Source organism: Micromonospora sp. NPDC005174, from assembly GCF_040608495.1.
Classification (GTDB): Bacteria; Actinomycetota; Actinomycetes; order Mycobacteriales; family Micromonosporaceae; genus Micromonospora.
The window spans coordinates 1-56,844 of the sequence record NZ_JBEXIJ010000032.1; the positions used below are offsets into that span (position 1 = coordinate 1).

The 56,844-nt window shown below is 72.1% G+C and carries 52 protein-coding genes (1 of these 52 only partly in view); 26 read left to right on the forward strand and 26 right to left on the reverse strand.

Features of this window, described 5'->3' with window-relative positions:
* Positions 1-96 precede the first annotated feature (96 nt).
* Positions 97-648 carry a TetR/AcrR family transcriptional regulator gene (locus ABZU91_RS26855; RefSeq protein ID WP_355246005.1) on the reverse strand — a complete coding sequence of 184 codons (552 nt, stop codon included), beginning with the start codon at positions 646-648 and terminating at the stop codon, positions 97-99.
* A gap of 84 nt (positions 649-732) precedes the next feature.
* Here ABZU91_RS26855 and ABZU91_RS26860 point away from each other — a divergent pair, with 84 nt between their 5' ends.
* From ABZU91_RS26860 to ABZU91_RS26875, 4 genes are all read left to right on the forward strand, one after another.
* Positions 733-1,179, forward strand: a complete 447-nt coding sequence (locus ABZU91_RS26860; protein WP_355246008.1) for a DoxX family membrane protein — start codon at positions 733-735, stop codon at positions 1,177-1,179.
* A 24-nt stretch (positions 1,180-1,203) separates the two neighbouring features.
* The gene (locus ABZU91_RS26865) at positions 1,204-1,686 is read left to right on the forward strand and encodes a MarR family transcriptional regulator (protein ID WP_355246012.1); all 483 of its coding nucleotides are present in this window, start codon (positions 1,204-1,206) and stop codon (positions 1,684-1,686) included.
* Complete coding sequence (locus ABZU91_RS26870; RefSeq protein WP_355246015.1) at positions 1,680-3,413, forward strand: ABC transporter ATP-binding protein; 1,734 nt, start codon at positions 1,680-1,682, stop codon at positions 3,411-3,413. Before ABZU91_RS26865 ends, ABZU91_RS26870 begins: the two co-directional genes overlap by 7 nt.
* Positions 3,414-3,577: 164 nt before the next feature.
* Positions 3,578-5,500 (forward strand): ABC transporter ATP-binding protein, encoded by a 1,923-nt coding sequence (locus tag ABZU91_RS26875; RefSeq protein ID WP_355246187.1) that lies wholly within the window; start codon positions 3,578-3,580, stop codon positions 5,498-5,500.
* Positions 5,501-5,539: 39 nt separating this feature from the next.
* Here the strand turns inward: ABZU91_RS26875 and thrS are convergent, their stop codons facing one another.
* Positions 5,540-6,757 carry a threonine--tRNA ligase gene (thrS, locus tag ABZU91_RS26880; RefSeq protein ID WP_355246018.1) on the reverse strand — a complete coding sequence of 406 codons (1,218 nt, stop codon included), beginning with the start codon at positions 6,755-6,757 and terminating at the stop codon, positions 5,540-5,542.
* Positions 6,758-7,263: 506 nt separating this feature from the next.
* Between thrS and ABZU91_RS26885 the strand changes: the two genes are divergently transcribed.
* A complete protein-coding gene (locus ABZU91_RS26885) occupies positions 7,264-7,890 on the forward strand; it encodes a DedA family protein (RefSeq protein WP_355246021.1) in 627 nt (208 codons plus the stop codon).
* 148 nt (positions 7,891-8,038) lie between these two features.
* Positions 8,039-8,674 carry a DUF998 domain-containing protein gene (locus ABZU91_RS26890; RefSeq protein WP_355246024.1) on the forward strand — a complete coding sequence of 212 codons (636 nt, stop codon included), beginning with the start codon at positions 8,039-8,041 and terminating at the stop codon, positions 8,672-8,674.
* On the opposite strand, the gene ABZU91_RS26895 is transcribed toward ABZU91_RS26890, so the two are convergent.
* Positions 8,652-10,055 carry an NAD(P)H-quinone dehydrogenase gene (locus ABZU91_RS26895; RefSeq protein ID WP_355246026.1) on the reverse strand — a complete coding sequence of 468 codons (1,404 nt, stop codon included), beginning with the start codon at positions 10,053-10,055 and terminating at the stop codon, positions 8,652-8,654. The two genes, ABZU91_RS26890 and ABZU91_RS26895, sit on opposite strands and share 23 nt — an antisense overlap.
* Before the next feature lie 106 nt (positions 10,056-10,161).
* On the opposite strand from ABZU91_RS26895, the gene ABZU91_RS26900 reads away from it, so the two are divergent.
* A complete protein-coding gene (locus tag ABZU91_RS26900; protein WP_355246029.1) occupies positions 10,162-10,617 on the forward strand; it encodes a gamma-glutamylcyclotransferase in 456 nt (151 codons plus the stop codon).
* A 72-nt stretch (positions 10,618-10,689) separates the two neighbouring features.
* Here the strand turns inward: ABZU91_RS26900 and ABZU91_RS26905 are convergent, their stop codons facing one another.
* The 6 genes from ABZU91_RS26905 to ABZU91_RS26930 form a co-directional block, all read right to left on the reverse strand.
* Complete coding sequence (locus tag ABZU91_RS26905) at positions 10,690-11,649, reverse strand: GNAT family N-acetyltransferase (RefSeq protein ID WP_355246032.1); 960 nt, start codon at positions 11,647-11,649, stop codon at positions 10,690-10,692.
* 76 nt (positions 11,650-11,725) lie between these two features.
* Entirely contained in the window at positions 11,726-12,136 is a 411-nt protein-coding gene (locus ABZU91_RS26910; RefSeq protein ID WP_355246035.1) for a type II toxin-antitoxin system VapC family toxin, read from the reverse strand.
* The gene (locus ABZU91_RS26915; RefSeq protein WP_355246037.1) at positions 12,133-12,411 is read right to left on the reverse strand and encodes a type II toxin-antitoxin system prevent-host-death family antitoxin; all 279 of its coding nucleotides are present in this window, start codon (positions 12,409-12,411) and stop codon (positions 12,133-12,135) included. The genes ABZU91_RS26910 and ABZU91_RS26915 overlap by 4 nt, the downstream gene beginning before the upstream one ends.
* Before the next feature lie 63 nt (positions 12,412-12,474).
* On the reverse strand, positions 12,475-13,209 hold the full coding sequence (locus ABZU91_RS26920; protein ID WP_355246039.1) for a hypothetical protein: 735 nt from the start codon (positions 13,207-13,209) through the stop codon (positions 12,475-12,477).
* A 97-nt stretch (positions 13,210-13,306) separates the two neighbouring features.
* Positions 13,307-14,278: a hypothetical protein gene (locus ABZU91_RS26925; RefSeq protein ID WP_355246041.1), complete on the reverse strand. Its 972-nt coding sequence runs from the start codon at positions 14,276-14,278 to the stop codon at positions 13,307-13,309.
* 4 nt (positions 14,279-14,282) lie between these two features.
* Positions 14,283-14,915 (reverse strand): MBL fold metallo-hydrolase, encoded by a 633-nt coding sequence (locus tag ABZU91_RS26930; RefSeq protein WP_355246043.1) that lies wholly within the window; start codon positions 14,913-14,915, stop codon positions 14,283-14,285.
* 93 nt (positions 14,916-15,008) lie between these two features.
* Between ABZU91_RS26930 and ABZU91_RS26935 the strand changes: the two genes are divergently transcribed.
* Positions 15,009-15,965: a DUF4349 domain-containing protein gene (locus ABZU91_RS26935; protein ID WP_355246190.1), complete on the forward strand. Its 957-nt coding sequence runs from the start codon at positions 15,009-15,011 to the stop codon at positions 15,963-15,965.
* Here ABZU91_RS26935 and ABZU91_RS26940 read toward each other — a convergent pair.
* On the reverse strand, positions 15,922-17,181 hold the full coding sequence (locus tag ABZU91_RS26940; protein ID WP_355246046.1) for an amidohydrolase: 1,260 nt from the start codon (positions 17,179-17,181) through the stop codon (positions 15,922-15,924). The two genes, ABZU91_RS26935 and ABZU91_RS26940, sit on opposite strands and share 44 nt — an antisense overlap.
* A 441-nt stretch (positions 17,182-17,622) precedes the next feature.
* Positions 17,623-19,206: a methylmalonyl-CoA mutase family protein gene (locus ABZU91_RS26945; RefSeq protein ID WP_355246048.1), complete on the reverse strand. Its 1,584-nt coding sequence runs from the start codon at positions 19,204-19,206 to the stop codon at positions 17,623-17,625.
* A gap of 206 nt (positions 19,207-19,412) precedes the next feature.
* On the opposite strand from ABZU91_RS26945, the gene ABZU91_RS26950 reads away from it, so the two are divergent.
* Both ABZU91_RS26950 and ABZU91_RS26955 read left to right on the forward strand, forming a co-directional pair.
* On the forward strand, positions 19,413-21,476 hold the full coding sequence (locus tag ABZU91_RS26950; protein ID WP_355246050.1) for a serine/threonine-protein kinase: 2,064 nt from the start codon (positions 19,413-19,415) through the stop codon (positions 21,474-21,476).
* A 48-nt stretch (positions 21,477-21,524) separates the two neighbouring features.
* Positions 21,525-23,192 (forward strand): phospho-sugar mutase, encoded by a 1,668-nt coding sequence (locus ABZU91_RS26955; protein WP_355246053.1) that lies wholly within the window; start codon positions 21,525-21,527, stop codon positions 23,190-23,192.
* Between the two features lie 147 nt (positions 23,193-23,339).
* Here the strand turns inward: ABZU91_RS26955 and ABZU91_RS26960 are convergent, their stop codons facing one another.
* Together ABZU91_RS26960 and upp are read right to left on the reverse strand one after the other, a co-directional pair.
* Entirely contained in the window at positions 23,340-24,017 is a 678-nt protein-coding gene (locus tag ABZU91_RS26960) for a GPP34 family phosphoprotein (RefSeq protein WP_355246056.1), read from the reverse strand.
* A gap of 74 nt (positions 24,018-24,091) precedes the next feature.
* Entirely contained in the window at positions 24,092-24,724 is a 633-nt protein-coding gene (upp, locus tag ABZU91_RS26965; protein WP_355246059.1) for a uracil phosphoribosyltransferase, read from the reverse strand.
* Between the two features lie 124 nt (positions 24,725-24,848).
* Here upp and deoC point away from each other — a divergent pair, with 124 nt between their 5' ends.
* The 10 genes from deoC to ABZU91_RS27015 all read left to right on the forward strand — a co-directional run bounded on the left by deoC (position 24,849) and on the right by ABZU91_RS27015 (position 36,530).
* Positions 24,849-25,877: a deoxyribose-phosphate aldolase gene (gene deoC, locus ABZU91_RS26970; protein ID WP_355246062.1), complete on the forward strand. Its 1,029-nt coding sequence runs from the start codon at positions 24,849-24,851 to the stop codon at positions 25,875-25,877.
* 6 nt (positions 25,878-25,883) lie between these two features.
* Positions 25,884-27,314 (forward strand): aldehyde dehydrogenase family protein, encoded by a 1,431-nt coding sequence (locus ABZU91_RS26975; protein ID WP_355246065.1) that lies wholly within the window; start codon positions 25,884-25,886, stop codon positions 27,312-27,314.
* On the forward strand, positions 27,307-28,131 hold the full coding sequence (locus ABZU91_RS26980; RefSeq protein WP_355246067.1) for an aldehyde dehydrogenase family protein: 825 nt from the start codon (positions 27,307-27,309) through the stop codon (positions 28,129-28,131). Before ABZU91_RS26975 ends, ABZU91_RS26980 begins: the two co-directional genes overlap by 8 nt.
* A gap of 389 nt (positions 28,132-28,520) precedes the next feature.
* Positions 28,521-28,970 carry a BlaI/MecI/CopY family transcriptional regulator gene (locus ABZU91_RS26985; RefSeq protein WP_355246070.1) on the forward strand — a complete coding sequence of 150 codons (450 nt, stop codon included), beginning with the start codon at positions 28,521-28,523 and terminating at the stop codon, positions 28,968-28,970.
* 7 nt (positions 28,971-28,977) lie between these two features.
* Complete coding sequence (locus tag ABZU91_RS26990; RefSeq protein WP_355246072.1) at positions 28,978-29,883, forward strand: M56 family metallopeptidase; 906 nt, start codon at positions 28,978-28,980, stop codon at positions 29,881-29,883.
* Between the two features lie 161 nt (positions 29,884-30,044).
* The gene (locus tag ABZU91_RS26995) at positions 30,045-31,298 is read left to right on the forward strand and encodes a cytochrome ubiquinol oxidase subunit I (protein WP_355246075.1); all 1,254 of its coding nucleotides are present in this window, start codon (positions 30,045-30,047) and stop codon (positions 31,296-31,298) included.
* A gap of 12 nt (positions 31,299-31,310) precedes the next feature.
* Positions 31,311-32,318 carry a cytochrome d ubiquinol oxidase subunit II gene (locus ABZU91_RS27000; RefSeq protein WP_355246078.1) on the forward strand — a complete coding sequence of 336 codons (1,008 nt, stop codon included), beginning with the start codon at positions 31,311-31,313 and terminating at the stop codon, positions 32,316-32,318.
* Complete coding sequence (cydD, locus tag ABZU91_RS27005; protein WP_355246086.1) at positions 32,315-33,991, forward strand: thiol reductant ABC exporter subunit CydD; 1,677 nt, start codon at positions 32,315-32,317, stop codon at positions 33,989-33,991. Before ABZU91_RS27000 ends, cydD begins: the two co-directional genes overlap by 4 nt.
* A complete protein-coding gene (gene cydC / locus ABZU91_RS27010; RefSeq protein ID WP_355246088.1) occupies positions 33,988-35,787 on the forward strand; it encodes a thiol reductant ABC exporter subunit CydC in 1,800 nt (599 codons plus the stop codon). Before cydD ends, cydC begins: the two co-directional genes overlap by 4 nt.
* A gap of 68 nt (positions 35,788-35,855) precedes the next feature.
* Positions 35,856-36,530: a permease prefix domain 1-containing protein gene (locus ABZU91_RS27015; protein ID WP_355246091.1), complete on the forward strand. Its 675-nt coding sequence runs from the start codon at positions 35,856-35,858 to the stop codon at positions 36,528-36,530.
* Positions 36,531-36,542: 12 nt separating this feature from the next.
* Here ABZU91_RS27015 and ABZU91_RS27020 read toward each other — a convergent pair whose 3' ends face one another.
* Complete coding sequence (locus tag ABZU91_RS27020) at positions 36,543-36,884, reverse strand: helix-turn-helix transcriptional regulator (RefSeq protein WP_355246094.1); 342 nt, start codon at positions 36,882-36,884, stop codon at positions 36,543-36,545.
* A 159-nt stretch (positions 36,885-37,043) separates the two neighbouring features.
* On the opposite strand from ABZU91_RS27020, the gene ABZU91_RS27025 reads away from it, so the two are divergent.
* Complete coding sequence (locus ABZU91_RS27025) at positions 37,044-38,024, forward strand: DNA primase (RefSeq protein WP_355246097.1); 981 nt, start codon at positions 37,044-37,046, stop codon at positions 38,022-38,024.
* A gap of 39 nt (positions 38,025-38,063) precedes the next feature.
* Complete coding sequence (locus tag ABZU91_RS27030) at positions 38,064-40,463, forward strand: transposase (RefSeq protein ID WP_355246193.1); 2,400 nt, start codon at positions 38,064-38,066, stop codon at positions 40,461-40,463.
* Positions 40,464-40,868: 405 nt separating this feature from the next.
* On the opposite strand, the gene ABZU91_RS27035 is transcribed toward ABZU91_RS27030, so the two are convergent.
* The 4 genes from ABZU91_RS27035 to ABZU91_RS27050 form a co-directional block, all read right to left on the reverse strand.
* Positions 40,869-41,462, reverse strand: coding sequence for an ATP/GTP-binding protein (locus ABZU91_RS27035; protein WP_007455465.1), 594 nt, complete (start codon positions 41,460-41,462; stop codon positions 40,869-40,871).
* A 1-nt stretch (position 41,463) separates the two neighbouring features.
* On the reverse strand, positions 41,464-41,838 hold the full coding sequence (locus ABZU91_RS27040) for a DUF742 domain-containing protein (protein WP_124820399.1): 375 nt from the start codon (positions 41,836-41,838) through the stop codon (positions 41,464-41,466).
* A gap of 98 nt (positions 41,839-41,936) precedes the next feature.
* Entirely contained in the window at positions 41,937-42,341 is a 405-nt protein-coding gene (locus tag ABZU91_RS27045) for a roadblock/LC7 domain-containing protein (RefSeq protein ID WP_030329023.1), read from the reverse strand.
* The gene (locus ABZU91_RS27050; protein WP_355246101.1) at positions 42,338-45,952 is read right to left on the reverse strand and encodes a nitrate- and nitrite sensing domain-containing protein; all 3,615 of its coding nucleotides are present in this window, start codon (positions 45,950-45,952) and stop codon (positions 42,338-42,340) included. The genes ABZU91_RS27045 and ABZU91_RS27050 overlap by 4 nt, the downstream gene beginning before the upstream one ends.
* Before the next feature lie 502 nt (positions 45,953-46,454).
* Here ABZU91_RS27050 and ABZU91_RS27055 point away from each other — a divergent pair.
* Positions 46,455-46,793 carry a hypothetical protein gene (locus ABZU91_RS27055; RefSeq protein WP_355246104.1) on the forward strand — a complete coding sequence of 113 codons (339 nt, stop codon included), beginning with the start codon at positions 46,455-46,457 and terminating at the stop codon, positions 46,791-46,793.
* Positions 46,794-46,800: 7 nt separating this feature from the next.
* On the opposite strand, the gene ABZU91_RS27060 is transcribed toward ABZU91_RS27055, so the two are convergent.
* Positions 46,801-47,874 carry an adenosine deaminase gene (locus ABZU91_RS27060; RefSeq protein ID WP_355246107.1) on the reverse strand — a complete coding sequence of 358 codons (1,074 nt, stop codon included), beginning with the start codon at positions 47,872-47,874 and terminating at the stop codon, positions 46,801-46,803.
* Between the two features lie 45 nt (positions 47,875-47,919).
* Positions 47,920-48,336: a PPOX class F420-dependent oxidoreductase gene (locus ABZU91_RS27065; protein WP_355246110.1), complete on the reverse strand. Its 417-nt coding sequence runs from the start codon at positions 48,334-48,336 to the stop codon at positions 47,920-47,922.
* A gap of 59 nt (positions 48,337-48,395) precedes the next feature.
* On the opposite strand from ABZU91_RS27065, the gene ABZU91_RS27070 reads away from it, so the two are divergent.
* Both ABZU91_RS27070 and ABZU91_RS27075 read left to right on the forward strand, forming a co-directional pair.
* A complete protein-coding gene (locus ABZU91_RS27070) occupies positions 48,396-48,887 on the forward strand; it encodes a MarR family transcriptional regulator (protein WP_355246113.1) in 492 nt (163 codons plus the stop codon).
* 1 nt (position 48,888) lies between these two features.
* Positions 48,889-49,929 (forward strand): putative RNA methyltransferase, encoded by a 1,041-nt coding sequence (locus ABZU91_RS27075; protein ID WP_355246116.1) that lies wholly within the window; start codon positions 48,889-48,891, stop codon positions 49,927-49,929.
* Positions 49,930-49,931: 2 nt separating this feature from the next.
* Here ABZU91_RS27075 and ABZU91_RS27080 read toward each other — a convergent pair whose 3' ends face one another.
* From ABZU91_RS27080 to ABZU91_RS27090, 3 genes are all read right to left on the reverse strand, one after another.
* Positions 49,932-50,612 (reverse strand): DUF4272 domain-containing protein, encoded by a 681-nt coding sequence (locus ABZU91_RS27080; protein ID WP_355246119.1) that lies wholly within the window; start codon positions 50,610-50,612, stop codon positions 49,932-49,934.
* A gap of 80 nt (positions 50,613-50,692) precedes the next feature.
* Positions 50,693-51,973, reverse strand: a complete 1,281-nt coding sequence (locus ABZU91_RS27085) for a thymidine phosphorylase (RefSeq protein WP_355246122.1) — start codon at positions 51,971-51,973, stop codon at positions 50,693-50,695.
* A gap of 56 nt (positions 51,974-52,029) precedes the next feature.
* Positions 52,030-52,734 carry a cytidine deaminase gene (locus ABZU91_RS27090; RefSeq protein WP_355246125.1) on the reverse strand — a complete coding sequence of 235 codons (705 nt, stop codon included), beginning with the start codon at positions 52,732-52,734 and terminating at the stop codon, positions 52,030-52,032.
* 174 nt (positions 52,735-52,908) lie between these two features.
* Between ABZU91_RS27090 and ABZU91_RS27095 the strand changes: the two genes are divergently transcribed.
* Positions 52,909-53,340 (forward strand): peptidase inhibitor family I36 protein, encoded by a 432-nt coding sequence (locus ABZU91_RS27095; protein WP_355246128.1) that lies wholly within the window; start codon positions 52,909-52,911, stop codon positions 53,338-53,340.
* Positions 53,341-53,401: 61 nt separating this feature from the next.
* Here the strand turns inward: ABZU91_RS27095 and ABZU91_RS27100 are convergent, their stop codons facing one another.
* The 3 genes in view from ABZU91_RS27100 to ABZU91_RS27110 are tightly spaced (at most 3 nt apart) and all read right to left on the reverse strand, a layout consistent with a single transcriptional unit that may run on beyond the window.
* Positions 53,402-54,679 (reverse strand): ABC transporter permease, encoded by a 1,278-nt coding sequence (locus ABZU91_RS27100; protein WP_355246130.1) that lies wholly within the window; start codon positions 54,677-54,679, stop codon positions 53,402-53,404.
* A gap of 3 nt (positions 54,680-54,682) precedes the next feature.
* On the reverse strand, positions 54,683-56,035 hold the full coding sequence (locus tag ABZU91_RS27105) for an ABC transporter permease (RefSeq protein WP_355246133.1): 1,353 nt from the start codon (positions 56,033-56,035) through the stop codon (positions 54,683-54,685).
* Positions 56,032-56,844, reverse strand: partial view of an ABC transporter ATP-binding protein gene (locus ABZU91_RS27110; protein ID WP_355246196.1) — the 3' portion only. Its footprint extends 759 nt past the window's final position; only the last 813 of its 1,572 coding nucleotides appear in the window; its start codon lies beyond the right edge, outside the window; the stop codon is at positions 56,032-56,034. Before ABZU91_RS27110 ends, ABZU91_RS27105 begins: the two co-directional genes overlap by 4 nt.

Consider the following 56,844-nt stretch of genomic DNA (forward strand, 5'->3'; position numbering starts at 1 on the left):
AGCCGCTTCGCCAGGGTGTACGGGAAGCTCCGCTTGCCCTGCTCGTAGCCGTTGCGCATGACGGAGGGTGGGGGCGGGGGGCGGGGGTTCGGGGGGTTAGGGGGTTAGGCGGGCCAGGACTTCGCGGGCTGCTGTGCGGGGGTCTTCGCCGACGCGTTCCGGGAGGGCGCCGGCCAGCCAGAGGGTGGCGAAGCCGTGGGCTATCGACCAGGCGGCGAGCGAGTCCCGGTCGGTGTCGGCGCGCGCACCACGGGCGGCCACCCCCGAACGGAGGGCCGTTCCGGCGCGCTCGCGAGCGGCGGTCAGCTCGGGGTCGTCGGGTCGGTGCAGCTCGGGCCGGAACATCACCTCGAAGTACGCGCGGTGCGCCACGGCGAAGTCCACGTACGCGACGCCGGCCTCCAGCAGGTCGTCGCCGGCCGCGACCAGCGCCTGGGCCAGCCGATCGAAGCCCTGGGCGGCGAGGGCGGTGAGCAGGCCCGCCTTGTCGCCGAAGTGGTGGGCGGGCGCGGCGTGCGAGACGCCGGCCCGGCGGGCCAGGTCACGCAGGCTCAACGCGGCAGGTCCGACCTCACCGACGGCCTCCAGCGCCGCGTCGAGGAGGGCGCGGCGAAGGTCGCCGTGGTGGTACGCACGCGTCTCGGTCATGCCCGAATCCTAATCTTGTCATTGACAAGATGCCATCGTCGGGCGCAATCTTGCCACTGACAAGTTCTCGCGAGGAGGATTCCGATGGCACCCCTGATCGCCCTGATCGTCGGCAGCGCACTGGCCCGACTGGTCGGCCTGGCCGGCGTCTCCGCACTCGACGGTTGGCATCCCGCACTGCGGGTGGGCCTGGCCCTGATGTTCGTGGTGACCGGCATCGCGCACTTCGTCGGCAAACGCCGGGCCGACCTGATCGCGATGGTCCCACCCCGCCTACCCCGGCCGGATCTGCTGGTCACGCTCACCGGCGCGCTGGAGTTGGCCGGCGCGGTCGGGTTGCTGATTCCGGCCACCGCCCGCCTCGCGGCGGCCGGCCTCGGCCTGCTCATGCTCGCGATGTTCCCGGCGAACGTCTCGGCCGCGCGCCGAGGGCTGCTCCTCGCCGGCCGTCCGGTCACCCCGCTGGGGCAGCGCACGGTTCTGCAACTTGTGTTCGTCGCCACCGCTGTCGGTATTTCGTTTGGGGCCTGACTATCAGGGAGCTAACCTGCTCCCGTGGAACTCGTCACCCTCCAGGATGTGCCGCTCGGCCGGCTGCTGGTCGTGGCCGGGCACCTCGTGGGGCAGCGGTGGAACCGTTACCTCGCCGAGGAGCACGGCCTCACCCAGGCCGGCATGATCACCCTGATGACGCTCGCCCGGCACGGCGAGCTGCCCCACCGCCAGGTCGCCGAGAAGGGCTTCGTCCGCCCGGCCACCCTGACCGGCATCGTCGACACCCTCGAACGCGACGGCCTGGTCGAGCGGCAGCGCGACGACAGCGACCGGCGCAGCATCCGACTCGCCATCACCCCCGCCGGCCGGGAGCGGGTGGCCGCCCTCGGCGCTCTCATGCACTCCGGACGCCCGCTCACCTCGATCGACGCCGACCCGGCGAAGGCTCAGGTGATCCGGGAGTTCCTACTCGAAGTCATCGGCAGCGGCCACGACCCGCAGATGACCGGACGACCCACCGACGCGGAGGAACCGTCGTGCTGATCCAACTGTTGCGCGATCAACTGCGCCAGTACCAGAGACCACTGCTGGCGGTGGTGCTGCTCCAGTTCGTGGGCACCATGGCCTCGCTCTACCTGCCCAGCCTCAACGCGGACATCATCGACAAGGGCGTGGCGCGGGGCGACACCGGCTACATCGTGCACACCGGCGGCTGGATGCTGCTGGTCAGCCTGATCCAGATCGTCTGCTCGATCGCCGCCGTATACCTCGGCGCGCGGGTCGCGATGGGCTTCGGCCGGGACGTCCGCGCCCGACTGTTCGCGCACGTCAACCGCTTCTCCGCCCGTGAGGTGGCCCGGTTCGGCGCACCGTCGCTGATCACCCGCAACACCAACGACGTCCAACAGGTGCAGATGCTCGTGCTGATGAGCTGCACCATGCTGGTCGCCGCGCCGATCATGAGTGTCGGTGGGGTGTTCATGGCGCTGCGCGAGGACATCGGGCTCTCCTGGCTGATGCTGGTCAGCGTGCCGGTGCTGGCCGTCGCGCTGAGCGCGATCATCCGGCGGATGGTGCCGGGCTTCCGGCTGATGCAGACCCGGATCGACACGGTCAACCGGGTGCTGCGTGAGCAGATCACCGGAATCCGGGTGGTCCGCGCGTTCGTCCGCGAGCCGTACGAGACGGACCGCTTCGGTGTCGCCAACGCCGACCTGACCGCCACCGCCCTACGTACCGGACGGTTGTTGGCGTTGATCTTCCCGGTGGTCATGCTGGTGCTGAACGTGTCCAGCGTGGCGGTGCTCTGGTTCGGCGCGCAGCGGGTCGACTCGGGCGCGATCCAGATCGGGGCGCTCACCGCCTTCCTGGCGTACCTGATGCAGATCCTGATGGCCGTGATGATGGCCACCTTCATGCTGATGATGGTCCCTCGCGCGGCGGTCTGCGCCGAGCGGATCGTCGAGGTGCTGGACACCGACTCCTCGGTGGTCCCCGCCGCCGCGCCGGTCACCGAACTGCCCAGCCGGGCCGAGCTGGAGCTGCGCGGGGTGCGCTTCCAGTACCCGGGCGCGGTCGAACCGGTGCTGCGGAACATCTCCTTCACCGCCACCGCCGGCACCACGACGGCGATCATCGGCAGCACCGGCGCCGGCAAGACGACACTGCTGTCGCTCATCCCCCGCCTGGTCGACGTCACCGACGGCGCGGTGCTGGTCGACGGGGTGGACGTCCGCGAGTTGGAACCCGACGAGCTGTGGCGACGCATCGGGTTGGTGCCGCAGCGGCCGTACCTGTTCACCGGCACGGTCGCCAGCAACCTGCGCTACGGCAACCCGGACGCCACCGACGAGGAGCTGTGGGCGGCGTTGGAGATCGCCCAGGCGCGCGACTTCGTGGCCCAGATGCCCGGCGGGCTGGACGCGCCGATCGCACAGGGCGGCAGCACCGTCTCCGGCGGGCAGCGCCAACGCCTGGCCATCGCCCGGGCACTGGTCCGGCAGCCGGAGATCTACCTGTTCGACGACTCGTTCTCCGCGCTCGACCTCGGCACCGACGCACGGCTGCGGGCGGCGCTCCGGCCGATCACCGCGCAGTCGGCGGTGGTGATCGTGGCCCAGCGGGTGTCCACCATCGTCGACGCCGACCAGATCATCGTGCTCGAGAACGGAGGAGTCGTCGGAGTGGGACGACATGCCCAGTTGTTGGAGACCTGCCCGACGTACGCCGAGATCGTGGCCTCCCAGCAGACGGCGGAGGTGGCGGCATGAGCGGGCGCGACGAACCGCGGACCCCGGCCGTACCCAGTCAGAAGCCGGCCGGCGACGCCCCGACCGCGACCGACGGGGCGCCACAGCCCGGCGGCGACACGCGGACGCCGAAGCGGCTGCCGCCGGGCCGGCCTGGTGGCGGCCCGCCCTGGATGAGCGCGGGGATGCCCGCCGAGAAGTCGATGAACTTCGGACCGTCGGCCCGACGACTGCTCGGCCGACTCCGCCCACACCGCCTGCACCTGGGCGCGATCATCAGCCTCGCCCTGGTGAGCGTCGGCTTCAACGTGGCCGGCCCGAAGATCCTGGGCCACGCCACCGACCTCATCTTCACCGGGGTGATCGGCAAGCAACTGGAACCGGGCACCACCGTCGACCAGGCCGTCGCCGGCGCGCGGGCCAGCGGCAACGAGAGCTTCGCCGACATGCTGGCCCGGATGGACGTGGTGCCCGGGGTGGGCATCGACTTCGACGCCCTGGGCCGGGTCCTGCTGCTGGTGCTCGGGCTCTACCTGGCGGCGAGCCTGCTGTCGTGGTGGCAGGGTTGGCTGCTCAACGGTGTCGTCCAGCGCACCGTGCTGCGGCTGCGCGCCGAGGTGGAGGAGAAGCTCAACCGGCTGCCGCTGCCCTACTTCGACAGGCAGCCGCGCGGTGAGCTGCTCAGCCGGGTCACCAACGACATCGACAACATCTCGACCAGCCTCCAGCAGACCCTCAGTCAGCTGCTCACCTCGCTGCTCACCGTGGTCGGCGTGCTTGCCGTGATGTTCTGGATCTCGCCGTTGCTGGCCCTGGTGGCGCTCGTCGCGGTGCCCCTGTCGGTACTGGTCACGCAGCGCATCGCCAAGCGGTCCCAGAAGCAGTTCATCGCCCAGTGGACGCACACCGGCGAGTTGAACGGCCAGATCGAGGAGGCGTACACCGGGCACGAGCTGGTGAAGGTCTTCGGCCGGCAGCGCGAGGTGGAGGCCGCGTTCCACGCGAAGAACGAGGAGCTGTTCCGGGCCAGCTTCGGCGCGCAGTTCATCTCCGGGATCATCATGCCGTCGATGATGTTCATCGGAAACCTGAGCTACGTGGCCATCGCCGTGGTCGGCGGCCTGCGGGTGGCCTCCGGCACGATGAGCCTCGGTGACGTGCAGGCGTTCATCCAGTACTCCCGCCAGTTCACCCAGCCGCTCACCCAGCTCGCGTCGATGGCGAACCTGCTCCAGTCCGGGGTGGCGTCGGCCGAGCGGGTCTTCGCGGTGCTCGACGCCGACGAGCAGAGCCCCGACCCGGCCCAGCCGGCCCGGGTCGTCGACCCGCACGGCCGGGTCAAGTTCGAGGGCGTCTCCTTCCGGTACGCACCGGACAAGCCCCTGATCGACGACCTTTCACTGGTCGCCGAGCCGGGACACACGGTGGCGATCGTCGGTCCGACCGGTGCCGGCAAGACGACCCTGGTCAACCTGGTCATGCGGTTCTACGAGCTGGACGCCGGCCGGATCACGCTCGACGGTGTGGACATCACCACGATGCGCCGCGACGACCTGCGTGGACGGATCGGCATGGTCCTCCAGGACACCTGGCTGTTCGGTGGCACCATCCGCGACAACATCGCCTACGGCCGCCCCGACGCCACCGAGGAGGAGATCGTCGCCGCGGCCCGGGCCACCTTCGTGGACCGGTTCGTGCGCAGCCTGCCCGACGGCTACGACACGGTCATCGACGAGGAGGGCAGCAACGTCAGCGCCGGCGAGAAGCAGCTCATCACCATCGCCCGGGCGTTTCTCGCCGAGCCGTCCCTGCTGATCCTCGACGAGGCCACCAGTTCGGTGGACACCCGTACCGAGGTGCTGCTCCAGCGGGCGATGGCGGCGCTGCGCTCGGACCGGACGAGCTTCGTCATCGCGCACCGGCTCTCCACCATCCGCGACGCCGACCTGATCCTGATGATGGAGGACGGCCGCATCGTCGAGCAGGGCACCCACGAGCAGTTGCTCGCCGCCCACGGCGCGTACCACCGGCTCTACCGCTCGCAGTTCACCGGTGCCGCGGTGGACGAGGAACCGGCCGCCCCCGCCGCGCAGCCCGCGTCGGTCTGAGGGCGGCCGGTCGTGCACGCAACCAGATCGGCGGGCGGGTCAGCCCGGCGGAAGCAGGTCGGCCGCGCGGGCCGCGACCTGCCCGCCGATCAGGGCGAGCGCGGCGTCGGCGGGCATCGGGGCCAGGGCCCGGCCGTCGCGCAGTCGCAGGGCGAGCGCGCCGCCGGCGACCTCGGCGGCACCGAGCACCCCGAGGTACGGGACGCGGCGGCGGGTCGCGTCCCGGACCCGGGCGCCCAGCGAGCCGGCGGCGTCCACCTCGACCCGCAGGCCGGCGTCGACGGCCCGCCGGGCCAGGTCGGCGGCCGCGTCGGCCTGCCCGTCGCCGACCGGCAGCACCACCAACTGCACGGGCGCATACCAGGCCGGGAACGCGCCCTCGTGCGCCTCGATGAGGTACGCGAACAGCCGTTCCATGCTGCCGACCAGGCTGCGGTGCAGCATCACCGGCCGCCGCCGGCTGCCGTCCGAGTCGGTGTACGACAGGTCGAACCGCTCCGGCTTGTCGAAGTCCACCTGGATGGTGGAGATGGTCGATTCACGGCCAGCCGCGTCGACGATCTGAATGTCGATCTTCGGACCGTAGAAGGCGGCCTCTCCCGGGGCCTCGACGTACTCCACGCCGGCCAGCGCGTCGCGGAGCAACTCCTCCGCGTGGGCCCACTGCGCGTCGTCGCCGACGTACTTCTCCCCCGCCCCGCGCAACGAGAGCCGGAACCCCGCCGGTCGTACGCCGAGCGCGGCGTGCGCGGCGCGCATCAGCCGGAGGATCTCGGCGACCTCCGCGCCGACCTGCTCGGGGGCGCAGAAGGTGTGCGCGTCGTTGAGGGAGATGGCGCGTACCCGGGACAGTCCGCCGAGCACCCCCGAACGCTCCGAGCGGTACATCCCGCCCAACTCGGCGATCCGCAGCGGCAGCTCCCGATAGGAGCGCCCGCGCGCCCGGAAGACCAGCGCGTGGTGCGGGCAGAGCGCCGGCCGGAGCACGAACTCGTCATCGGCGCTGAGCCGCAACGGCGGGAACATGTCGTCGGCGAAGTAGCCGAGGTGGCCGGAGAGTTCGAACAGTTCGCGCTTGCCCAGCGGCGGCGAGTAGACGTGCTGGTGGCCGGAGCGGCGCTCCAACTCCCGGACGTACTCCTCGACGGCGTGCCGGGCGGCGGCGCCGGCCGGCAGCCAGATCGGCAGGCCGGCGCCGGCCAGCGGATCGGAGACGAACAGGTCCAGCTCACGGCCGAGCTTGCGGTGGTCGATCATGTTGGGCTCCTGGATCGGGTACGACCCGGAGGCGACCTGGGCACCGAACGCCGAACGGCCCTCGGGGGCGGATCGCCCCGGGGCCTGGTCGACGGTGGTTACGTCAGAGCGGCACGCCGGGGACACCCGGCGTCGTCGTCATCACTACCGCGCTGCGCATACGGCGACGCTACCCGTCGGGCGGTCGTGGACGCACCCGGATTTGCGGCGGTGGGCAGGGAGGCGGGCCGCCGGCGCGGGACCCGCCGGCGGCCCTGGGCGGCCCGCGTCGTCAGGAACGGGGGACCCGACGTGCTGGGCCGCGCCGACCACGGTACGCCGACGAACGCCGATCCGGCGACCACCTCGGGCCGGGCTGGACCCGTCACCAGCGGGTGCCCGCCTCGTTGGAACAGGGTGGCCCTGTGGTGTCGACGGTCACGACACCACGGGGCTGTCCATGGTGACGCCCGCCACGCCGTCAGGCTCAAGACACCCAATCGGCCGCATCCGGCGAGGTGGCAGGCGTGCCTGAACTACTGACTGACGTCGCATCGCCGACGTGGGCGTATCTGGTGCTGCTCGGGCTCCTCATCGCCGACGCCTTCGTACCCGTCATCCCCACCCAGATCGTCATGATCACCAGCGGTGCGCTGACCGTGTACGGAGGGCTCAGCCTGCCGGTCACCATCGCCGTCGGCGCGCTCGGCGTCTTCGCCGGTGACCTCGCCTGCTACCTGCTCGGCCGCGTCGCCCCCGACCGGCGGGCACCCCGGCACGCCGAGCTCAGCCGCGCCCGCCGCGTCGCCAGCCGGGTCACCCAGGGGCTCCGACAACCCGGGCCGCTGGTGATCCTGCTCTGCCGGTTCGTGCCCGGCGGGCGGATGGCGGCCTGCTTCTCGGCCGGCCGCAGCCGCTACCCGTACCGGCTGTTCGCGCTCTACGAGACGATCGCCGCGCTGGGGTGGGCCTCCTACGGCGCGCTGGTCGGGCACCTGGGCGGCACCGCGCTCACCGAGTCGGCCTGGCGGCTGGCCATCATCGCCGTCGCCGCGGCGGCCGGCTTCGCTGCGGCGGGATGGGCGATGACAGCGGTCAGCGCCCGCCACGCCCGCGCCGCCGCCGAAGTTCCCCTCGACGAAGCGCGTTTGTAGATCTTGGAAAGTTTCCGTCCGATGCGAACGGAAACTGTCCAAGATCTCGGGGAGAGCCGGTCCGAGAGGTTCCTAGGGGTGGGTTTTAGGGGCGAAGCCGGTGGCGGTCCCGGATCTGGCTGGGGTGTGCACGGCGACAGGCTGAGGCATGCCTGGAACCCGGAATACCGGCCTGCTGGCCCTCGGCGGGATCGCCGTGGCGGCGTTGCTCACCGTGATCGGTCACCTGGAAGTCAACGACGACCTCAACCCGTGGGCGCTGACCATCAGCGACTTCGCCGTCTCCGACCGGGGCGGTGTCATCGACGCGGCCATGGTGGTGCTGGCGCTCACCACGGTGGCCCTCCTCCACGGGCTGCGGCGCACCGACCCGCCACGATCCGGTCGAGCGATCGAGCTGCTGCTCGGCGCGTGGGTGGCGGGGCTGCTGCTGGCAGCCGTGGTGCCGACGAACGAGCCCGGCGCCACCATGACCACGTCCGCCTACGTGCACCGGTACGCGTCGGTGGTCGCCTTCCTGGCGTTGCCGGTCGGCGGCTGGCTGCTGGCCCGGCGCCCCGACCTGACACCCGCCGCCCGGACGCTCCGCACCCTCGTCGTGCTGAGCCTGGTCCTGGCGGGCGGGATGGTGTGGTCCGCCTACCCCGGCGACCGCCTGCTCATCGGGCTCGCCGAACGCCTCCTGATCCTCACCGAGGTAGCGGTCCTCGCGACGGTAGCGCTGACCCTCACCCGGCGTTCACCCGACGAGGACGGTGCGCTCACTCCAGCTCGTGGAGCATGAGCTGACGGGCGGATTCCGTGATCGAACCGGAGAGGCTCGGATAGATGGTGATCGTCTGGGCCAGCTCGTTGACCGTCAGATTGTTCTCCACAGCCATCGTGATGGGCAGGATCAGCTCGCTGGCCTTCGGGGCGACCACCACGCCGCCGATCACCTGGCCGCTGGCCGGGCGGCAGAACAGCTTCACGAAACCATCGGAGAGGTCGTCCATCTTGGCCCGGGCGTTGCCGGACAGCGGCAGCATCACCTGCCGGGCCGGCACCTTGCCGGCGTCCACCTCGTCCTGCGAGACGCCGACGGTGGCCAGCTCCGGGTCGGTGAAGACGTTCGCGGCGACGGTCCGCAGACGCAGCGGGCGGACGGCCTCGCCGAGGGCGTGCCACATGGCGATCCGCCCCTGCATGGCGGCGACGCTCGCCAGCAGCAGCACACCAGTGCAGTCACCGGCGGCGTAGACGCCGGGAACGTTCGTCCGGGAGACCCGGTCGACGGTGACGTAACCGCCCCGGCCCAACTCCACGCCGTACTCGGCCAGGCCCAGGTCGGCGGTGTTCGGGATCGAACCGACCGCGATGAGAGCGTGCGAGCCGGTGACCTTGCGGCCGTCGGACAGCTCCACCTCGACCCCGTCCGCGGTACGCCGCACCGCGTCGGCCCGGGAGTTGTTGAGGATGTTCATGCCCCGGTTGCGGAACACCCGCTCGATGGCCGACGCCGCGTCGGCGTCCTCGTGCGGCATCACCCGGTCGCGGCTGGAGACCAGGGTGACCTCCACCCCCATCGCGAGGTACGCGCTGGCAAACTCCGCGCCGGTCACGCCCGAGCCGACCACGATCAGGTGCTCCGGCAGCTCCGGCAGGTCGTACACCTGACGCCAGGTCAGGATGCGCTCACCGTCAGGTACGGCGGTGGGCAACTGCCGGGGCGTCGAGCCGGTGGCCACCAGCACGGTGGACGCGGCGATCGAGTACTCCTCGCCGCCGTCAGCGGGCGTGATGACGACCAGGTGGGTGTGCCCGAGCGCGTCCTCGCCGAGCCGGGCGGTGCCGGCCACGAAGGTGACCCCCGCCTTGAGCAGCTTGGCGTGGATGTCGGCGGACTGCGCCAGCGCCAGCCGCTTCACCCGCGCGTGCACCGCCTGGGCGTCGACGGTCACCGCCTCCAGGCCGTCCGAGTGCACGCCGAACTCCTCGGTGTCCCGATAGCCGGTGACCACCTGAGAGCTGGCGATGAAGGTCTTCGACGGTACGCAGTCGGAGAGCACGCAGGCCCCGCCCGCGCCGTCGGCCTCGACCACGGTGACATCGGCGTCCAGTTGGGCGGCGACAAGTGCCGCCTCGTACCCGGCCGGCCCACCGCCGATGATCACGATCCGGCTCACAGCGTTCGCCCTTCGTTGGTGCTCACAGTGACTTTCTTCTCCCGAGCGCATCCGACACGCACAGTCGTATTCTCCCCCACCCATCCGTCGGGCTATCGTCATCGCCGTGGGTCATCACGCCGCCTACGGCTCAAACCTCGATCCGTCCCGAATGCGGGCCTACTGCCCGCACTCGCCGATGGTCGGCACCGGCTGGCTGGAGGGGTGGCGGCTGACCTTCGCCGGTGCGGACGTGATCGGCTGGGAGGGTGCGGTGAGCACCGTCGTCGAGTCCCCCGGCGACCGGGTGTTCGTGGCGATCTACGACATCCACCCGTACGACGCGGCCCAGCTCGACGAGATCGAGGGTGTGACCGCCGGCACGTACCGCAAGCTGCACGTGCGGGTCTCCACCCTCGACGGCGACGTCACCGCGTGGATCTACGTGTTCGACGGGTACGAGGGCGGCCTGCCGACGTCGTGGTACCTGTCCGAGATCGCGAACGCCGCCGAGAAGGCGGGCGCGCCGGACGACTACGTCACCGAGCTGCGGTCCCGCCCCACCGGCACCGCGTCCCCATAGCGCGTATCGCACGCCCCCAGTCTGCAACCGTCGCCGGCTCCGACGCCCGCCGGGCCCGGCCGGGGTCGCCAATCACACACCGACGGCCGGGACGACCCGCTCGTACATGTCGCTCCACCAGGTCTCTCGCAGGCCCACCGACCGGTAGAGCGACAGCGGCGCGGTCGGGTTGGTGAGGTCCACGCCGAGGCCGGCGGACTGCCGTCCCTTGTCGGCGTAGCGGGCGAACGCGCGACGCAGCAGCGCCCCGCCCACCCCACGCCGGCGGTACGCGGGCAGCACCGACAAACTCTTCACCCAGCCCTGCTGCTGGTCGAGCGCCTGGTCCGAGGACTGCAACGCGCCGGCGAGCACCCCGTCCACCTCGGCGACGAACCACTCGTCCCAGGCGGTCACGTCGCCGATCCGCGCCCGCCACCGCTCGTACGACAGTGGCTCGTGGTCCGGGGTGTCACGGAAGGCGGTGTCGTGGACGCGGTGGAACTCCCGCAGCTCGGTCTCGTCGTTCGAACGGACCGGTCGCACCGTGACGCCGGGCGGCGGCGTGGGCTCCGGTGGCAGGTCGGCCAGCGAGCGGCGCATCCGGACGTACCGCTTGACCAGTGTGAAACCGGCGGCCCGCAGGGCCCGCTCCCAGTCGCGTTCCGGGGCGAACACCGCGCAGCGGACGGTGAGCGACGGCAGTCGGCGCTCCGCGGCGCGCTCGGCGACCCGGTCGAGCTGGCGGGCCAGCAGCGGCGCGCGGAGGGTGGCGGCCCGCTCCGGGTCGACGTAGACCTCCACGAACTCCCGGCCGACCCCGGTCGGGTTGTCCACCGTCGCCCAGGCGACCACGGTGCCGTCCGGGTCGAGCGCCAGCCAGGAGTCCCGGGTCGGGTCGAAGTGCGGGGCGGTCAGCGACTCCTCGACGTCCTCGGCGTCGAAGTCGGGATGACCGATGGCGAAGGTGTCGGCGGCGTGCACCACCGCGAGGATCGCCGGTACGTCGTCGAGTGTGGGCCGGCGCGCGGACCAGCCGGCGGGAAGGGTCACGGCAGGAGATCCTGACAGCCGACGGCCGACCGCGCCGCCCATTTACGCCGGGCGGGCGGATGCACCGACCCGTGAATCAGTTCTGACCGGGGCTCGCGACGGGTAGCCCTGCTTCCTTGGCGCATTCGAGCAGTCGGCGATCGTAGGTGACGAAAGCGACGAGTGCGGTGCCGGACTCGTTGGTCAGGAGCTGGGCGGTGGCCAGGTGGATGGCATCGAGACTGCGGAGCATCGGCTCGGCGAACGCGGCCGCGGTGGCGCGGATCGTAGTGTCGATCTCCAATCGAAAGAGCCGTCCGACGGCCGCGGGCACGCCGACCAACGCCTGCGGAGCGGATCGGCGCAGGGCCCGAGGCACCTCCACCTCGACGAGGGCAGAGGACACCAGCGGCACGTCGGGATGGGTGTTGAGCCAGGAGACGAGATCGGCGCTGCACGCCTCCTGCCTGACGAGCTTCACGACGGCGGCGGAATCGAGATAGATCACCAGCGCTCCTCGTCCCGCATCGCGGTGAGCGTGGCCGCCACGTCGACTTCCTCGTCGCCCAGCTTCGGTGGAAGTGGTACCGGTCCGCCGCCGGTGGGGGCGACGGCCCGGCCGGACGCCACCAGCTTGGCCAGCATCGACCTGTCGTCGCCCACGGGCACGAGTCGGGCGATCGGGTGACCGCGGTCGGTGATCTCGACCGTCTCGCCGCCGCTCACCCGTGCCAGTACCTGACTCGTGTTCTGGTTGAGCTCCCGGACACCGATGCGTTCCATAAACACAAGTGTAGAACCAGATGTTCTACACTTCCACCTCTTCCTGTCCGTCGATCGGGTCATTCAGGCGCGGCCGGCGCGGGTGTGGTGCAGCAACTCCACCAGCTCCGCGCCGTCGGCGGGGCCGAGCGCCGCGAACGCCGGCGCGGCCAGCCGGTTGGTCACCGCCTCCGCCCACAGCCGCCGACGCACCAACGGCCCGACCGGGGGGTACGGGGGCGGCCATCCGCACGCCACCGCGCCGGCCTCGCCCTCCGGCCCGGCGAGCACCGCCTCCAGCGGAGTCATGCCGGCGGCCCGTACCGCCAGCAGGTAGGCGCCCGTGAAGTGTTCACGGAGCAGTCGCAGTCCCGCGGCGCTCCGCGCGCCCGGCGACCCGTCCGGCAACGGCATGGCCCGCCACGCGGCGAAGAGCGGCATGCCGCTGGCGTCCGCGGCGGCGACCGCCCGTTCGACGAGGTCGGCCAGACGCTCGGCCCCCGGCAGCGGTCCCAGCTCCTGCGTCCCCCACCGACAGCACTCGGCCAGGCTCGCGGCGGCCACCTCGGCCGGGTGCAGGACCCGGGCGGCGGCGTCCCAGCCGTCGGCGACGGCGTCCGGCGCGACGAAGCCGATCGCCGCGGCGGCCGTCTCCGCGCGTACGTCGCCGAGCGCGCCGGCCCGACCGCTGATGTAGAAGGCCCAGCCGGAAATGCCGAGCAGACGCGCCCGACGCAGCGTGCTCGGACACCTGCTGAACCCGTCGCCGAGGTCGAGGACGACGGGTTTGCTGGCGGCGGCGATCTGCTCCGGCGTCATCCGGCCGCCATCCGCGGGCCCCACCGCACAGCGATGGCACTCGGCCCCGGGACAGCCGGCTCCGGACGGCACACCCGCTCGTCGTCATCCATCGATGTCAGTCTGCCGCCCCACCGCCCGCGTCCGCATCCCCCTCTTCGGCCGCCAACGCCTCCACGGCGGCCTCGACCTCGCCCGCCCGCCGACGGGCCACGGTGACCGCCCGCTCGGCTGCGCGTCGGGCCAGCTTGGCCCGGCTCAGGTCCTGCTCCGCCACCGCGCGCCGGCGCTCCAGCTCGGCCAGCTCGGTCTCGATACCGTCGAGTACGCCGATGCCGTCGCGCTCCTGCCCGGCGGCCTCGGTCAACTCGTCCTCGGCCCGCTGCTGGTCGACCCGGGCACGCTCCAGCTCGCGATCGAGCGCGCGACGGCGGCGGGCACGCTCGGCTCGGGCCGCCCGCTGTGCCGCCCGTTCGGCCTGCGCGGCACGCTCCCCGGCCCGGTCGGTACGGCGAGTCGGCTCCGGACTCTCCCGCTGGACGACCGGGCGACCGGCCGGTGGCTCCTCCTCGTCGCCGGTGACGAGCCGCAACTGTGGTCGGGGCACCTCACCGAAACCGGCGTAGGTGGCCGAGCGGAGCAGACGCCCCGCCCGTACCTGCTCGGCGACATCGGCGTCGGAGAGTGCCGCGTTCAGGGTCGCCTCCACCTCGGCCAGTGGCAGCCGGCCGGCGGGCGGCGCCTCGGGCTCGGCCGCGGCGAGCGTGCGGACCTCGGCTACCAGGGCCGCGACCACCGCCCGGCGCTGGGCGGACAGTTCCCGCAGCCGCGAACCGCGCAGCTCCCGCTGGGCCGCCCGCAGCGCGTCGGCCAGACCGACCAGGTCGGCGACCAGCTCGGGACGTTCGATGGCGAGCAGGTTGACCAGCCAGGCGGCGACGGTGGGGCGGCGCAGTCGGGCCAGTTGCCGGGCCGTGGTCGGATCACCGGCCCGCCGGGCCTCGGCCACCGCGGCGTCCCGGGCGGCCACGAACCGGTCCGGTGGCGTGCGGTAGAGCTGCCGCACCAGCTCCACGGAGGGGCCGGGCATCGCGTCAGACGTCCACCCGGGTACCGGGCTCCAGACGCTGGTACTCGGTGCCGGACATCGCCGCGTACTGGCGGTTCAGCACACCCAACCCGTTGGTGTTGAGCAGGGCGTCGTGCAGGGCGTACGCGCGGCGCGGGGCGACCGCCCGGATGAAGTCGAGCACCTCGGAGAACTTCGACCAGGGGGCGTGGATCGGCGCGAAGAGCGTATCGACGGGCGTCTCCTCCGGTACGACGAGGGAGTCGCCGGGGTGGTAGACCACGTCGTTGATCAGGTAGCCGAGGTTGTCGATCACCGGGAGGTCCGGGTGGATGACCGCGTGCCGCCCGCCGTACGCGCGGACCGCGACACCGGCGGCGGTGAACGACTCGCCGGATTCGACGGGGCACAGCGCCTCCGCCGCGTCGCCCAGCGTGTCGGCGAGCGAAGTGGGCCCGTAGATCGGGAACGGCCGCCGGTCGAGCTGGAGACGCACCGCGGCCGGGTCGAGGTGGTCCGGGTGCTCGTGGGTGACGAGCACCGCGTCCGCACCGTCCAGCGCTGTCCCGGGATCGCTGAACACTCCGGGATCGACCACGAGCACTCCCCCGTCGTGTTCCACCCGGAGACAGGAGTGGGCGTACTTGGTGAGCCGCATCGTGACTCCTCGACTATCGAATCGTGATGTCCTCAGCGCAGTCTGCCGGAACCAGGCGGCGGGCGCGTCACGTCCGAGCTATCGCCACTGAAGCTGACGACGATGGGAGCGGGGATGGACGGACGGAGAGAACGACGCCGCGGCGGCGCGATACTGGCGGCAGGCACACTCGTGGCGGCGTTGGCCCTCGCGGGGTGCAGCGCCGGCGACAGCGGATCGGCGGACTCGGCGGGCACGGCGGCCGAGGCCCCTCGGGGCGCACTTGACAAGGGCAGCGGCGCGGAAGCGGCGGGGACGGCCGGGGCCGGTGCTCCGGATCTGCGGGTCGACCAGCGGGCGATCATCTACACCGGATCGATGCGGGTGCAGGTGACCGATGTGGACGCGGCGGCCCGTGAGGTCAGCGCCCTGGTCACCCGGGCCGGTGGTTTCGTCGGCGGTGACCAGCGACGCAGCGCCGAGGCCGACGCGGTGGCCGAGCTGCAGTTGCGGGTGCCGGCGGCCAGGTTCTCGGGCGTGGTGGAGGAGGTCGCGAAACTCGGTCGGCAGCAGAGCCGGGAGATCAACACTCAGGACGTCACGGAGGAGACCGTCGACCTGGAGGCCCGGATCATCACGCAGCGGGCGCGCGTGGACAGCGCACGGCGACTGCTCGCCCGCGCCAACTCGATCGCCGACCTCGTGTCGTTGGAGAACGAGTTGGGTCGCCGGGAGGCGGACCTGGCCTCGTTGGAAGCCAAGAAGCGGCGGCTGGCCGACCTGACCGCGCTGTCCACGATCACGGTGGCGCTGGCCGGGCCGGCCGCGAAGACCAGCGAGGAGAAGAACGAGACCGGTTTCCTGGTCGGGCTCAAGGGCGGCTGGAAGGCGTTCGCCACCTCGATGACCGTCCTGCTCACCGTCCTGGGCGCGTTGCTGCCGTGGTTGGTGGCGGTCGGCGTACCGCTGGCGGTCGTGCTGCTGGTGCTGCGCCGGCGACGGAGGCCGCCGGCGCAGACCGCCGAGGTCAGCGCGCCGCAGCCAGTGCCCGCAGCGCGGTCTGCACCATGACGCGTACGCCGGCCGGGATGGCCCGCTCGTCCACGTCGAAGGACGCGCGGTGCAGGTCGACGTTGGGTCCGATACGTCCCACGCCGAGGCGGGCGAGGGCGCCGGGGACGTACTCCAGGTACCAGGAGAAGTCCTCGCCGCCCATGCTCTGCGGCGTCTCGGCGATCCCTTCCGGGCCGAGCGCGGCACCGGTGGCGGCGGTCAGCACCTGGATCGCCCGGGAGTCGTTGCTCACCGGCGGCCGGCCACGCAGGTATTCGAGGTCGACCGTGGCGCCGGTCGGGGCGATCACGTCCCGCACCACCTGAGCCACGATCTTGGGCGCCTTCTCCCAGGTGTCGCGGTCCATCACGCGCAGCGTGCCGGAGGCGGACGCCTCGGAGGGGATGACGTTGTAACGGGTGCCGGCCGAGGCGTGGCCGAACACCAGCAGCAGCCCGCTGTTGGCCGGCACCCGGCGACTGACCAGGGCCGGCACCTCGGTGATCAGCCGGCCGAGGGCGTCGACCAGGTCGACGGTCAGGTGCGGGCGCGCGGTGTGCCCGCCCGGCCCGGAGAGCCGGACTGTGACGTTGTCGGCGGCTGCCGTGATCGGGCCGACCCGCAGGCCCACCTGGCCCACCGGCAGGTTCGGGTCGCAGTGCAGCGCGAAGATCTGCACGACGTCGTCCAGGCCACCGGCCTCGATGACCTCCAGCGAGCCGCAGGGCAGGATCTCCTCGGCCGGCTGGAAGATCAGCCGGACCCGGCCGTCCAACTCGCCGAGGTCGGCGAGCTGGGCGAGCAGCATGCCCACGCCCAGCAGGATCGAGGTGTGCACGTCGTGGCCGCAGGCGTGGCAGACGCCCTCGACGGTGGAGCGGTACGGCACGTCCTTGGGGTCGTCGAGCGGCAGGGCGTCGATGTCGGCGCGGAGCGCGACGATCGGGCCGTCCGGACGGCCGTTGACGTCACAGATCACGCCGTTGCCCTTGGGCAGCAGCCGCGGGTGCAGACCCGCCAGGGAGAGTTCCCGCGCGATCAGGGCCGCCGTCTCGAACTCCGTACCCGACAGCTCGGGGTGCGAGTGAAGGTGACGGCGCGTGGCGATGAGGCCGGGTACCCGAAGGGCGAGCAGGTGGTCCAGGTCGCGGGGCAGGGGCTGGGATCCGGGCAAGGCCTCTAGCCAGGACGACGCCAGCTGGCCGCCCGTGGGCAGCGTCAACGCACTCGTCACGTCGAATTCTCGATCACTAGAGATGGATGGATCATCGGGGACAGCAGACAGCCTAGACCTCCGACGGTGACGCTGCGCAACCTCGTTACGGTGATGATCGGCTCGCGTAGCGTCACGTATGCCCTGCTGAGGGCGCTCATCGAGGTGCGGGATCGCAGGTAGATCGCGTTCGAACGCCGTCATCCGCCCCCTCACCTCCTACAACGCGTAACCGGCCCGAGTGTCCATGAGTCGACGGCGACGCATGGATCTCCACCGCGAATTGTCGCATTAGTCGGGGTGATGAACTGACACTCCGACAATAAGACGACCACGCTCCGCAACGGGCCGGACAAGGACGCTCACATACGCTCGCGCACCCCGACCGCACACCGTGTGCGTTGCGGCGCGCCCTGTCGGCGTACCCCCGGAGCCGGGTCGGCACACCCGGGGCGGTAGCGGTCAGAACCGGTCGGTGGGCCGGTACTGGCCCCACACCTCCCGCAGGGTCCCGCAGACCTCGCCCACCGTGGCCCGGGCCCGCAGCGCCTCCCGCATCGGGTACAGCACGTTGTCCGAGCCGTCGGCGGCGGCCCGCAGGTCGGCCAGCGTCCGCGTCACCGCGTCGGCGTCCCGCCCGGCGCGCAGCCGGGCCAGCTTCTCGGCCTGCACCGCCTCGATCGTCGGGTCGACCCGCAACGGCTCGTACGGCTCCTCCTCGTCGACCGTGAACCGGTTGAGCCCCACCACCACCCGCTCACTGGAGTCGATCTCCTGGGCGATCCGGTACGCGGACTGCTCGATCTCCCGCTTCTGGAACCCGGCCTCGATGGCGTCGACCGCCGAGCCATGGTCGGCCACGCGCTCCATCAACTCCACGGCGGCGGCCTCGATCTCGGCGGTCATCGCCTCCACCACGTACGAGCCGGCGAACGGGTCGACGGTGGCGGTCAGGTCCGTCTCGTACGCCAACACCTGCTGGGTACGCAGCGCGAGCCGGGCGGCCTTCTCGGTGGGCAGCGCGATCGCCTCGTCGAAGCTGTTGGTGTGCAGGGACTGCGTGCCGCCGAGCACCGCGGCCAGGCCCTGCACCGCCACCCGGACCAGGTTCACCTCCGGCTGCTGGGCGGTGAGCTGCACGCCTGCGGTCTGGGTGTGGAAGCGCAGCATCATCGACTTCGGATTGTTGGCGCCGAAGTCGTCACGCATGAGCCGGGCCCAGATCCGCCGGGCGGCGCGGAACTTCGCCACCTCCTCCAGCAGCGTGGTGCGGGCCACGAAGAAGAACGACAGCCGGGGCGCGAAGTCGTCCACCGCGAGCCCCGCGGCCAACGCCGCCCGGACGTACTCGACGCCGTTGGCCAGGGTGAACGCGATCTCCTGCGCGGGCGTCGCGCCGGCCTCGGCCATGTGGTAGCCGGAGATGGAGATGGTGTTCCACTTCGGCACCTCCTTGTGGCAGTACGCGAACGTGTCGGCGACGAGGCGCAGCGACGGCTTCGGCGGGAAGATGTACGTCCCCCGGGCGATGTACTCCTTGAGGATGTCGTTCTGGATGGTGCCGTTGAGCGCGGTGCCGGGGACCCCGTTCTCCTGGGCGACGAGTTGGTACAGCAGCAGCAGCACCGAACCGGGCGCGTTGATGGTCATCGAGGTGGAGACCTTGTCCAGCGGGATGTCGGCGAAGAGCAGTCGCATGTCCTCGATGGAGTCGATGGCGACCCCGACCTTGCCGACCTCGCCGTGTGCGATCGGGTCGTCCGAGTCGTACCCCATCTGGGTCGGCAGGTCGAAGGCGACCGAGAGACCGGTCGTGCCAGCCCGCAACAGTTGGTGGTACCGCGCGTTGGACTCGGTGGCGGTGCCGAAGCCGGCGTACTGGCGCATGGTCCACGGACGGGAGGTGTACATCGTGGGGTAGACCCCCCGGGTGTACGGGAAGTCGCCCGGACCGCCCAGCCGGGAGTCCAGGTCCTCCGGAAGGTCGGCCGCCGTGTAGACGCCCTTGATCGGGAAACCGGACTCGCTTGACCGCGGTTCGCTCATCCCCGGATGGTAGGACGCCCTGGCCCGAGGTCGGGTGAGGGATACCGCACAGTGCGTCCCGACCGGTCGACGGGAGGTGAACGCACGGGCACGATCTGTGGACTTCGGTAAACGTCCGCCGCGTCGGCTTTCGCATCGGGCGTCGGAACCAGCAAGATAGGGGGGTTGTGTCCCAGCCCCCCTCGATTTCCCCCGGTGGCTTTTCTGTGACTCAGATCCCGACGTGGAGCGGCGGACAGGTAAGTCCCGCCAGCGGACGAGCAGCGCCCGGCACCACCATCGGTGGCCGGTACTCGCTGCGGTCCGCGGTGGGCAACGGCGGCATGGGCACGGTGTGGCGCGCCACAGACACCCTGTTGCGCCGCGACGTGGCAGTGAAGGAGGTCGTCCTTCCCCCGGGCCTGGCGCCCAGTGACCGCGACGCCATGTACGAGCGGACGCTGCGCGAGGCCCGCGCCGCCGCCGCCATCCAGCACCCCGCCGTGGTGCAGGTGTACGACGTGGTCACCGAGGCCGGTCGGCCGTGGATCGTCATGGAGCTGTTGGACGCCCGCAGCCTCGCCGACATGGTCATCGAGGACGGTCCGGTCGCCCCCCGCGCGGTCGCCAAGATCGGCATCGCGCTGCTCGGCGCGCTGGAGGTCGCCCACGCCATCGGCGTGCTGCACCGCGACGTCAAGCCGGCCAACGTGCTGATCTGCTCCGACGGGCGCTGCGTGCTGACCGACTTCGGTGTCGCCCGGATGCCCACCGACGTGCAGCTCACCACCCCTGGCATGGTGCTCGGCTCGCCGCACTTCATCTCGCCCGAGCGGGCCATGGGCCAGGAGTTCGGCCCGCCGAGCGACCTCTTCTCGCTGGGTGTGACGCTCTACACGGCCGTCGAGGGGCGTCCGCCGTTCGACAAGGGCGACCCGATCGAGACCATGCACGCCGTCGTCGAGGACCCGCCGGCGCCGCCGCAACGCAGCGGTCCGCTGACCCGGGTGCTGATGGGCCTCCTGGAGAAGGACCCGGCCCGCCGGCTGGACGTGCACACCTCCAGGGGCATGCTGCGTGAGCTGCTCGCCGGCCCGCTGGGCAGCACCGCCACCGCCGTGCACTCGGTCACCGACCCGTACGCGGTGGTGCCGGTGCAGCAGCGTCCGGCTCCCGTCCACCAGCCGGCCCAGCCGGAGTCGAAGTCGGACAACCAGATCGGTGGCCGGGCCATGCTCGCCCCGGACGAGTCGCTGACCGACCGGTTGGCCGCGCTGCGCCGGGGCGAGCGTCCCCAGCCGGCCGACGCGAATGCCGCCGCGGCCCTCGACGAGACCAGCGCCGACGCGCTCGCCGGCCCGTTGCACACGCCCACCGGCGCGATGTCCACCTCGGGCCGCCCCGCCGCGGGGCGCACCTACGGAGGCAGCGCGGACGCCACCCAGCGGGTGGACGCCGGGGCGCACCCCGACGCCACGCAGCGGGTCACCTACGGCAACCGGCCCGACGCCACCCAGCAGGTCAACTACGGCACACCGGAGGCCACCCAGCGCATCGGCGGCACCTACGGCGGCGGCAACCAGTGGTCGGTTCCGGGCACCGGTCAGCCCTGGACGACGACGCCGGCCCAGGCCGGTGGTGGCGGCAGCGCCCTGGACAAGGTCCGCGCGACCGGCGGCCAGCTCGTCACCACGGTCAAGGGCTGGCCGCGCAAGGTCCAGCTCGCCGCGGCCGGTGGCCTGGCCGTGGTACTGCTGATCAGCATCGTGGCGCTCTCCAGCGGTGACGACCCGGCGCCGAGCACCCCGCAGGCGCAGCCGACCCCGTCCGCACCGGCGGGCCCGGCCGTCGAGATGCAGGAGCACTCGGCCCGCGGCGTCCAGGTGATGGTGCCCAAGGGTTGGAAGAAGGCCACCGGCGGCTCGTACACCGACTACATCGACCCGGAGGACGACGGTCGCAAGATCCGGATCCTCACCGAGAAGTGGACCGGGACGCCCACCCGCTGGGCGGAGAGCGCGCAGAACTTCCTCCGCACCAAGAGCACCAACTGCAAGAAGCCGTACGAGCAGGTGTCCATCGCCGAGCAGCAGTTGGCGGGCAGCCCGGGCGTCGAATTCGAGTACACCTGCGGCTCCGGTGCCGAGATGCGCCACGGGGTGTGGCGCGCGGTCGTCAAGGACGGTAAGTCCTACTCGTTCTACCTCTCCGCCACCGAGGACGTGTTCGCCGAGAGTAAGCCGATCTTCGACGAGATGGTGAAGACGTTCCAGCTCACCGGAGACGGCTGAGCCGGAGGGAACCGACAGCGGTGATCCGCCGCCGTGCTATCAAGGGGCATGGCGGCGGACACCACTGACATCGACGACATTCGCGAGCAAGCTCGGCGCTGGTTGGCCGACGACCCCGATCCGGCGAGCCGGGACGAGCTGACGGCGGTTCTCGACGGGCTGCCGGCGAGCGCCCCGGAGCTGGCCGACCGGTTCGCCGGCCCACTGACCTTCGGCACGGCCGGCCTGCGCGGTCCGCTGCGCGCCGGCCCGAACGGGATGAACCTCGCCGTGGTCACGCAGGCCGCCGCCGGCCTGGTCACGTGGCTTGCGGCTCAGGGTGGGAACGGCCCGCTGGTGATCGGGTACGACGCCCGGCGCGGCTCCCGTCAGTTCGCCGAGCGCACCGCCCAGGTGGCGACCGGAGCGGGCCGTCCGGCACTGCTGCTGCCCCGACCGCTGCCCACGCCGGTGCTCGCGTACGCGGTACGCCAACTGGGCGCGGTGGCCGGCGTGATGGTCACCGCCAGCCACAACCCGCCGCAGGACAACGGCTACAAGGTCTACCTCGGCGCGGAGCTGGGCGGTGAGCTGGGCGCCGGGGCGCAGATCGTGCCGCCGGCCGACGCCGGAATCGAGGCCGCCATCCGTGCGGTCGGCCCGTTGACGCAGGTGCCGTTGGGCCGGGCCGGCGAGGTGCTCGGTGACGACCTCGTCGCCGCGTACGTCGAGCGGGCCACCGCCGTGATCGACCCGGACGGTCCACGGGACCTGTCGGTGGCGTACACCCCGCTGCACGGGGTGGGTGCGGCGGTGCTGACCGCGGCGTTCGCGCGGGCCGGTTTCCCGATCCCCGGCGTGGTACCCGACCAGGCCGAGCCCGACCCGGCGTTCCCGACCGTCTCGTTCCCCAACCCGGAGGAGCCGGGGGCGGTGGACCGGTTGATCGCGCTGGCCGACTCCACCGGCGCGGACCTCGCCATCGCCAACGACCCGGACGCCGACCGCTGCGCGGTGGTCGTCCGGGACGACCGGCGCGGCTGGCGGATGCTGCGCGGCGACGAGGTGGGCGTACTGCTCGCCGATCACCTGATGCGGCGCGGGGTGACCGGGCTCTACGCCACCACCATCGTCTCGTCGTCGCTACTGCGGGCGATGTGCGCGGCCCGGGGCCTGCCCTACGACGAGACGCTGACGGGCTTCAAGTGGATCGTGCGGGCCGGCGGCGGAAGCGCACCGCTGGTCTTCGGCTACGAGGAGGCGCTCGGTTACTGCGTGGCTCCGGAGCACGTCCGGGACAAGGACGGCATCACCGCCGCGCTGACCGTGGCCGAGTTGGCCGCCGGCCTCAAGGCGCAGGGTCGTACGCTGGCCGATCGGCTGGACGAGCTGGCCGCCGAGTTCGGCGTGCACCACACGGACCAGCTCTCCGTCCGGGTGGACGACCTGCGGGAGATCACCGACGCGATGGCCCGGGTCCGGGCGGCCACCCCGACCACGCTGCTCGATCAGCCGGTCGACAGTGTCCGGGATCTGCTGCCCGAGTCGGACGTGGTGATCCTGCGTACCGCGACGGCTCGGGTGGTCATTCGCCCCTCCGGGACAGAGCCGAAGCTCAAGGCGTACCTCGAGGTGGTGGAGCCGGTGTCCGACGGCGATGTCGCCGCCGCCCGGAGCCGGGCGGGCGCGGCGGTCGCGCTGCTGCGCGCCGAGATCGCTGCGGCCCTCGGCATCTGACCGCGACCGAACCCGCCCCGCCCCCGCCCCCACCCACCCGTCGCGGGTCCTTTGCTCTGCTTCAGCGGAGGCGACACTTGGCGGCTGCTTCTGTTGCGCGGGTTGAAGCAGAGCAAAGGACCCGTCAGGGGGGCTGGCCCCCGACGGTCAGGCGCGCTTGCCGAGCGCCGCGTCGACCGCTGCGGCCAGCGTGGCGACGACCAGGCCGACCGACGGGCGGACGACCGAGTCGTCGGTGCTCACTTGCCCGGAGAAGCCCGCGCCGGTGGCGATCTCCTCCAGCCGCTGGCGGGCGGTGGCGGCCTCGTCGCCGCTCACGCCCAGCGCGGACTCCATCCGCAGCACCACGACCAGGGTGGCGAGGGCGGCGGTCCGCTCGTCCGGGGCCGCCGCGCCGGCCAGCGCGTCGGCCAGCCGCTGGCGGGTGTCCGCCTCGACGGAGCTGTCCACCACCGGATAGCGGTGCACGTGGATGAAGCCCAGTTCGGTCTCGTCGACGTCGCGGACGACTCCCTGGGTGCACAGCTCACCGAGGATCTTGTCGCGCAGACCGTGCCGCAGGCGCTGCACCCACGACGCCGGGGTGTGCGGGGTGTCGGCCGCGATCCGGGCGAGCACCTCGTCGGTGATCGGCTCGCCGGTGGGCGTCGGATCGACCACGGCCAGCGACCCGTCGGCGTACGCGATCCGGCCAGCCAGAGCCAGCTCGACCAGCACCGCGGCAGCCATGCCAAGGTCCAGGCTGATCCGCGGCATGGTCGCCTTGCCGGTCGAGTCGTCGTAGGCGAGGAGCAGCAGCTCCTCGGCGAGCGCAACACCAGTCATGGCCCGAGACGGTAGCGGGTCCACGCACCACCGCGCGCGGACCCGCCGTCACCCGGCACCGACCGGGTGGAGGATCAGAACCGGGGCATGCCGCCGAACTGGCGGTCACCGGCGTCCCCGAGCCCGGGAACGATGAACATGCGGTCGTTGAGGCCCTCGTCGATCGAGGCCGTGACCAGGCGCAACGGCAGGCCGGAGCGTTCCAGCCGCTCGATGCCGACCGGCGCGGCGAGCACGCACAGCACGGTGATGTCGGTGCAGCCCCGGTCGGCCAGCAGCCGACACGAGTGCTCCAACGAGCCACCGGTGGCGAGCATCGGGTCGAGGACCAGCACCGGCAGGCCGGCGAGCTCCCGGGGCAGCGACTCCATGTAGGCGCGCGGCTCGTAGGTCTCCTCGTCGCGGGCCAGGCCGACGAAGCCCATCGAGGACTCGGGCAGGAGGCCCAGCGCGGCGTCCGCCATGCCCAGGCCGGCCCGCAGCACCGGCACCAGCAGCGGCGGGTTCGCCAGCCGGGTGCCCTCGGTGCCGGTGACCGGCGTCTGCACCGGGTACCGCTCGACGGGGAAGGTGCGCGCCGCCTCGTACACCAGCATGGTGGTCAGTTCGTGCAGCGCCGCCCGAAACGTCGAGGAATCGGTGCGCGCGTCCCGCATGGCGGTCAGCCGGGACTGGGCCAGCGGGTGGTCAATGACGTGTACGTCCACGATCGCTCAACCTACCGGGCCGTCCCGCGTACCGGTGGGGGTGCGTGCGGACCGGCGACGTCGCTCACGCAACCGCCCGCCGTGACCAAGATCACTCAGCGGTTCCGTGCGTAGACTTCTCGGCATGACGGCGACAACGACGTCGGCCCGGTCGGACCTCTCCGAGCTGGGACGATCCGAGACCGCTCTGCGGACCTTCCTGCACGGCCTACCCGGCGTGGACCAGGTCGGCGCGGAGCAGCGGGCGGCACAGCTCGGCACCCGATCCATCAAGACCACCGCCAAGGCGCAGGCGATCGATCTGGCGATCCGCATGGTCGACCTGACCACCCTCGAGGGCGCGGACACCCCCGGCAAGGTGCGCGCGCTGGCCGCGAAGGCGCTGCGCCCGGACCCGGCCGACCTGTCGTGCCCGCACGTCGGAGCGGTCTGCGTCTACCCGGCGATGGTTCCGTACGTCGCCGAGGTGCTGCGCGGGAGCGGTGCCGGGTCCGGGCGGCCATCCGGCGGACCGGGACATGCGGGCGGCGCCGCGCCGGCCGGACTTGGCATTGTCCACCTGGCGAGCGTGGCGACGGCGTTCCCGTCGGGTCAGGCGCCGTTGGAGATCAAGCTCGCCGACGTCCGGGCCGCCGTCGAGGCCGGCGCCGACGAGATCGACATGGTGATCAACCGGGGCGCCTTCCTGGCCGGGCGTTACCAGGAGGTCTACGACGAGATCGTGGCCACCAAGGAGGCTTCCGGGGACGCCCACCTCAAGGTGATCCTGGAGACCGGCGAGCTGGCCACCTACGACAACGTGCGCCGGGCCTCCTGGCTGGCCATGCTGGCCGGCGGCGACTTCATCAAGACCTCCACCGGCAAGGTCCCGGTCGCGGCGACGCTGCCGGTGACCCTGGTCATGCTGGAGGCTGTCCGCGACTTCCGCGAGGCGACCGGACGGCAGGTGGGCGTGAAGCCCGCCGGCGGCATCAAGACCACCAAGGACGCGATCAAGTACCTGGTGATGGTCAACGAGACCGTGGGCCCGGACTGGCTCGACCCGGACTGGTTCCGCTTTGGCGCGTCCAGCCTGCTCAACGACCTGCTCATGCAGCGCACCAAGCTGACGACCGGCATTTACTCCGGTCCCGACTACTTCACCCTGGACTGATAGCCGATGTTCGAATACGCCCCCGCCCCCGAGTCCCGCTCGGTGGTGGACCTCAAGCCCTCGTACGGGCTGTTCATCGACGGCGCGTTCGTCGACCCGACCGACGGCGGCAGCTTCAAGTCGATCAACCCCGCCTCCGAGGAGGTGCTGGCCGAGGTCGCCGAGGCCGGCGCCCAGGACGTGGAGCGCGCGGTCCGCGCCGCCCGCAAGGCGTACGACAAGGTCTGGGGTCCGATGCCCGGCCGCGACCGGGCGAAGTACCTGTACCGGATCGCCCGGCTCATCCAGGAGCGCTCCCGCGAGCTGGCCGTGCTGGAGTCGCTGGACAACGGCAAGCCGATCAAGGAGTCGCGCGACGTCGACCTGCCGCTGGTCGCCGCGCACTTCTTCTACTACGCGGGCTGGGCCGACAAGCTCGGTCACGCCGGCTTCGGGCCGAACCCGCAGCCGATCGGAGTGGCCGCGCAGGTCATCCCGTGGAATTTCCCGCTGCTGATGCTGGCCTGGAAGATCGCCCCGGCGCTCGCGGCGGGCAACACCGTGGTGCTCAAGCCCGCCGAGACCACCCCGCTGACCGCCCTGCTGTTCGCCGAGATCTGCCAGCAGGCCGACCTGCCGGCCGGTGTGGTCAACATCCTCACCGGCGCCGGTGACACCGGCCGCGCGCTGGTCGAGCACGCTGACGTGGACAAGGTCGCCTTCACGGGTTCGACCGAGGTGGGCCGGGCCATCGCCCGGTCCGTCGCCGGCACCCGCAAGAAGCTCACCCTGGAACTGGGCGGCAAGGCCGCCAACATCGTCTTCGACGACGCGCCCATCGACCAGGCCGTCGAGGGCATCGTCAACGGCATCTTCTTCAACCAGGGGCACGTCTGCTGCGCCGGCTCCCGCCTGCTCGTGCAGGAGAACGTGGCCGACCGCGTGCTGGAGTCGCTCAAGCGGCGGATGGCCCAGCTCCGCATCGGCGACCCGCTGGACAAGAACACCGACGTCGGCGCCATCAACTCGGCCGCCCAGCTGGAGCGCATCCGCGAGCTGTCCGACGCCGGCTCGGCCGAGGGCGCCGAGCGCTGGTCGGTCCCGTGCGAGCTGCCCGACCGGGGCTTCTGGTTCGCGCCCACCATCTTCACCGGCGTCACCCAGGCACACCGCATCGCCCGCGAGGAGATCTTCGGGCCGGTGCTGTCGGTGCTCACCTTCCGCACACCGGCCGAGGCCGTGGAGAAGGCCAACAACACGCCGTACGGGCTGTCGGCCGGCATCTGGACCGACAAGGGTTCCCGCATCCTGTGGATGGCCGACCGGCTGCGCGCTGGCGTGGTCTGGGCCAACACGTTCAACAAGTTCGACCCCACCTCGCCGTTCGGCGGCTACAAGGAGTCGGGCTACGGTCGCGAGGGCGGCCGGCACGGGCTGGAGGGGTACCTCAATGTCTGAGCGGGTCACGGTACGCAAGACGTACAAGCTCTTTATCGGCGGGAAGTTCCCGCGCAGCGAGTCGGGACGGTCGTATCTCGTGCAGTCCTCGAATGTGTCACTGGCCTCCCGCAAGGACGCCCGGGACGCGGTGGTCGCCGCCCGCGCCGCCGTGAAGGGCTGGGCCGGCGCGACCGCGTACAACCGGGGTCAGATCCTCTACCGGGCCGCCGAGATGCTGGAGGGCCGCCGCGAGCAGTTCGTCGCCCTGGGCATCGGAGGCGACGAGGTGGACGCGGCGGTGGACCGCTGGGTCTGGTACGCCGGCTGGGCCGACAAGCTCGCCCAGGTGTACGGGGGCGCCAACCCGGTCGCCGGCCCGTACTTCAACATCTCCGCCCCGGAGCCGACCGGCGTGGTCGCGGTGGTCGCCCCGGAGCGCCCGGCGCTGCTGGGCCTGGTCAGCGTGATCGCCCCGGCGATCGTCACCGGCAACACGGTGGTGGTTGCCGCCTCGCCGTCGGAACCGTTGGCGGCGGTGACACTGGCCGAGGTGCTGGCGACGTCCGACCTGCCCGGCGGTGTGGTAAACGTCCTCACCGGCGCGATCACCGAGACCGCACCGACGTTGGCGTCGCACCTGGACGTCAACGCGATCGACCTGACCGGCGTGACCGATGCCTCGCTCGCCACCGAGCTGGAGGTCAAGGCGGCTGAGAACCTCAAGCGGGTGCTCCGGCCCGCCGCGGGTGAGACGGACTGGACCGCCGACCCGGGCGTGACCCGCATGACCGCGCTGCTGGAGACGAAGACGGTGTGGCACCCCAAGGGGGTGTGATTCTTCCCCGGCCTTGGGGGTTTTCCGGGGGAGCCCGCCCACTCCGGGCGGTCAGGCTTGATCCCTGCGTGGGCGGGCTCCCCCGGAAAACCTGACGTGGGCCGGGTCCGTCGGGTGGGTCAGCTTGCGGGTCCCGCCTCGGGTCGGGTTACCGGGCAGCGGGGGCTCTTCCGGGTGGGCTGCGATCCGGCTCCTGGGTCTCTCGCTCTCCGCCTCGCGCCCAATCCCCCAAGATCGCGCAGTTTCCTGGATGTAGTGGTCTCGTGGCGGACGGAGACCACTACATCCTTGTTGTTGTGGGGATCTTGCGCGGGCGGGCGGGGCTGCGGTCAGGGTGGCGGACCGGACGCGAGGATCGAGAGGTCTACTACCGGGGGTAGGATTGGGTTGTGACTCGGTTGGGCGATCTTGAGCGTGCGGTGATGGACGTGCTGTGGGACGTGGTCCCGGGCACGTCGGACGGTGTGACCGTGCGCGAGGTGGCCGACGCGCTCGACGGTCGCGAGCTGGCGTACACGACGGTGATGACCGTTCTCGACCGACTCGCCGGCAAGGGCATGGTGCAGCGGGAGCGGGAGGGCCGCGCCTGGCGCTACCGGCCGGCGGCCAGCCGCGAGGCGCACATCGCCCAGCTCATGCTCGACGCCCTCGACCTGGGCGGCAGTCGGGACGCGGCGCTGGTGCGCTTCGCCCGCTCGGTGACCGGTACCGAGGCCGAGGTGCTGCGGGCCGCCCTGGGCAGCGAGGCCGGGCTCACCGGCCCCTCCAGCGGTGGCCTGACCGACCGCGTGGACGGGCCGACGGGCCGACGGGCTGCCGACGAGACAGTGGAGCGGTAGGCGCGCCATGGCGTACGCCGTCCACTTCGCCGCCACCATGCTGGCCTGCTATCTGACTGCCCAGGTGCTGGCCCGCTCCACCTGGACGTGGCGCAGCCCCCGGGTGGCGATCGTCTGCTGGCAGGCGGTCGGGCTGGCGTTGGGCCTGTCCGCGATGGGCCTGCCGATGGCGCTCGGGCTGAGCGCGTACGACCTGCCGACCGGAAGCGCGCTGCTCGCCCTGGCCTCGGATCTCGCGCACGGCACCCTGCCCATCGGGGAGACCGCCTTCCACCTGGCCGGTGTCGGAGTGGGCTTCGGTATCGGAGCGGTGCTCGGCACCACGACCGTCCGCAGCATCCACGGCACCATCCGCGCCCAGCGCCGGCACCGGGACCTGCTGACCCTGGTGGCCCGGGACGACCCGGCCGCGCCGGGGGCGCTCGTCCTGGACCATCCGAGCGCCGCCGCGTACTGCCTGCCCGGGGTGAAGCCGCAGGTGGTGGTCAGCGCGGGCACGCTGAGTCTGCTGGATCGGGCCGAACTGGCGGCCGTTCTCTCGCACGAGCGCGCCCACGCCCACGAGCGGCACGATCTCGTGCTGCTGCCGTTCACCGCCCTCTGCCGGGCGCTGCCCTGGTTCGGCTGGGTCCGCGACGCGCACGAGCGGGTCGCCCTGCTGGTCGAGATGCGTGCCGACGACAAGGCGTGCGAGCTGCACGCCGGGGCGCCGTTGGCGGGCGCGCTGCGCCGGTTCGCCGCCGCCGGGCACCGGGTCACACCGGCGGGCGCACTGGGTCTGGGCGACCGCGATCTCGACGTACGCGTACAGCGACTGCTGGTCGCCGACCGGCCTCCCCGCGCCCTCGGCGCCATGGCCCTCGCGGTCGCCGCCACCCTGGTCGCCCTCCCGGTCACCCTCTTCCTGAGCTGATTCCCCCGCGCGCCTCGGCGCGCGCGGGTCACGCCCGAAGCCCCCTTCTACTACGCCCCGTCGTAAGATTTACTACGACGGGGCGTAGTAGTATAACATGTAGCCAGACTACGTGTAGGGTTGCTACGACAAGGGAGCCAACAGCTACGAAAGAGCCGGCCATGGACACGCTGCTCCTCGCTCGCCTCCAGTTCGCCACCACGACGTCGATCCACTTCCTGTTCGTGGTCGTCACGCTCGGGCTCGTCACCCTGCTGGTCGGCATGCAGACCGCCTGGGTGCTCACCGGAAATCCGAAGTGGGAGCGGCTGACCCGGTTCTGGGGCCAGCTCTACGTGATCAACTACGTGCTCGGCATCGCCACCGGCATCGTGATGGAGTTCCAGTTCGGGCTGAACTGGAGTGGCCTGTCGCGCTACGTCGGCAACGTCTTCGGCGCACCGCTGGCGATCGAGACGCTCGTGGCGTTCTTCCTGGAGTCCACGTTCCTCGGCATGTGGATCTTCGGCTGGCACCGCCTCGGCAAGGGCGTCCACCTGGCGCTGCTCTGGGGCGTGGCGCTCACCGCGTACGCCTCGGCGTTCTGGATCATGGTGGCCAACTCCTGGTTGCAACACCCGGTCGGGTACGAGGTCCGCGACGGCATCGCCCACCTCACCGACTTCGGCGCTCTGCTCACCAACCCCAGTCTCGGCATGGCGTTCGGGCATGTGGTCTCCGCGGCGCTCCTGGTCGGCGGGATGCTGATGGCAGCGGTCAGCGCGTGGCACCTGATCCGGCGTACGCCCGACTTCGCGCTCTTTCGCACCTCGCTGCGGATCGGCCTGGTCACCGCCGCGCTGGCGATCAGCCTGGTGCAGGGCTTCGGCTTCGCCCAGTTCGGGCCGGTCGGGGCGGTACAACCGACCAAGTTCGGCGGGGACAGTCCCGAGGCGCAGGCGCTGATCGGCGAGTGGACGACGCGGTTCGGCCCCGGCGACTACACCCCGCCGGTACTGGCCAGCGTCGGGCTCGGCTTCATGATCCTGATCGGCTTCACGCTCGGCTGCGTCTGGTTCCTGCTGCCCCTGCTCTTTCGCGACTGGATCATCCGGCTGCGCTTCCCGCTCTGGCTGATCCTGCTCGGCGCGCCGCTGCCGTTCGTCGCGGTGATCCTCGGCTGGATCGCCCGGGAGGTCGGCCGCCAGCCCTGGGTGGCGTACGGGCTGCTCCCCACCGAGCAGGCTGTCTCCGGAGTCGGCGCGCCAGTGATGCTCACCTCGCTGATCGGCTTCAGCCTGCTGCTGGGCACCCTCGCCGTCACCAACTGGGTGCTGCTCGCCCGGCACGCGGGCCGCGGGGCCGTCGACCCGGCCCTCGGCCGCCCGCCGGCACCACCCACCGAACCGGCCCAGCCGGAACCCGTGCTCGCCTGAGGAGACTCACCCGTGGACCTCGCCTGGTACGCCCTGCTCGGCCTCTTCTTCGCCTGCTACCTGGTGCTCGCCGGCTACGACTACGGCGTCGGGTTGCTGCTCGCCCGGGGCAGCGCCCCGGCCGGGCGGCGGGCCGCGCTCACCGCCCTCGGCCCGTTCTTCCTCGGCAACGAGGTCTGGCTGGTCGCCGCCGTGGGCATCCTGTTCGGCGCGTTCCCGGTGCTGGAGGGTGAACTGCTCGCCGGCTGCTACCCGGCGGTCGCCGGCGCGCTGGTCGGCGTCATCCTGGTCACCGCCGGCGTGCAACTGCGCAGCCGGCCGAGCGACGAACGGGTCCGCGCCCGCTGGGACCGGGTCATCGTCGTCGGCAGCGCGCTCGCCGCGCTGGGCTGGGGCGTGGTGCTCGCCGCGCTGTTGCAGGGCGTACCCCGTCAGGCCGACGGGCACGTCGCGGGGATCTCGCACCTGGCCACCCCGTTCGCCGCGGCCGCCGGGCTGGCCATGCTCGCCCTGGTCGCGGTGCACGGTGCGGCCTTCCTCACGCTGCGACTGCCCACCGATGCCGCCGCCGTGGCCGGCCGCACGGCCCGCCGGCTGGTGCCGGTGGCCCTCTGCGCGGTCGCCCTGGCCACCGTCGCGGGCCTGCTCTCCTCCCGGGTACGCGACGCCGTCCAGCGACCGGCGGTGGCCGTACTCCTGCCGGTGTTGCTGGTGGCGGCGCTGCTGACGGCCCGCGCGGCGCTGGCGCGGCGGCGGCCGGGGTGGGCGCTGATCGCCACCGGCGCGGCCCTCGCGCTGCCGGTGGCGCTGGTCGGCGCGGCCCTGTGGCCCTACGTGCTGGTCTCCACGGCCGACCCGGAGGCTTCGCTGAGGGTGGCCGACGCCGCCGCCAGCGCGCCGACGCTGCGGCTGCTCGGCTGGGTGGCGCTGCCGCTGCTGCCGGCCCTACTAGGCTTCCAGGCGATGTGCTGGTGGGTTTTCCGGGGACGGACCGACGGCAGGGCACCGGTGTACTGGTGAACCGCCGTCCCTTCGACCCGCGTCTCCTGCGTCGGGTCCCCGCGGCCCGGCGCGATCTCGCCGTGCTCGCGATCCTCGGCGTGCTCGCCGCCGCGTTGATCGTCGCGCAGGCCACGGCGTTGGCGACGGTGCTCGCGAGCGCCTTCGACGGGCGCCTGAACCGCCCGGCGTTGGCGGGTCTCGTGCTCGCGGTCGCCGCCCGGTCGGCGCTGGTCTGGGCGCAGGGCACGGTGTCCGCGCGGGTCGCCGCCACGGTCAAGGCCACCTTGCGGGCCGACCTGCTCGGGGCGGTGGGCCGGCACGGGCCGGGCTGGGTGGCGGGCCAGCGGGCCGGCGAGTTGGCCACCCTGGCCGGCCGTGGGCTGGACGCGTTGGACGCGTACTTCACCGGCTACCTGCCGCAGTTGGTGCTCAGCGTGACGGTGCCGGTGGCGGTGCTGGCGCGGATCGTCCTCGCCGACTGGAGTTCGGCGTTGATCATCGCGTTGACGCTGCCGCTGATCCCGGTCTTCGGCGCGCTGCTGGGCTGGCAGGCGCAGGCCGCGACCGAACGGCAGTGGCGGCGGCTCTCCCTGCTGGGCGGACACTTCCTGGACATGGTCGCCGGGCTGCCGACCCTGCGGGCGTTCGGGCGGGCCCGGGCACAGACCGAGGTGGTGCGCCGGATGGCCGACGGGCACCGGGCCGCCACCATGAAGACGTTGCGGATCGCGTTCCTCTCCGCGCTGGTGCTGGAGCTGGTCGCCACCCTCTCGGTGGCGCTGGTCGCGGTGCCGGTCGGCATCCGGCTGCTCGGCGGCGGGCTGGCGCTGCACACCGCGCTGCTGGTGCTGCTGCTCACGCCGGAGGCGTACCTGCCGCTGCGGGCCGCCGGCAGCCGCTTCCACGCCAGCATGGAGGGGCTGACGGCGCTGGACGAGGCGCTCACCGTCTCGGCCGCGCCCGGCAACCCCCGCTCCGCCGAGGGCGCGGCCGTCCCCGACGGGCGCGGTGAGATCCACCTCGAGGCGGTGACCGTGGCGTACGAGCGGACCACCGCGCTGCGCGACGTGACACTGACCATTCGACCCGGCGAGCGGATCGCCGTGATCGGGCCCAGCGGCGCCGGCAAGAGCACCCTGCTCGGTCTGCTGCTCGGCTTCGTGACGCCGACCGCCGGCCGGGTCATCGTCGACGGGGTCGACCTCGCCACCGTCGACCTGGACGCCTGGCGTCGACACGTCGCCTGGGTGCCGCAGCGCGCCCACCTGTTCGCCGCCACGCTGACCGACAACATCCGCCTCGGCGCACCGGACACCCCGCCCCAGGCGGTCGCCACCGCCGTGCGCGACGCGGCCCTGGACGACGTGGTCGCCGGCCTGCCCGCCGGGTTGGACACGCTGCTCGGCGAGCGCGGTCACGGCCTCTCCAGCGGCCAGCGGCAGCGGGTGGCGCTGGCCCGGGCGTTCCTGCGGGACGCGCCGGTGGTGCTGCTCGACGAGCCCACCGCGCGGCTGGACACGGCCAGTGAGGCCGTGGTGCTCGACGCCACCCGCCGGCTGGTCGGGGGACGCACCGCGCTGCTGGTCGCGCACCGGCCGGCGCTGCTGGCCGACGCCGACCGCATCCTGCGGGTCGAGGACGGCAGGGTCACCGAGCTGACGCCCGTACCGACCGGGGAGGCGACCCGATGAGCAGCACGCCGGAGCCGGTGACCGTCGGGCCGGACGCCGACGCGCCCTCAGCCGGGCGGATCGCCGCCGAACGTGCCGTGCTGCGGCTGGCCCGCCCGTACCTGGGTCGCCTGGCCGGCGCCGGGCTGCTCGCCGCCGCCACCGAGTTCGCCGGGCTCGCCCTGATGGCCACCGCGACGTGGTTGCTGATGAGCGCCGCCGGTCAGCCGCCCCTGGACCGGCTCACCGTGGCGATCGTCGCCGTCCGGGCCCTCGCCATCAGCCGGGGTGTCTTCCGCTACAGCGAACGGCTCGCCGGACACGACGCCGTCCTTCGCATGATCACCGACGTACGCGCCCGGGTCTTCGGCACCCTCGCGGCCCGTCGACACGCCCCACACCGCTCGGGGGACGTCCTGAGCCGGCTGGTCTCCGACGTCGAGGCGGTCCAGGACCTGCTGCTGCGGGTCCTGGTACCGGGCGCGGCGGCGGCCCTGGTCGGTGTGCTGGCGGTGATCGGGGCGACGCTGATCTCACCGCCGGCCGCTTGTGTGCTCGCCGTCGGGCTGGTCGTCGCCGGTGTGGCGCTGCCGGCGCTGGCCACCGTGGTCACCCGGCGCAGCGCGGCCGAGGTGGCGCCACTGCGCGGCGCGTTGGCCACCGACGCCGTCGACCTCACCCACGGCGCCGCCGACCTGGCGGCGTTCGGGGCGACCGACGCCGCACTGCGGGCCGCCGTGCAGCGGGCCGACCGGTTGGCGCGCCTGGAGCGCCGATTGGCGGCCACGGGCTTCGCGGTGGACGCGGTCGGGGTGTTGGTCGCCGGCCTGACCGCCGCCGCCGTGGTGCTGGTCGCGCTGGCCGCCGACGTACGGGGCGTCCTCGTCGGGGTGCTGGCCGTCGGCACCCTGGCCGCCGTGGAAGTGGCGCTGGCCCTGGTCTCGGCCGCCCGGCAGTGGACCCAGCTGCGGCCCGGCCTGACCCGGGTCGCCGCCCTCCTCGACGCCGACACGCCCACGGTCACGTCCGCTCCGCCGGTGACCGACCCGGCCGGCCCGCACGACCTGCGTTTCGTCGAGGTGAGCGTGCGGTACCGGGCCGGTGCCGCGCCGGCGCTGGACCGGATGGACCTGGACCTGCCCGCGGGCCGCCGCATCGCCGTCGTCGGCCCGAGCGGTGCCGGCAAGAGCACCCTGGCGGCGGTGCTCACCGGGGCGGTCCAGCCCACCACCGGCCACGTCACCCTTGCCGGCCACGACCTGTCCGCGTACGGCGAGGAGACGCTGCCCTCCGTCGTCGGTGGGCTGCTCGCCGAGGCGTACGTCTTCCACGCCACCGTGCGGGAGAACCTGCTGCTCGGACGGGCCGGCGCGAGCGAGGACGAGCTGACCGGGGCGGTGGCGGCCGCCGGCCTGTTGGACTGGGTACGCGCCCAGCCGGCCGGTTGGGACACGCTGGTCGGCGAGGAGGGTGGGCAGCTCTCCGGTGGCCAGCGGCAGCGGCTCGCGCTCGCCCGGGCACTGCTCGCCGCACCGCCGGTGCTCGTGCTCGACGAGCCCACCGAAGGGCTGGACCCGGCCGCCGCCGACGCGGTACTCGCCTCCGCTCTCGCCGCCACCCCCGTCGGGCACACGGTCCTGCTGATCAGTCACCGGCTCAGTGGGCTGGCCGACCTCGACGAGATCGTCGTCCTCGACGGTGGTCGGGTGATCCAGCGCGGCCGGCACGCCGAGTTGGTCGCCGTCCCCGGCTGGTACCGGGACCAGTGGCTTCTCCAGGCGGCCGCCGAGCGGGGGTACCTGGCGCTGGCCCCCTGAGGCGTTTCGGGGACGGACCAGGGTTCTCCCCGACGTGGGTGCCGTTGCGCCCGTGGCAGGGTGGTGCCATGCGGCACGCGGAGGACCTCCTGGTCGACGAGCACCTGCGGGAGCTGGAGTCTCGGTTGCAGGGTCCGGCACGGCTGAAGTCCGACCTGTTGACCGAGGCGCGCCACGACCTGCTGGACGCCGTCGACGCGTACCGCGAGAGTGGTCTGCCGCCCACCGAGGCGCAGCGCCGGGCGGTGGCCGAGTTCGGCTCAGCGGCGCAGGTGTTGCCCTCCTGGCAGGCGGAGCTGGCGGTGGCCGCCCTGCGCGGCCTCTCCCTGCGGATGCTGGCCGTGGCCGGGGTCCTGGTGGCGGCCGGCGACCTCACCTGGCGCGGGTCGAGCTGGAGCGCCGGCCCACAACCGCCCGCGGCCTACCGGCTGCTGTCCGCCACTGTCGACTGGATCTGGGCCGGCGGGCTGCTGCTCGCGGTGACCGGCCTGCTGGTGATCTGGGCGGGCGCGCGGTCGCCGCGACCCCACCTGGCGGTGGCGCAGCGAGCGGTGGGCATCGGTCTGACCGGCGCGCTGGCCCTCGGCATGGCGGCCGGTGGCGCCCTCTTCGTGTGGTCGATCGACATGTGGGACGCGGCGCTGACCTGGCCGCCGATGATCGTCGGCATGGTGGTGGTGAGTGCGGCGAACTTCTCGCTGACGCGCGCGGCGCGCGGCTGGGTTCGGGCCACCGCGCGCTGACCCGATCGCCGCTCAGGCGGGGGTGACGGGCGGGCTGCCGGGGTCGAGGAACCGACCGACCGTCACCCGGAACTCCTGCCATCCGGCCCGCTCCGCGGCCAGTGCGCGGCGGCCGGGATCGGTGAGCTGGTACGTCCGCCGCTCGCGACCGTTGACGGTGCTCCAGGTGCTCGCCACGTGCCCGGCGCGCTCCAGCCGGCGCAGCGCCGGATAGATCGTGCCGGTGGGTAGGTCGAGACTGCCGTCACTGCGTGTCCGCAGGGATTCGATGATGGCGTAGCCGTGCAGCGCGCCCTGTTCGAGGACGGCGAGCAGAAGGGCGTCGAGGTGACCGTGCAGCGACTGGGCCTTCATGTGTAGCTACGCTACTTGTCAGGGGGCCGGTCCGCCACCATCGCACACCCGCAGGTACGAGAGGTTCCTCCGCCGGCCACCGGGGTGCGGGCTCCGGGCTTCCCGGGTCGCCGACTAGGGTATGTGCCCAGAGTCACTCGCCGGTCCAGACCCCGGTGGGTGGGCAACCCGAAGCACACGGAGGTCAGCGTGGCCCGCCAGTCGCCCCAACGGCCCGACGCCGACGAGCCCGAGCTCGACGACACCACCGGCCCGGCCGAGCCAGACGAGGCCGACGAGGCCGACGAGGCCGACGACACCCCCCGCGCGGCGATCGACCGGTCGCTCTGGGAAGAGCTGCGGATCGACCCGGTGGAGATCGCCCTACCGGCGGGCACAGGCTTCACGCTGCGGGCGTACCGGCCGGCCGGATCGCTGACCCCGACCGACGTGACCGAGCGCGACCAGGACGACCCGTTCCTCGCCCGTCGGCAGGTCATCGAGGAGGAGGACGACGAGACCGTTGTCATCCTCGACGAGGAGCTGGCCGAGGAGTTCGCCGACAGCGACGAGGAAGAGCCGTCGCGCCGGCGCCGCGACGCCGATGCAGACGCGACCGACGCCGACGCCGACGCGACCGACGAGGACGAGGACGCCACCGACGAGGCGGACGACGAGGAGGTGCCGGTCTTCCTCAGCCACCGGGGCAAGCTGCTGCTGTTCAAGACCCCCGAGTCGCTGGTCACTTTCGTCCGTTCCGGCGCGCCCAACGATCTCTCCCAACTGGACAGCTGGAATGAATTGTCCGAACGGGTGGAGCCGGCCGACATCGTGCCGCTCGACGAGGACACGTACGAGCTGGACCTCGTCGTGGAGAACCTGCGGGGCGGCCACGACACCTGGGATTCGACCCTGCTGATCGAGGCCGGCGAGGTCGCCCGCGACGTGTCGTACGCGTTGCGCCTGCCTGCGGTCCTGGACATGCTCTCCGCCGGCTCCAGCCTCGACAACCTCGACGAGGCGCTGCGCGCCACGGTCAACGGTGGCATCGGCGCTTTCATGGGTCGGCGACGCCTGAAGAAGATCGGGGCACAAACCGCGAGTTTGGGTTGGCGCACCATTGTCGGCAAGATCTCTGCGGTGGTGGACTGGCGCGACTGACCCGTACCGGGGAGCATCAGTTGCTGGCAGTAGGAAGACCTGTCCCGGGAGGAGGACGACGCCGTGGCGCTCGTGCGCGTGTACTGCGGTCTGGCCTCGGCGGATCCGGCTGACCGATCGGCCTCGGCCGGTTCGACGCTGACGTCCGCTGTGGTCGACGACGCAGGCCGTCTGCTGCATGTCTGCGAGATCGGCGACGACGCGGCTGGCTACGCCCAGCTCGTCGCGCTGCTCGTGGAGCGGTCGGGCGGGCCGAGCGGTGCGGCCATCGCCGCCGACAGCGACGACCACACGGTCACCTCGCTGTTGAGCGCGGCGGGTCGACCCCTCGCAATCGCCGACGACGACTCGGTGGACGACTTCGCCGAGCGCTTCGCCGACGACGACTCGCTGGAGGAGATGCAGTCACCCCCGGCCGAGCGCAGGGCCGTCGGTCTGGCCCGCGCGTTGCAGGCCGGTGCTCTCTCCGCCGTCACGCTGCCGGCGCCCCGGGACCTCGCCGGCTACAAGCAGGTCCTCGCCGCCCACGCCGCCCTGGCCAGCGGGCGGCACTCCGCCGCCGTGGCGCTGCGCGAGGTGCTGCGGGAGCTCTACCCGGCGGCGCTGCGCGCATACCCGGACCCGGCCGAGCCGGTGTCGCTGGCTGTCCTGGACGCGCTGCCCGAGCCGGGCATGCTCGGTGGCACCATCGCCCGTGGCCGCGAGGTGTCCGTCGCCGCGGACGCCATCGCCGCGCACCTGGCGGCGGACGGTGTCGCCGACGCCGAAGAGATCAACGAAGCGGTCACCGCGCTGCGGGTCGCCATCTCGGAGACGCCCCGTCGCGCCGCCGTCAACCGGGCGCTCACCTCCGCCGTGGCCGAGACGGTCCGGCAGGCCGTCGCCTCCGTACGAGCCTGCGACGCCGGCTGCGAGGCGCTGGTCAGCGCGCTCGGCGCGCGCGTCAGCACCCCTGCCCCGGCCCCCGGCCGCCGGGCCGCCGCCCGTCGCGGCGAAGCGGTCGGCGAGCTGACCGGCCTCGCCGGCACCGCCGCCGGCCTGCGCTCCGTCCGACCGGCCCCGGCCGCCGCCGAGCCCACGCCCGTCCCTGGTCGGCGCAGCCGGCCGGAGCCGGCACCAGGCAGCGCCCCCCTGGCGTCGCCTCGACCGCTCGGGCCGCCACCGGTAGCCCCCGCTCCGATCACCCCGCCACCGGTCGCGCCCGCGCCTGTCGCACCGGCCGCGATGGCCGGTCCGCTGGTGTCCGCGCCGCCCGGACGTGGCGAACCGCTGCCGAGCCGGATCGACGGCCCGACCAACCGGCCGGTCTCGTCGCCGCCACCCCCGCCCCCGGGCATCACCCCGATCGCGCCGGCACAGCGCGGCGCGGTGCCGCCGGCCGAGGCGGGCGAGCCGTTCCGGCCGACGCTGACCACCGCCGCCATCAACAGCGCTCGGGCCGAGCGGCAGCGTACGGTCATCCCGCCCCGCCCGAAGACCAACGGCGAGCGGCAGAGCCACCCGCAGCGGCCGTCGGTCGAGGATCCGCCCACCGGCGGCTTCAGCGTCACCGACCTCAGCATCCCGGTGCCCGCTCCCCGGCCGGAGCAGGAGTCCGCGCCGCCGGGCTCCCGGGCGAACTGGCCCCTGGTCAACAACCCGGAGGACCCGGCCGACAGCTCGCCGAACAACCCGGTCGCCTACCCGTACGGCGGCAACCGCGGCGTCGAGGCTCCGACCGAACCGGGCCGGGCCGACGGGCGGGTCACGCCGCCCTGGCTGGCCGACGACCTGCCCCAGGAGCCCCCCATGCTGCGGCTGGTCGAGCCGCCGCCGCTGGCGGACCGGGCGCTGCGGGAAGGTCTCAACCCGCCCTCGGCGGAGTCCCGTCTGGACACTCCCCCACTGCGGCTGGTCGACCGCGAGCAGGCTGCCCGCAACGGCCGTCCCGCGCCCCGCGTCGAGCGGGCCGTCGAGCACCGGCCGTCGCCCCCGGTCGAGCACCGGCCGCCGCCGGTCGCCGACGAGGGAGACGGTGATCTGCTGATCTTCGCGCAGGCCAAGTCCGCCTGGTTCGTGGGTCACAGCGAGGAAGAGTCCGATCTGGACTGGTCGACCACGGCCGACACCGGTTGGCAGGCCGCCGAGCAGGCAGCCCGCCCCGCGGTCGGCGCCGAGACCAACGCCGGTCTGCCGAAGCGCGTCCCGCAGGCCAACCTGGTCCCGGGTTCCCCCCTGCGCGAGGAGCGTCCGCTGCGGATAGTGCGTGACGCGGCGAGCCTCGCGGAGAACACCACGGGCTACTTCCGTGGCTGGCGGCGGGGCCAGGAGATCGGCGGGTTCGCGGTGGGCGGCCGTCCGGGCCGCGAGGCCGCTGGCGGGTGGGACTTCAGCCGCGACCACGGCGACCGCGACGACGACCGCGAATACGAGTACCGATCCGCCGGTTACCAGTCCTGACCGTCACCCGCATCTGAGTCGTTTTCGCGCCCTCCGTCTGGCAGACGGAGGGCGCGAAACGTTTGCGAACGTTCCCGGACCCACCGAACGCGCTGCCCGCGACCAGCAGACAGGACGCTGGTCGACGCTGAGCGAGACGCGGGCCGCGAGGGCTGGGGTGATTGCGGGCCAGCGGGGACGGGACCGCTCCTGGGGCGCCTCAGCGGGCGGACGGGGGTATGCAAGCGGCCCTTTGCTCTGCTTCAACCCAGGAAACACCCGCCGTCCGATAGTCGGACACACGGCGTTTCCTCCGCTGAAGCAGAGCAAAGGGCGCGAGGCAGCAGGTGGCCCCGCCGCCGCTGCCTGGAAAGCACTCGACGCCCGGTGGCGGCCAAGGCCACCACCGGGCGCGGAAGCTCCCGGTCAGGCCGGGGCGACGGCGCGCGTACGGCGCATGGTGAGCACGTACTCGACCAGCGAGATCAGCACGTGCTTCGTCGACTCCCGGTTACGGGCGTCGCAGGCCACCACCGGCACGTCGCTCGAGATCGCCAAGGCGTCCCGGACGTCCTGCGGGTCGTGGTACTGCATCCCGTCGAAGCAGTTGATGGCCACCAGGTACGGCAGCCGTCGGTGCTCGAAGAAGTCGATCGCCGCGAAGCAGTCGGCCAGCCGGCGAGTGTCCACCAGCACGACCGCACCGATCGCACCCCGCACCAGTTCGTCCCACATGAACCAGAATCGGGTCTGACCCGGCGTACCGAACAGGTACAGGATCAGATCACGGTCGATCGAGATCCGGCCGAAGTCCATGGCCACCGTGGTCGTCGTCTTGCCCGGCACCTGCCGGGTGTCGTCGACGCCCACGCCGGCCGAGGTCATGATGGCCTCGGTGGTCAGCGGCGTGATCTCCGAGACCGAGCCGACCAGCGTCGTCTTACCGACGCCGAATCCACCGGCGATAACGATCTTCGCCGACGTCACGCGCCCACTCGGGTTCGGTGGGCGGTGCGACATGTCAGAGCCTGCGAAGTCCACTCAGCACCCTCTCCAGCAGTTCAGTGCCCACCGCGTCATCGGAGTCGTCCAGGATGGTCGGCTCGTGGACCGCGACCAGGCCGTCCGTCGCCATGTCGGCGATGAGCACCCGGGCCACACCGAGCGGCAGCTGCATCCGCGCCGCAATCTCGGCGAGCGATTGCACGCGTCCGTCACACAGCGCGGCGATGTACTGGTGTTCACGGCCACCACCGTTGCCATTGGCAGCGGTGCGGCCGCGCACCGTCGTCTCGACGAGCGCCTCCAGCGCGATGTCGAGCCGGGGACGGGTTCGACCACGGGTCACGGCGTATGGACGGACCAACGCTCCGGTCGGTTCGTCACGATCGGCCATGTCGCCGCTCACCTCCTTCGCACCCCGTACCGGCTCCCACCGGTGGAACTCGTCGTTCTTGTCGTTTCAGTTGCGCCGACCGCACGATCGGCGAGGCGTCAGCCCAGCATGCCCGCGGCCGCACGCGGCTGCGGGGTCAGGGCGTCGCCCACCCGGTCGACCAGTAGTGCCATCTCGTAGCCGACCTGCCCGACGTCGGAGCTGCGGGCCGCCAGCACGGCGAAGGACGAGCCGTCCGAGATGGACATCAGGAACAGGAAGCCATTGTCCATCTCCACGACGGTCTGCAGCACCGCGCCTCCCTCGAAGCAGCGGGCCGCACCCTGGGTCAGGCTGACCAGACCGGACGAGATCGCGGCGAGCTGGTCTGCCCTGTCCCGCGGCAGGTCCCGTGACGACGCGAGGAGCAGGCCGTCCGCCGAGACGGCGACCGCGTGTGCGACACCCGGCACCCGGTCGGCGAAGTTGGCCAGCAGCCAACCAAGATCCTGCGTAGTTGTCATCCTTCTTGCTCCTTCTGCCCGCTCCCGGCCGCTGGGCCTGAGCCAGACTGCGAGGATTGCTGCCCTCCCGGAGTCTCCTCCGGGCTGGTCGGGTTGTCCGAGGTGCTACGCCCTCGCTGCACGCCCCGGTGGTAGGCGGAGAGCAGGCCACGGACCGCCTCCGGGGAACGTCGCTGGACCGAGGTGGCGGGCTTCTCCACCGCGCCCGGCACCAGCTGCGCCATCGGCTTGCGCTTGGGCAGGCCGGTCGTGGTGGTCTCGTTCACCGGCGCCGCGGTGGCCGCGGCCGAGGCCGCACGCCACCCGTCGTCGGCGGCGGTCTGCCAGCCGTTGCTCTGCGATTGGGGCCGGCGGTTCGGCAGGCCCTCGGCGGGGCCGGGGCGTGGGCCCCCGTTGGCTGTCGACCCGTTGTCCCGCGGCGCTCCTCCGGCCGTCGGAGTGTCTGCCATCGGTGTGTTACCTGTCGTCCCGGGTGGTGTCTTGTGGGCTGCCCGACCGCTGGCATCGACCGCGGCGAACTGCTGGGTCGCGTCCCCGCCGTTGGCCGCCGGCGCGGCAGCGGTCACGGTCTCCTCCGACCCCGGACGACGGGTACGGAACCAGGCGGACTCGAGCTCCCGGAAGATCGGCAGCTCCATGGTCTCGTCCGCGTACCGCTGGCGGTTCTGGGCCTGCGGCTGCTGCGGCGCGGGACGGGCCGGCGCTGCCTGGGCCTGCGGGGCCGACGGCGCCTGAGGCTGCGGCGCGGGGGCCGGTGGCTGGACCGCGGTGGTCGGCTGTTCGCCGGGTCGCGGCACCCGGGGCAGTTCCGTCGTCATGTCCAGTGCGGCGGCGAGCCGCTCGGGAACAGGCGGAGTCTGCGCGTCCCGCTCGCCACCGGGGACCGGCGGCCAGGCCGGCGGCGCCGGAGCGCCGGGTGCCGGAGCGGGCGGGGCGGATCGGGGGGTGAAGCCGCTGAACGACTGGCTGGAGGCCGGCGGCGCCGAGTACGGCTGACCGGACGCCGGGGAGGCCGAGACGGGCGCCGCGGACACCGGCGGACCGGCGTACGGCTGACCGGAGTACGGCTGGCCGGAGTACGGAGCGGCGGACACCGGCGGGTTGCCGTACGGCGCACCCGAGTACGGCTGACCGGAGTACGGCTGGCCGGACGCCGGCGAGGCGGAGACCGGCGCGCCGGAGTAGGGCTGGGCGGAGACCGGCGGTGCGGAGTACGGGTGCGCCTCCGGGCTGCTGGGAAGCTGCCGCGGGATGTTCGGCTGCTGGCCGCCGTTCGGCTCGTCACCGGCCCGGCGCTGCGGCAGCGGGTCGATGGTCTGCCCGTTGGCGCTCCGGGGGGTGAACCCGTCGCCGCCGTTGACGCCGTTCGTCGCGCTCGCACCGGTCAGGTCCGACCAGGCGGGCATCGACCGGTACGCGCCCGTGTTGGCGGGCGTACCGGCACCGTTGCGCGACGCCGGATCGAACGGCCTACCACCGAGGGTGACCTGGTTGCCGGACTCGCCGGGGCGTGACCCGTTGCCCAGCGCGGGCAGCGCGCCGAGGACCGGCGACGGCCCAGCGGACTGCGGACCGCCGGCGGCGGGAAGGGCCGGCGGCTGCTGCACCCGGCCGGAGAGCGCCCGCGGCACCAGCACCGAGGTCGGCAGGGTGACGTCGGCGACCGTGCCACGGTCGGCGCCGGGGCGCAGCTCGACACGAACGCCGTGCCGCGACGCCAGGCGGGCGACCACGACCAGGCCCATCATCCGGGAGACCGCCACGTCCACCTGCGGTGGCGTCGCGAGCTTGTCGTTGAGCTCGTGCAGCTGCTCGCGGCTGATGCCGATGCCGCGGTCCTCCACGTAGAGCGAGGCGCGGTCACCGACCCGGCGGGCCTCGACCATGACCTGCGAGTCCGGCGGGGAGAACGCGGTGGCGTTGTCGAACAGCTCGGCGACGAGGTGCACCAGGTCGTTGACCGCGTGCGCGGCGACCTCGATGTCCCGGTCGATGACACCGAACTCGATGCGGGTGTAGTGCTCGACCTCGGACTGCGCCGCGCGCAGCACGTCGATGAGCGCCGCCGGCTCGCGCTGCACGCGGGTGGAGTCGGCACCCGCGAGAACGAGCAGGTTCTCGTCGTTGCGGCGCATCCGGGTGGCCAGGTGGTCGAGCTGGAACAGCTCGGCCAGCCGGTCCGGGTCCTCCTCGCCGCGCTCCAGCCGGTCGAGGTGCCCGATGAGGCGGTCGACCAGGATCTGCGAACGACGGGCCAGGTTGACGAACATGGTCGCGACGGAGGCACGCAGGGCCGCCTGCTCGGCGGCCGTGCGGACGGCCTCCAGGTGGACGGCGTTGAACGCCTCGGTCACCTGACCGAACTCGTCCTTGCTGCGGACCGGCAGCGGCTCGGCGATCTGGTTGGCCAACTGCACCGGGGAGAGCTGCCCGACGACCTGCGGGTCACGCAGTCGGGCCACCGCCTGCGGCAGGCCGTACTGGGCGACGGAGAGCGCGCCCTGACGCAGCTCACGCAGCGAGCGAGCCATCGAGCGGGCGACCAGGTAGGCGAAGAGGATGGCCAGCAGCAGCATGCTGAGCAGCAGGCCGGTCTCCAGGAACACCTGACGCTGGACGTCCGAACGCAGGTTGTCGGCCTCGGCCACCACGTCGCCGTCAAGCTTGGTCTCCACGGCGCGGATCAGCTTGGCGTTGGCCGTCATGGCCGCGTCCCACTGGTCCGGGCCGAACGGAGCGCCGCGCATGTCGCCGGTGGTGTTGCCGTCGATCCAGCCGGTGTAGTTCTGCGCCTCACGGCGGTCACCACCGGCGACCGTCTGGTCGTGGAACTTCGCCTCGTCCGGGCTGGCGACCGCCTTGAAGCTCTGCAGCGCCTGCTGCTGGCCCGTGCCGCTGGCGATGTAGTCGGTGCGCAGCGCCGGAGTCAGCCGCTGCCCACCCTGCACCCCGAGGGCCCGGTGGACGACGACCCGGCGGACGGCGAGGAACTCCTTCTCGCGCGCCACGGCCGCGGCGGCCCGCATCCGGTCGCTCAGGTCGCTGTTGCCGGCGAGCTGGGTGGCCGAGTCACGGATGGCGAGCAGGTCGTTGATGAGACCCTCGTACGCCTGGACGGCCTCGGCGAGCTTGAGCTTGCCGTTGAACACCTGACTGCGGACGCCCGGCAGGTCCTTGAGGTTCTGGTCGATGCCGTTGAGCAGGCCTTCGAGGCTGCCCGGCAGGTCCTCGACGTCGCCCCGCTGCTGCCGGTACGGACCCGTCGCCTGGTCGACCCGGGAGTTCACCCGGTTGTAGGCCTCCTGGTACTGCGCCTTCGGCTGGGTACCCGTCGCCTGGAGCAGCAGCACGGCGGTGGTCCGCTCGTCCTGCAGGGTGTCGATCAGGTCACCCGAATAGCTCGACAGGTTGGCCAGGTCGCCGGCCCGGTTGGCATTGTTGAGCGTGTCCAGGTGGTCGACGAGACCACTGGTGCCCACAACGACCGTGGCGATGGTCGGCACGATCATGATGAGACCGAGCTTGGACCAGATCGGCATGTCCCGGAGTCGACTGGCCGGCCGGCGCAGTCGCGACAGGAAGGAGCCCGCCGTCTTTGGCCGTTTGCTCACGTCACCGCCCTCGCGATTACAGCTTGAACGCGTTGCCCCGGGCAACGCCCAGCGACCGACCCGGCGGGTCGGACCCCCGAGATTCCATCACGACGCCCGGCAAGAAGAAAGCCCAGGTTGTCACCGGCTCAAGGTGTGATGAGATGTTGATGCGATTTGATAGCAGTCCGTCTGGCCGGAGTAACTGAAGGTAATGGAAAATCCCCACCGCGTCGTCCTGCTCGCCGGCCCCTCAGGCTCCGGAAAGTCGTACATTGCGCAGCAAACCGGCCTGCCGGTGCTGTGCCTGGACGACTTCTACAAAGACGGCGATGACCCTACGTTGCCGCGACGAAACGGCCAGGTCGATTGGGAATCTCCGCAGTCCTGGGACGCCTCGACCGCCGTCGAAACGATTGCGCGACTTGCCCGCGAGGGCCGTGCCGATGTGCCGGTTTATGCGATCGGCGCGGATCGACGGGTAGCCACCCGGCCATTTGACGTCGACGGATCGCCACTTTTCGTGGCCGAAGGGATTTTCGCCGCCGAGATCGTCCAGGAGTGTCGCCGTCGAGGGCTGCTCGCCGGGGCGTACGCGCTGCGTCGTCCACGGGGGGCGACGTTCCTGCGCCGGCTGGCCCGTGACCTGGCCGAGCAGCGCAAGGCGCCCCGGGTGCTGGTCCGGCGCGGGGTGGCGCTGCTGCGGGCGGAGCCCGCGGTGCTGCGCCGCCAGACGGGTCTGGGCGCCGAGGCGGCCCGGGCCCGGGAGGTGCTGCGCCGGGTGGCCGGCCTGCTCGCCGGCCACCACTCCCACGCCAGGGAAGGCCACTCCCACGGCCGGACCGGCCACCCGCACGGCTGATCGGAGGTCAGGCCAGCAGCTTGGCGTACGCCGGCTTGATCACCTCGTCGATGATCCGCAGTCGCTCGTCGAACGGGATGAAGGCGCTCTTCATCGCGTTGATGGTGAACCACTGCAGCTCGCGCCAGCCGTAGCCGAACGTCTCCACCAGCAGCGACATCTCCCGGGACATGGACGTGCCGCTCATCAGCCGGTTGTCGGTGTTGACGGTGGCCCGGAACCGCAGGTCCCGCAGCAGACCGATCGGGTGCTCGGCGATCGAGGCCACCGCACCGGTCTGCACGTTCGACGACGGGCACAGTTCCAGCGGAATCCGCTTGTCCCGGACGTACGCGGCCAGCCGACCGAGCGCGCCGTCCGGGGTGATGTCGTCCACGATCCGTACGCCGTGACCGAGCCGGTCCGCACCGCACCACTGGATCGCCTGCCAGATCGACGGCAGGCCGAACGCCTCACCGGCGTGGATGGTGAAGTGGAAGTTCTCCCGCTGCAGGTATTCGAAGGCGTCCAGGTGGCGGGTGGGCGGGAACCCCGCCTCGGCGCCGGCGATGTCGAAGCCGACCACCCCGGCGTCGCGGTGCCGCACGGCCAGCTCGGCGATCTCCTGCGAGCGGGCGGCGTGCCGCATGGCGGTGAGCAGCGTGCCCACCCGGATGGTCAGACCCGCCTCGACGGCCTGGGCGGTTCCCTCGGCGAACCCGGCCAGCACGGCCTCGACCACCTCGTCCAGGCTCAGGTCCTGTTCCAGGTGCTGCTCGGGGGCGAAGCGCACCTCGGCGTAGACGACGCCGTCGGCGGCCAGGTCCAGGGCGCACTCGCGCGCCACCCGGCGCAGCGCCGGCCCGGTCTGCATGACCGCGACGGTATGCGCGAACGTCTCCAGGTAACGCTCCAGCGACCCCGAGTCGGCGGCCGCCACGAACCAGCGTCCGAGCGCGTCGGGGTCGGTGGTGGGCAGCTCGTACCCCACCTCCGCCGCCAGCTCGACGATTGTCGCCGGACGCAGCCCGCCGTCGAGGTGATCGTGCAGCAGCGCCTTCGGGACCTTGACGATGTCCTCGTACCGGATAGTTGCGACCATGCTCAGACCCTAGTCAGCCTGCTGGGGCCGACCACACCAGCCCGCTCATCCGGGCCAGCCGTAGACACGGTCGACGGCGAGCCGCAGGACCACCCGCCCGTCGGCGACCATCGCGGCGCGGTAGTCCGCCCAGTCCGGGTGGTCGCCGCGGATTCCCCGGTAGACCTCGACCAGCTCGTCGACCGCCGCGTCGCCGGTTGCCGCTGCCGGCTCGGTGAGGGTCACGGTTCCCTCGGCGACCGCGTACGCGCCGCCGTCCGGCGTTGTCACGTGGAAGCTGGCCCGAGGGTCGCGGCGCAGGTTGCGTACCTTCGCCCGGTCGCCCGTGGTGGAGCAGCGGATCAACCCGGGTTCGGCCAGGTAGTCGAGGTTGGACAGTTGGGGTCGGCCGTCGCGGCGCAGGGTGACGAGCACGCCTCGTCCGCGGGTGCCGAAGAGGTCCCACAGCTGATTGGTTGACATGTCATCGACCGTAGGAGGCGATTCGATGACATGTCAACAAAGACGCTAGGCTGAACGGCATGGAAGCGACTCGGTGGCTGGACGAACGCCAGGACCACGCCTGGCGGGGCTACCGCCGGATGCGTCGCCTGCTCGACCTGGAACTGGCCCGGGAGCTGACCGAGGACGCCGGCCTGTCCGAGCCGGACTACGACGTGCTCTCCGACCTCTCCGAGACGCCGCAGGGCCGGCTGCGCCTCAGCGAACTGGCGGACCGGATGCTCTGGTCCCGAAGTCGGCTCTCCCACCACCTGACCCGAATGCAGCAGCGCGGCCTCGTTGCCCGGGAGGAGTGCCCGGACGACGCCCGCGGCGCGATCGTCGTACTCACCCGAGCGGGTCGGAACGCCATCGAGGCCGCCGCCCCCGGCCACGTGGCCGCCGTCCGTCAGCACTTCCTCGACCTGCTCACCCCGGCCGAGGTCGAGGCGCTCGGCGCGTTCACCCACCGGGTCGTCGACCACCTCGCGCAGAGCCGCGCGCCCCGCCCCCGACGGGGCCCGGAGGCCTGACGTGGACCCGCACATCCTCGACCGGCTGAGCTGCCCGGTCTGCGGCGAGACCCTTGCCGAGACGACCGCCGGCACCGCCCGGGCACTGCGCTGTCCGCGCGGGCACACCTTCGACATCGCGCGTCAGGGCTACGTGAACCTGCTCACCGGTCGGGCGCCACACGTCGGCGACAGCGCCGAGATGGTCGCCGCACGCGCCGACTTCCTGGCCGCCGGGCACTACGACGTGATCTCGGCCGCGCTCGCCGCCGCCGCGACCGAGGCCGTCGCGCGCCTGCGCGCGACTCCCGCGCCGCCGACCGCCGCCGCTCCGCCCGCCCCCACCTCGGCCGCCGCCGCTCCGCCCGCCCTTTGCTCTGCTTCCACCGACGCAACACTTTCCGCACCGCACTGTCGCGTGGAGGGAAGCAGAGCAAAGGACGCAACCACAGGGGTACGGCCCGAACAGCCGGCGGCGGGCTCTGACGCGTACCCCCTGGTGGTGGACGCCGGCGCGGGCACGGGCCGCTACCTCGGCGCGGTGCTGGCGGCGCTGCCGGACGCCGTGGGTCTGGCCCTTGACGTCTCCAAGCCGGCGCTGCGTCGCGCGGCGCGGGCGCACCCCAGGGCGGCGGCGGCGGTCGCCGACACCTGGCAGCGACTACCACTGGCCGACGGCGCTGCGGCCGTGCTGCTGAACGTGTTCGCTCCGCGCAACGGCCCGGAATTCCACCGGGTGCTCGACCGTGCCGGCACGCTGCTGGTGGTGACGCCCGCCGCCGACCACCTCACCGAGCTGGTGGACGCGCTGCGCCTGCTGCGGGTGGACCCGGACAAGGCCGACCGGGTGGCCGGCTCGCTGGGTGGTCACTTCACGCCGGTCAGCTCGACCGAGCACCGCGCGGAGCTGGCCCTGACCCGGCCGGAGATCGCCACGCTGGTCGGGATGGGTCCGAGTGCCTGGCACACCGACCCGGCGGCGCTCGCCGACCGGCTGGCCGCGCTGCCCGAGCCGGTCCGGGTGTCCGTGGCGGTCCGGCTGGACGCCTACCGACCCCGCTGACCTCAGGTCGAGAGGTCGACCTCTTCCCAGCCGGGGGGCTCGTCGTGGTAGGGCCCGCGCAGGATCACCGCCCACTCCAGCGCCCAGCGCCGCTGCCCGATCGCGTTGGCGTCGACCATCCCCGGCAGGGGGCGGCCGCTGCGCTCGGTCTCCAGGTACGCCCAGTCCAGGCAGTAGTGCAGATCGAGCAGGGCCGCCGCGTCGGCCGGATGCTGCGGCGCGGCGAGGATGCGGGACTGCCAGCGCCCGAAGGTCTCCCCCTCGGCGATGTGCGGCAGCCGCTCGACCAGCCGCTCGTCCACGGACAGGGTCGGGTCGAGCTGCTTGCTCAACCCGAGCACCCAGGTCAGCGCGAAGAGCGCGTCGTGGTGCAGCACGAACGAGCGGTGGTCACCCTTGCCGCCCATCACGAACTGCCACTCCGGCGGGGTGACCATCTCGACCAGGTGGGAGCCGAGCAGCCAGCTCATCGCCGCCTGCGGGGGCATCCCGAAGCAGCGGGCCAGGATGAGGTGCAGCACGGCGATGCGCGCCTCGATCTCGGCCCGGGGGCGCAGCTCGATCGCGTCACCCGGCTCCCACACGAGCGGGAACTGGGCCGGCGGCAGCGGCAGACCGAGCCGGGACAGCTCGTCCAGGCTCGCCTCACGCACCTCGCGAGGGTCGGGGGCAGGTACGGTCACGGGGCAACTTCCTGTCTGCACGCGACGCCTTTGGCCTGCGACAATAGCGCTCCCAGGTGACCGGCACCACGCCGCCCCGGTCAGCCGATCCGCTCGATGACCAGGGGCCCCACGGTCGGCGTGCTCGGTGCAATGTGCACCGCGCGAGTTGCCTCCGCCAGGGCCGCCGGAATCCGGGCCGGATCCTCGGCCCGGAGCTCGTAGAGAGGGTCGCCAGCCCGCACCGCGTCACCCGGCCGCTTGTGCAACACCACACCGGCCGGCGCGCTCACCGGATCCTCCTTGCGGGCCCGGCCCGCGCCGAGCCGCCAGGCCGCAAGTCCCATGGCGTACGCGTCGACGGCCGCCACGTATCCGTCCTCGTCGGCCCGGACCACCTCGACCTCGGCGGCGGTCGGCATCGGCGCGTCCGGGTCGCCGCCCTGCGCCCGGATCATCGCCCGCCAGGAGTCCATCGCCCGGCCGTCGCGCAGGGCCGCGCCGGGGTCGACGTCCGGCAGGCCGGCGGCGTCGAGCATCTCGCGGGCCAGCGCGAGCGTCAGCTCCACCACGTCGGCGGGCCCGCCCCCGGCCAGCACCTCGAGCGACTCGGTCACCTCGACCGCGTTGCCGATGGTCAGGCCGAGCGGAGTGGACATGTCGGTGAGCAGGGCGACCGTCCGCACGCCGTGCGCGCCACCCAGCTCCACCATCGTGCGGGCCAACTCGCGGGCCTGGTCAACGGACTTCATGAAGGCGCCCGAGCCGACCTTGACGTCGAGGACCAGCGCGCCGGTGCCCTCGGCGATCTTCTTGCTCATGATCGAGCTGGCGATCAGCGGGATCGCCTCCACGGTGCCGGTCACGTCGCGCAGCGCGTACAGCTTGCGGTCGGCGGGGGCGAGCCCCGCACCGGCCGCGCAGATCACCGCGCCGACCTCGCCGAGCTGGCTGATGAACTCGTCGTTGCTCAGCCCCGCCCGCCAGCCCGGAATGGACTCCAGCTTGTCCAGCGTGCCACCGGTGTGCCCGAGACCGCGCCCGCTGAGCTGTGGAACGGCGGCACCGCAGGCGGCGACCAGCGGCGTGAGCGGCAGCGTGATCTTGTCGCCGACACCGCCGGTGGAGTGCTTGTCGACGGTGGGACGCCGTACCGCCGAGAGGTCGAGCCGCTCACCGCTGGCGATCATCGCGGCGGTCCACCGGGCGATCTCCGCCCCGGTCATGCCGTTGAGCAGGATCGCCATGGCCAACGCCGACATCTGCTCGTCGGCGACGGCGCCCCGGGTGTACGCGTCCATCACCCAGTCGATCTGCGCGTCCGACAGCACACCCCCGTCCCGCTTGACCCGAATAACGTCAACAGCAGCAAAACCGCTCATGAAAGATTTTTCCTCGTCTGTTGCAGATCCCAACCCGTGGCCCTCGCCCCCCAAGCTCAACCCCACCGAACCGGGATCTCCAACGGCGGCTCCCCCTCACCGGCCCAGAAGATCGTGCCCGTCTCGTCCACCACGACGACGCGCGGTGTCCGGGCCAGCCCCCAGGTGATCGCCTCGGCGGGGTCGTCCCAGCTCGGCGCCTCCTCCAGCACTCCGGTCTCGGCGCCCGCGTCGTCCCCGGCCGACCGCTCCCAGTACGCAGTCCAGACCTGCTGCCCCGCGGACATGTCCGGGTGCACGAAGACGGTGCCGCGGCCGCGCCAGGCGGCCAGGCGCTCCGGGACCACCGGTACCGGAGTCTCGCCGGTCACCGCCTCCAGGTCCTCCACGCCGAAGGCGTGCGGCAGCAGCTCGGCCATCCGCAGCGGGCGGGTCTTCGTCTCGACCAGGCACTCCGGGCCACCGTTCTCCCAGAGCAGTTGCCGGCACCGGCCGCACGGCATCAGCGGCTCACCGGTGGCGTCGACGCAGGAGAGCGCGACGAGGCGACCGCCACCGGTGGCGTGCAGGCTGGACACCACTCCGCACTCGGCGCACAGCGTCACCCCGTACGCGGCGTTCTCCACGTTGCAGCCGACCACGACGCGGCCGTCGTCGACAAGCGCGGCAGCCCCGACGGGGAACGTCGAGTACGGCGCGTACGCGTGCCGCATCGCCTCGGTGGCGGCGGCCCGAAGTCGTTCCCAGTCGATCTCGGTCATCCCATCATTCTGCCGAAGCAACGCAGGTCAGACGCGGCCAGGGTGCCGGTCGGCAGGGCTGCGCGGCGCATACAGACCACCTCGAATGCCACGATTACCGCATCAAGTGGCTGTCAAGAGCGCGAAGGTACCGTTCAGCAGCGAAACGTACGAACGATCATGAAGGGATCTGTTGTGCGAATCGCAAAACGAGTCGGGGCCACGCTGACGGCTTTCGGGGTGGCCCTCGGTGGCCTCACGCTGACCACGACCACGAGCGCCCAGGCTGCTAGCGCGAGTGACTGCAAGTCCGGCCAGGTCTGCCTGTTCGAGAGTGCGAACTTCAGCGGCGGGATCTTCCGGGTGAGCGGCTGCGACACCGACCTCGGTGACAACCGCTTCAGCAACGGCAACTCGGTCGTGGACCACACATCGTCCATCGTCAACAACAGCGGTAACCCGGTGTTTGTGTACGAGTACCCCGACCCCTACCGGCGAAACGGATACGAGCTCGGCGTGCGGGCCGGGCAATCGTTCTCGAACCTGACCAACGTCCAGGTTCTCGACTACCGGACCGGTAACTTCAAGAACGTCAACTTCAACGACGACGCGTCTGCGGTCTGCTAGACAGCGCACGTCCGAGGCGGCGGTCGACCGGGTTCCGGTCGACCGCCGCTTTCACGTGTCGTCAGCCCTTGATGTAGGGCTTGCCGTCCGCCGCCGGTGCCCGGACCCGGCCGACCAGGCCGGCGACCGCGAGGATCGTCGCCAGGTAGGGCAGCATGGCCAGGAACTGGCTCGGGATCACGCTGTTGATGGCACCCAGGTAGGTGGCGAGCTGGTCGGCGAAGCCGAAGAAGAGCGCGGCGAGCAGCGCCCCGGTCGGGTTCCACCGTCCGAAGATCAGCGCGGCCAGCGCGATGAAGCCCTTGCCGCCGATCATGTTCTTGGTGAACGAGTAGAGCGCCAGCGTGTACGACGCGCCACCGATACCGGCGACCACGCCGGCCAGCAGCACGTTGCGGTAGCGCACCCGCAGCACCTTGACTCCGAGCGTGTCGGCGGCGATCGGGTGCTCCCCAACCGACCGGGTCCGCAGCCCCCACCGGGTGCGGAACAGCCCGATGTGGATCACCAGCACCAGCAACAGGCCGAGGTAGAGGAAGATGTTGCCGCGGAACAGCGCCGGCCCGAGCACCGGGATGTCCTTGAGGAGCGGGATCTCCCAGTTGCTGAAGCGCGGCGCGCTGTTGTACTTCTCCGCGTCGGTCTGCATCAGCCGCTCGTAGAGGAAGCCGGTGACACCGACCGCCAGCAGGTTCAGCACGATGCCCATGACGACCTGGTCCACCAGGTAGCGGATGGCGAAGACGGCCAGCAGCAGCGAGATGAGCGCGCCACCGATGGCGGCGGCGACCAGACCCACCCAGACGCTGCCGGAGATGCTGCCGAACAGCGCGCCGCTGAACGCGCCCATCAGCAACTGCCCCTCGATGGCCACGTTGACCACGCCCGAGCGTTCACAGAGCACGCCGGCGAGCGCACCGAAGATCAACGGCAGAGCCAGGATGAACGTGCCTCGGATGATGTTGACCAGCGGCATGAAGTTCTGCCCGGTCGGCGCGGCGGAGACCTGCCAGCAGAGGAAGGAGAGCACGAAGGCGACCAGCCCGACGCCGAGCACCGGCAGGAACCAGCGCTTCGGCACGCCGGCGAGCAGGGCCGCACCGGCGGCGATCGTGATGATCCCGAACAGGATCGCGCCGATCGTGCCGTTGATCTCCAGCGCGGCGCCGGCCGCGTCGTCGCTGAGCGTGAAACGGGCCTGCTGGCCGGTGGCGAGCGCTCCGAACAGCACCGCCGCCAGCAGGCCGAGCGCCGTCAGCGTGAGGCCGACCTTGCGGGTCCGGGTCCAGAAACCCTCGTCGACGCCGACCGCGACGTCGGGGACAGCCATGGTGGACATCGGTTACCAGCCCTTCGCCAGGCTCGTCTGCAACCGGGCGGCCCGTGCGGCCCGGAGCTGGAAGATCGCCTTCACCAGGGCGGGTGCGGCGATGAAGATGACGATCAGCGCCTGGAGCACGGTCACCAGCTCCAGCGAGATGCCGGAGTACGACTGCATCCGGTTGCCGCCGGCCTGGAGCGCGCCGAACAGCAGCGCGGCGAGCAGCACCCCCCACGGCTTCACCCGGCCCAGCAGCGCCACCAGGATGCCGTCGAAGCCGATCTGGGCCACCACCAGCGGCGTCAGGGCGCTGGCGGTGGAGCCGAGCACCATGTTCGAACCGCCGAGCCCGGCCAGGACCCCGGAGAAGACCATGATCAGGATGTACGTCCGGGTGACGCTGATGCCGGCCGTCCGCGCGGCGTCCGGGTTGGCGCCGACCGCGCGCAGCTCGAAGCCGAGCGTGGACCGGTTGAGCAGCCAGGCGACCGCCCAGGTGGCCAGCACGGCGAGCAGGATGCCCGCGTGCACCCGCAGGTTGTCACCGAGCAGTCGGGGCAGTTGGGCGGACGTGTCCACCCCCTTGCTGATCGCGTCGGTCCGTGTCGGGTCCTGCACGCCGTTCTGCACGATCAGCCAGGTCAGGAAGTACGTGGCGACGTAGTTGAGCATGATCGTGTTGATCACCTCGTGGGCACCGGCACGAGCCTTGAGGATGCCCGGGATGAAGCCCCAGATCGCCCCGCCCAGCGCGCCGGCGAGCACCGCCACGAGCAGGTGCAGACCGGGCGGCAGCGGCAGCAGGAAGCCGGCCAGCGCGGCCAGGATCACGCCGATGGTGGCCTGACCCTGCGCGCCGATGTTGAACAGGCCACCGCGGAAGGCCAGCGCCACCGCCAGGCCGGTGAAGACCAGAGGCGCGGCGTACGTCAGCGTCTCGGAGATCGGCGCGAGCACGGCCTGCCAGCCGTTGCTGCCGTTCACCCAGCCAGAGAACGCCTCCGGGTCGAAGATCGAGCCCTTGAACAGGTTGGCGTACGCCTCGCTCACCAGCGTCCAGCTCGAACTGAACGCGTCCGAGGGGCGTGCCGTGATGTAGGTGTAGGTGTGCAGCACGTCCGGGTCGGAGACGACCATCAGCACCGCGCCGACGACGATCGCCAGCACCAGCGACAACAGGGTCACCGTGAAGGTGTTGGCCGCCCAGAGATTGTCCAGGAAGAGCCGGCCCAGGGACGGCTTCGGCTCCGGCGTCTTCTCCGTGGTGGTGGTGCCGGCCCGCTCGGTGTTGCCGAGGGCGTTCTGCGCCGCCTGCGCCTCGCTCGCCGGTTCCTTGTCCGGGGAGCCCGACTGCGGATTGGGGTTGGTGGTCATGCCTCGTCCTCGCTCGCGGGGCTGTCGGCAGACGCCGGACCCCCGTCGGCTGTGCCGGCCGCGTCCGGGCGGATGCCGGCCATCAGCAGACCGATCTCCTCACGCGGGGTGTCCGGGTCGACGATGCCGATGATCCGTCCGCGGTACATGACCGCGATCCGGTCGGCCAGCCCGACCACCTCGTCAAGCTCGCTGGACACCACCATGACGGCCGTGCCGATGTCCCGCTCGTGGATGATCTGGCTGTGGATGAACTCGATCGACCCGACGTCCACGCCACGGGTGGGTTGGGCGGCGATGAAGAGCTTCAGCGGCCGGGACAGCTCCCGTGCCACGATCACCTTCTGCTGGTTGCCGCCGGAGAGGGTGCCCACCGCCGCGTCCGCCGATGAGGTGCGGACGTCGAACTGCTCGATCCGCTCGCGGGCCGAGGACGCGATGGCGTCCGGCTTGAGGGCGAGCCCGGTGCCGAACGGTGGCCGGTCGTAGATGTCCAGCACCAGGTTCTCGGCGACGCTGAACTCCTTGACCAGGCCGTCCACGCTGCGGTCCTCGGGCACGTAGCCGACGCCGGCGCGGAGGACTCTCTTGGTCGTCCACCCGTTGATCTGGTCACCGCCCAGGCTGACCGTGCCGGCGAGCACCGGGCGCAGGCCCATGATCGCCTCGATCAGCTCCGTCTGGCCGTTGCCCTGCACGCCCGCCACGCCGAGCACCTCACCCGCGCGCACGGTCAGGTCCACGCCGTCGACAGCCCGGACCTGCCGGTCGTCGTCGACGATCAGCCCGGCAACCTCCAGCACCGGCTC

Excerpts from the sequence above, each read along its gene's own strand:
- ABZU91_RS27020 (WP_355246094.1), bottom strand. The coding sequence starts at position 36,884 with ATGAAGGCCCAGTCGCTGCACGGTCACCTCGACGCCCTTCTGCTCGCC.
- ABZU91_RS27085 (WP_355246122.1), bottom strand. The coding sequence starts at position 51,973 with ATGAGCGGTTTTGCTGCTGTTGACGTTATTCGGGTCAAGCGGGACGGG.
- ABZU91_RS26890 (WP_355246024.1), top strand. The coding sequence starts at position 8,039 with ATGCCTGGAACCCGGAATACCGGCCTGCTGGCCCTCGGCGGGATCGCC.
- deoC (WP_355246062.1), top strand. The coding sequence starts at position 24,849 with ATGACGGCGACAACGACGTCGGCCCGGTCGGACCTCTCCGAGCTGGGA.
- ABZU91_RS26915 (WP_355246037.1), bottom strand. The coding sequence starts at position 12,411 with ATGGAACGCATCGGTGTCCGGGAGCTCAACCAGAACACGAGTCAGGTA.
- ABZU91_RS26855 (WP_355246005.1), bottom strand. The coding sequence starts at position 648 with ATGACCGAGACGCGTGCGTACCACCACGGCGACCTTCGCCGCGCCCTC.
- ABZU91_RS27070 (WP_355246113.1), top strand. The coding sequence starts at position 48,396 with ATGGAAGCGACTCGGTGGCTGGACGAACGCCAGGACCACGCCTGGCGG.
- ABZU91_RS26960 (WP_355246056.1), bottom strand. The coding sequence starts at position 24,017 with ATGACTGGTGTTGCGCTCGCCGAGGAGCTGCTGCTCCTCGCCTACGAC.
- ABZU91_RS26925 (WP_355246041.1), bottom strand. The coding sequence starts at position 14,278 with ATGCCCGGCCCCTCCGTGGAGCTGGTGCGGCAGCTCTACCGCACGCCA.
- ABZU91_RS27060 (WP_355246107.1), bottom strand. The coding sequence starts at position 47,874 with ATGGTCGCAACTATCCGGTACGAGGACATCGTCAAGGTCCCGAAGGCG.
- ABZU91_RS26980 (WP_355246067.1), top strand. The coding sequence starts at position 27,307 with ATGTCTGAGCGGGTCACGGTACGCAAGACGTACAAGCTCTTTATCGGC.
- ABZU91_RS27015 (WP_355246091.1), top strand. The coding sequence starts at position 35,856 with ATGCGGCACGCGGAGGACCTCCTGGTCGACGAGCACCTGCGGGAGCTG.
- thrS (WP_355246018.1), bottom strand. The coding sequence starts at position 6,757 with ATGATCGACCACCGCAAGCTCGGCCGTGAGCTGGACCTGTTCGTCTCC.
- ABZU91_RS27105 (WP_355246133.1), bottom strand. The coding sequence starts at position 56,035 with ATGACCACCAACCCCAATCCGCAGTCGGGCTCCCCGGACAAGGAACCG.
- ABZU91_RS26990 (WP_355246072.1), top strand. The coding sequence starts at position 28,978 with ATGGCGTACGCCGTCCACTTCGCCGCCACCATGCTGGCCTGCTATCTG.
- cydC (WP_355246088.1), top strand. The coding sequence starts at position 33,988 with ATGAGCAGCACGCCGGAGCCGGTGACCGTCGGGCCGGACGCCGACGCG.
- ABZU91_RS26975 (WP_355246065.1), top strand. The coding sequence starts at position 25,884 with ATGTTCGAATACGCCCCCGCCCCCGAGTCCCGCTCGGTGGTGGACCTC.
- ABZU91_RS26875 (WP_355246187.1), top strand. The coding sequence starts at position 3,578 with ATGCCCGCCGAGAAGTCGATGAACTTCGGACCGTCGGCCCGACGACTG.
- ABZU91_RS26930 (WP_355246043.1), bottom strand. The coding sequence starts at position 14,915 with ATGCGGCTCACCAAGTACGCCCACTCCTGTCTCCGGGTGGAACACGAC.
- ABZU91_RS26860 (WP_355246008.1), top strand. The coding sequence starts at position 733 with ATGGCACCCCTGATCGCCCTGATCGTCGGCAGCGCACTGGCCCGACTG.
- ABZU91_RS26920 (WP_355246039.1), bottom strand. The coding sequence starts at position 13,209 with ATGACGCCGGAGCAGATCGCCGCCGCCAGCAAACCCGTCGTCCTCGAC.
- ABZU91_RS27100 (WP_355246130.1), bottom strand. The coding sequence starts at position 54,679 with ATGTCCACCATGGCTGTCCCCGACGTCGCGGTCGGCGTCGACGAGGGT.
- ABZU91_RS26995 (WP_355246075.1), top strand. The coding sequence starts at position 30,045 with ATGGACACGCTGCTCCTCGCTCGCCTCCAGTTCGCCACCACGACGTCG.
- ABZU91_RS26955 (WP_355246053.1), top strand. The coding sequence starts at position 21,525 with ATGGCGGCGGACACCACTGACATCGACGACATTCGCGAGCAAGCTCGG.
- ABZU91_RS27035 (WP_007455465.1), bottom strand. The coding sequence starts at position 41,462 with ATGTCGCACCGCCCACCGAACCCGAGTGGGCGCGTGACGTCGGCGAAG.
- ABZU91_RS27040 (WP_124820399.1), bottom strand. The coding sequence starts at position 41,838 with ATGGCCGATCGTGACGAACCGACCGGAGCGTTGGTCCGTCCATACGCC.
- ABZU91_RS27045 (WP_030329023.1), bottom strand. The coding sequence starts at position 42,341 with ATGACAACTACGCAGGATCTTGGTTGGCTGCTGGCCAACTTCGCCGAC.
- ABZU91_RS27065 (WP_355246110.1), bottom strand. The coding sequence starts at position 48,336 with ATGTCAACCAATCAGCTGTGGGACCTCTTCGGCACCCGCGGACGAGGC.
- ABZU91_RS26945 (WP_355246048.1), bottom strand. The coding sequence starts at position 19,206 with ATGAGCGAACCGCGGTCAAGCGAGTCCGGTTTCCCGATCAAGGGCGTC.
- ABZU91_RS27090 (WP_355246125.1), bottom strand. The coding sequence starts at position 52,734 with ATGACCGAGATCGACTGGGAACGACTTCGGGCCGCCGCCACCGAGGCG.